The organism is Gordonia sp. GN26 (genome assembly GCF_054823965.1).
This window is the reverse complement of sequence record NZ_JSYC01000024.1, coordinates 1-43,890: the sequence shown is the minus strand read 5'-3', so window position 1 is coordinate 43,890 and position 43,890 is coordinate 1. Positions and strand designations below refer to the sequence as shown.

Annotated in this window: 38 protein-coding genes and 1 pseudogene; 13 read left to right on the top strand and 26 right to left on the bottom strand. The window is 66.2% G+C overall.

Going from position 1 to position 43,890, the window contains the following annotated elements; all coding sequences use genetic code 11:
• From OK17_RS08140 to OK17_RS08090, 11 genes are all read right to left on the bottom strand, one after another.
• Positions 1 to 517: ABC transporter ATP-binding protein (locus tag OK17_RS08140; protein WP_461417142.1), on the bottom strand; the 517-nt coding region annotated here is incomplete at its 3' end.
• A 28-nt stretch (positions 518 to 545) separates the two neighbouring features.
• The gene (locus OK17_RS08135; protein WP_227026562.1) at positions 546 to 1,316 is read right to left on the bottom strand and encodes a hypothetical protein; all 771 of its coding nucleotides are present in this window, start codon (positions 1,314 to 1,316) and stop codon (positions 546 to 548) included.
• 84 nt (positions 1,317 to 1,400) lie between these two features.
• Positions 1,401 to 2,357 carry an MlaD family protein gene (locus OK17_RS08130; RefSeq protein WP_154884603.1) on the bottom strand — a complete coding sequence of 319 codons (957 nt, stop codon included), beginning with the start codon at positions 2,355 to 2,357 and terminating at the stop codon, positions 1,401 to 1,403.
• Positions 2,354 to 3,385: an MlaD family protein gene (locus OK17_RS08125; RefSeq protein WP_154884604.1), complete on the bottom strand. Its 1,032-nt coding sequence runs from the start codon at positions 3,383 to 3,385 to the stop codon at positions 2,354 to 2,356. The genes OK17_RS08130 and OK17_RS08125 overlap by 4 nt, the downstream gene beginning before the upstream one ends.
• Positions 3,386 to 4,501, bottom strand: a complete 1,116-nt coding sequence (locus tag OK17_RS08120; RefSeq protein WP_461417141.1) for an MlaD family protein — start codon at positions 4,499 to 4,501, stop codon at positions 3,386 to 3,388.
• Positions 4,501 to 5,484, bottom strand: a complete 984-nt coding sequence (locus tag OK17_RS08115; RefSeq protein WP_119031148.1) for an MlaD family protein — start codon at positions 5,482 to 5,484, stop codon at positions 4,501 to 4,503. Before OK17_RS08115 ends, OK17_RS08120 begins: the two co-directional genes overlap by 1 nt.
• Positions 5,481 to 6,491 (bottom strand): MlaD family protein, encoded by a 1,011-nt coding sequence (locus tag OK17_RS08110; protein WP_406540032.1) that lies wholly within the window; start codon positions 6,489 to 6,491, stop codon positions 5,481 to 5,483. Before OK17_RS08110 ends, OK17_RS08115 begins: the two co-directional genes overlap by 4 nt.
• The gene (locus OK17_RS08105) at positions 6,491 to 7,576 is read right to left on the bottom strand and encodes an MlaD family protein (RefSeq protein WP_074851838.1); all 1,086 of its coding nucleotides are present in this window, start codon (positions 7,574 to 7,576) and stop codon (positions 6,491 to 6,493) included. The genes OK17_RS08110 and OK17_RS08105 overlap by 1 nt, the downstream gene beginning before the upstream one ends.
• Before the next feature lies 1 nt (position 7,577).
• Positions 7,578 to 8,438: an MlaE family ABC transporter permease gene (locus OK17_RS08100; RefSeq protein ID WP_227026564.1), complete on the bottom strand. Its 861-nt coding sequence runs from the start codon at positions 8,436 to 8,438 to the stop codon at positions 7,578 to 7,580.
• A 7-nt stretch (positions 8,439 to 8,445) separates the two neighbouring features.
• On the bottom strand, positions 8,446 to 9,306 hold the full coding sequence (locus OK17_RS08095; RefSeq protein WP_074851840.1) for an ABC transporter permease: 861 nt from the start codon (positions 9,304 to 9,306) through the stop codon (positions 8,446 to 8,448).
• A 423-nt stretch (positions 9,307 to 9,729) separates the two neighbouring features.
• Positions 9,730 to 11,121: an aldehyde dehydrogenase family protein gene (locus tag OK17_RS08090; RefSeq protein WP_461417140.1), complete on the bottom strand. Its 1,392-nt coding sequence runs from the start codon at positions 11,119 to 11,121 to the stop codon at positions 9,730 to 9,732.
• Positions 11,122 to 11,290: 169 nt separating this feature from the next.
• Between OK17_RS08090 and OK17_RS08085 the strand changes: the two genes are divergently transcribed.
• Positions 11,291 to 12,088: an enoyl-CoA hydratase-related protein gene (locus OK17_RS08085; RefSeq protein WP_154884607.1), complete on the top strand. Its 798-nt coding sequence runs from the start codon at positions 11,291 to 11,293 to the stop codon at positions 12,086 to 12,088.
• Positions 12,089 to 12,101: 13 nt separating this feature from the next.
• Here OK17_RS08085 and OK17_RS08080 read toward each other — a convergent pair whose 3' ends face one another.
• From OK17_RS08080 to OK17_RS08060, 5 genes are all read right to left on the bottom strand, one after another.
• Positions 12,102 to 13,397, bottom strand: coding sequence for a TetR/AcrR family transcriptional regulator (locus OK17_RS08080; protein ID WP_154884608.1), 1,296 nt, complete (start codon positions 13,395 to 13,397; stop codon positions 12,102 to 12,104).
• 47 nt (positions 13,398 to 13,444) lie between these two features.
• Complete coding sequence (locus OK17_RS08075; RefSeq protein ID WP_154884609.1) at positions 13,445 to 14,269, bottom strand: alpha/beta fold hydrolase; 825 nt, start codon at positions 14,267 to 14,269, stop codon at positions 13,445 to 13,447.
• A complete protein-coding gene (locus tag OK17_RS08070; protein WP_461417139.1) occupies positions 14,266 to 16,461 on the bottom strand; it encodes a 3-hydroxyacyl-CoA dehydrogenase NAD-binding domain-containing protein in 2,196 nt (731 codons plus the stop codon). Before OK17_RS08070 ends, OK17_RS08075 begins: the two co-directional genes overlap by 4 nt.
• Positions 16,462 to 16,517: 56 nt before the next feature.
• The gene (locus OK17_RS08065) at positions 16,518 to 17,732 is read right to left on the bottom strand and encodes an acetyl-CoA C-acetyltransferase (protein WP_154884611.1); all 1,215 of its coding nucleotides are present in this window, start codon (positions 17,730 to 17,732) and stop codon (positions 16,518 to 16,520) included.
• A 108-nt stretch (positions 17,733 to 17,840) separates the two neighbouring features.
• Positions 17,841 to 18,569: a nitroreductase gene (locus OK17_RS08060; protein ID WP_154884612.1), complete on the bottom strand. Its 729-nt coding sequence runs from the start codon at positions 18,567 to 18,569 to the stop codon at positions 17,841 to 17,843.
• Positions 18,570 to 18,755: 186 nt separating this feature from the next.
• Between OK17_RS08060 and OK17_RS08055 the strand changes: the two genes are divergently transcribed.
• Positions 18,756 to 20,078, top strand: coding sequence for an oxygenase MpaB family protein (locus OK17_RS08055; RefSeq protein ID WP_461417138.1), 1,323 nt, complete (start codon positions 18,756 to 18,758; stop codon positions 20,076 to 20,078).
• The gene (locus tag OK17_RS08050) at positions 20,075 to 21,235 is read left to right on the top strand and encodes a CaiB/BaiF CoA transferase family protein (RefSeq protein WP_461417137.1); all 1,161 of its coding nucleotides are present in this window, start codon (positions 20,075 to 20,077) and stop codon (positions 21,233 to 21,235) included. Before OK17_RS08055 ends, OK17_RS08050 begins: the two co-directional genes overlap by 4 nt.
• A gap of 57 nt (positions 21,236 to 21,292) precedes the next feature.
• On the opposite strand, the gene OK17_RS08045 is transcribed toward OK17_RS08050, so the two are convergent.
• Positions 21,293 to 22,432, bottom strand: coding sequence for an acyl-CoA dehydrogenase family protein (locus tag OK17_RS08045; RefSeq protein ID WP_074851849.1), 1,140 nt, complete (start codon positions 22,430 to 22,432; stop codon positions 21,293 to 21,295).
• A 22-nt stretch (positions 22,433 to 22,454) separates the two neighbouring features.
• Entirely contained in the window at positions 22,455 to 23,624 is a 1,170-nt protein-coding gene (locus tag OK17_RS08040; protein ID WP_461417136.1) for an acyl-CoA dehydrogenase family protein, read from the bottom strand.
• A gap of 104 nt (positions 23,625 to 23,728) precedes the next feature.
• On the opposite strand from OK17_RS08040, the gene OK17_RS08035 reads away from it, so the two are divergent.
• From OK17_RS08035 to OK17_RS08020, 4 genes and pseudogenes are all read left to right on the top strand, one after another.
• Positions 23,729 to 25,750, top strand: a complete 2,022-nt coding sequence (locus OK17_RS08035; protein WP_461417135.1) for a flavin-containing monooxygenase — start codon at positions 23,729 to 23,731, stop codon at positions 25,748 to 25,750.
• A gap of 50 nt (positions 25,751 to 25,800) precedes the next feature.
• Complete coding sequence (locus tag OK17_RS08030; RefSeq protein WP_310951959.1) at positions 25,801 to 27,645, top strand: AMP-dependent synthetase/ligase; 1,845 nt, start codon at positions 25,801 to 25,803, stop codon at positions 27,643 to 27,645.
• A 135-nt stretch (positions 27,646 to 27,780) separates the two neighbouring features.
• Entirely contained in the window at positions 27,781 to 28,005 is a 225-nt protein-coding gene (locus OK17_RS08025; protein WP_461417134.1) for a hypothetical protein, read from the top strand.
• Positions 28,006 to 28,167: 162 nt separating this feature from the next.
• Positions 28,168 to 28,296: pseudogene (locus tag OK17_RS08020) on the top strand (acyl-CoA dehydrogenase); the annotation flags it as partial.
• A 58-nt stretch (positions 28,297 to 28,354) separates the two neighbouring features.
• Here OK17_RS08020 and OK17_RS08015 read toward each other — a convergent pair.
• The 8 genes from OK17_RS08015 to OK17_RS07980 all read right to left on the bottom strand — a co-directional run bounded on the left by OK17_RS08015 (position 28,355) and on the right by OK17_RS07980 (position 37,047).
• Positions 28,355 to 28,990, bottom strand: a complete 636-nt coding sequence (locus tag OK17_RS08015; protein ID WP_461417133.1) for a TetR/AcrR family transcriptional regulator — start codon at positions 28,988 to 28,990, stop codon at positions 28,355 to 28,357.
• 194 nt (positions 28,991 to 29,184) lie between these two features.
• The gene (locus OK17_RS08010; RefSeq protein WP_461417132.1) at positions 29,185 to 30,705 is read right to left on the bottom strand and encodes a class I adenylate-forming enzyme family protein; all 1,521 of its coding nucleotides are present in this window, start codon (positions 30,703 to 30,705) and stop codon (positions 29,185 to 29,187) included.
• Positions 30,706 to 30,866: 161 nt separating this feature from the next.
• Entirely contained in the window at positions 30,867 to 32,045 is a 1,179-nt protein-coding gene (locus OK17_RS08005) for an aromatic ring-hydroxylating oxygenase subunit alpha (RefSeq protein ID WP_461417131.1), read from the bottom strand.
• A gap of 178 nt (positions 32,046 to 32,223) precedes the next feature.
• Entirely contained in the window at positions 32,224 to 33,456 is a 1,233-nt protein-coding gene (locus OK17_RS08000) for a cytochrome P450 (protein ID WP_461417130.1), read from the bottom strand.
• Entirely contained in the window at positions 33,453 to 33,692 is a 240-nt protein-coding gene (locus OK17_RS07995) for a ferredoxin (protein WP_127961770.1), read from the bottom strand. The genes OK17_RS08000 and OK17_RS07995 overlap by 4 nt, the downstream gene beginning before the upstream one ends.
• A gap of 2 nt (positions 33,693 to 33,694) precedes the next feature.
• On the bottom strand, positions 33,695 to 34,564 hold the full coding sequence (locus OK17_RS07990) for an SDR family NAD(P)-dependent oxidoreductase (RefSeq protein WP_119031140.1): 870 nt from the start codon (positions 34,562 to 34,564) through the stop codon (positions 33,695 to 33,697).
• Between the two features lie 363 nt (positions 34,565 to 34,927).
• Positions 34,928 to 36,421, bottom strand: coding sequence for an aldehyde dehydrogenase (locus OK17_RS07985; RefSeq protein ID WP_461417129.1), 1,494 nt, complete (start codon positions 36,419 to 36,421; stop codon positions 34,928 to 34,930).
• Positions 36,422 to 36,618: 197 nt separating this feature from the next.
• On the bottom strand, positions 36,619 to 37,047 hold the full coding sequence (locus tag OK17_RS07980) for a hypothetical protein (RefSeq protein ID WP_154884627.1): 429 nt from the start codon (positions 37,045 to 37,047) through the stop codon (positions 36,619 to 36,621).
• 73 nt (positions 37,048 to 37,120) lie between these two features.
• On the opposite strand from OK17_RS07980, the gene OK17_RS07975 reads away from it, so the two are divergent.
• From OK17_RS07975 to mnhG, 6 genes are read left to right on the top strand one after another with little or no spacing between them, the layout of a single operon-like run.
• Complete coding sequence (locus OK17_RS07975) at positions 37,121 to 40,099, top strand: Na+/H+ antiporter subunit A (protein WP_461417128.1); 2,979 nt, start codon at positions 37,121 to 37,123, stop codon at positions 40,097 to 40,099.
• Positions 40,096 to 40,788: a Na(+)/H(+) antiporter subunit C gene (locus tag OK17_RS07970; protein WP_232716059.1), complete on the top strand. Its 693-nt coding sequence runs from the start codon at positions 40,096 to 40,098 to the stop codon at positions 40,786 to 40,788. Before OK17_RS07975 ends, OK17_RS07970 begins: the two co-directional genes overlap by 4 nt.
• Positions 40,785 to 42,398: a Na+/H+ antiporter subunit D gene (locus OK17_RS07965; RefSeq protein ID WP_232716060.1), complete on the top strand. Its 1,614-nt coding sequence runs from the start codon at positions 40,785 to 40,787 to the stop codon at positions 42,396 to 42,398. The genes OK17_RS07970 and OK17_RS07965 overlap by 4 nt, the downstream gene beginning before the upstream one ends.
• A complete protein-coding gene (locus OK17_RS07960) occupies positions 42,395 to 43,249 on the top strand; it encodes a Na+/H+ antiporter subunit E (protein WP_461417127.1) in 855 nt (284 codons plus the stop codon). The genes OK17_RS07965 and OK17_RS07960 overlap by 4 nt, the downstream gene beginning before the upstream one ends.
• Complete coding sequence (locus OK17_RS07955) at positions 43,246 to 43,509, top strand: monovalent cation/H+ antiporter complex subunit F (protein ID WP_232716062.1); 264 nt, start codon at positions 43,246 to 43,248, stop codon at positions 43,507 to 43,509. The genes OK17_RS07960 and OK17_RS07955 overlap by 4 nt, the downstream gene beginning before the upstream one ends.
• Positions 43,510 to 43,519: 10 nt before the next feature.
• A complete protein-coding gene (mnhG, locus tag OK17_RS07950) occupies positions 43,520 to 43,852 on the top strand; it encodes a monovalent cation/H(+) antiporter subunit G (RefSeq protein WP_006867329.1) in 333 nt (110 codons plus the stop codon).
• Positions 43,853 to 43,890 lie beyond the last annotated feature (38 nt).

The window sequence follows — 43,890 nt, the reverse complement described above, 5'->3', positions numbered from 1 at the left end:
GATCCAGACCCGAGTCCGGCTCGTCGCACAAGATGATCTGCGGATCCAGAACCAGCGCACGAGCCAGGCCGGCACGCTTGCGCATACCACCGGAGATCTCACCGGGAAGCTTGTCCTCGGCACCGGTCAGACCGACCAGGTCGATCTTCTCCATCACGATGTCGCGGACCTCGTTCTCCTTCTTCTTCGTGTGCTCACGAAGGGGGAACGCGATGTTGTCGAACAGGCCCATCGAACCGAACAGCGCACCGTCCTGGAACAGCACACCGAACAGCTTGCGGATCTCATAGAGTTCCTTGGCCGAACACTGCGTGATGTCGGTGCCGTCGATGATCACCGACCCCTGCTCGGGATGCAGCAAACCGATCAACGTCTTCAGGAACACCGACTTACCGGTACCCGACGGACCCAGCAGCGCCGACACCTCACCCTCCGGCAACGTGAGCGACACGTCCCGCCAGATGTTCTGCGAACCAAAAGATTTCGTCAGATTCTCGACACTGACCTCAACACCCATGGCCTTTACCCCGTCCTCGTCGTCGCGTTCAGTTACCCGGAACCGCGGGTGCGGGCTGTGCGGGTGCGGGCTGTGCGGGCGCCTGCTCGGCCGGTGCCTGCTGCGCCGGCGCCGGTGCTCCACCCTCGTTGGCGTCGAGGTTCGAGCCGGTGCTGCTGATGGCGGTGATGAGCCACTCCTGACTCTTGTCGAGGGTCATCCGGTAGGTCGCGGTCGACTCGATGCCCGACGGCGCCTGCACGTTCTTGGTGCGGACGTTCACGAAGGCCACGACCTGATAGGAGTCACCGTCGACCGATTCGACCTTCGCCGCAATGGGTTCCGCGGTCGACGACCACTGCAGCGGACGCAGCAGCTGTTCCATCTGGGTGGATGCCTGACGCAGGCGCTCGGACAGCTCGGGCGAGGTCCCCTTCGTGAGGCGACTGCGCCAGTCCTCCGGATTCTCGAAGCTCATGTTCGCGGCGCCCTGCGCGTAGTCGAGGGCGACCTGCTCGGCCCTGGCCCGGTCGGCCGACGCCGCCTGGAGATCGCCGACCTCGTTCTTCGCGCTCAACAGCTGCCAGCCCATCAGGCCCAGCGCGACGACCACGAGCACCGCGACCGCGCCGACGACAACGGAGCGCAGCGACACCGAGCGGCCGGCCAGGCGGGACTTCGAGTCGTCCTTCTTGTCCGACTTCTTGTCGGCGGTCGTCGAGTCGGCGACCTCGGCCGTCGTGTCGGCGGACTTCTCGTCAACGAGATCGTCGCCGGTGGTGCCGGTCTGGTCGTTCTGGGGGCGAGTGTCGGTCTTCATGGGAGTCTCTCTCAGGGTGAGGGGGGTTGGTGGTCAGCGGAAGCAGACGGGGCTACGCCCGTCCCGTCTGTCTTCGACGGGTCATCATCGACCTCCCACAGGGATCGTGACGTCGAGCGCCCCGGAATCCGTTGCGTTCAAGAGGTTGTCGAGGAACCGTCCCATGTCGACGGTCCGGAGGGAGGCCGCACCCGACTGCGCGGCGGGCAGCAGGTTGTCACCGATGACCTTGAGATCCGCTCCGCTGTCGTCGAGGAACTTCTGCAGTGCGGCCACGAGAGGTGATGCCCCGGTGGTGATACCGGTGTACATCGGACCACTCCAGTCGATCGCGTCCTTGGTCCCGGACTCCATCGCCGAGAAACCCTCACCGAATCCCTCGAGGTTCGGCGCGGTCGCCCGCAACAATGCGGGCAGCGGCGTGGAACGCATCAGCAGCGGCTGCATGGTGGCCAGCAGAGTGGTGAGCTGATCGGCCTGCTGGGTGAGCTCGGATGTCAGGAGCCGCCCGGCGCGGTTGAGGTCCTCGATGACCTCCATCCCGTCGGGCAGGCCCAGGTCGAGTTCGGCGAACACCCGCTGGACCTTCTCCGGATCGGTCTGGCCCAGCACCTCGGTCACGCGCTCGGAGAGTTCCTTGAACGTCGCCGAACTGGAGACGCTGTCGCCGTCGACCAGGGCGTTGTCCTGCAGGTACGGTCCGCCGGCCGTGCTCGGCATGACGGCCACGTAGGCCTCGCCGAGCGCCGAGAGGTTGTCGACCCGGAACTCCGATTCCACCGGAACCTTCTCGGATTCGTCGTAGTCCCAGGTGATCTGGGCGCCGTCCAGCGACTGGCGGATCTCGGTGACGTGCCCGATCTCGATTCCGCGGAGCAGTACCCGCGAACCGACGAGGATGCCGTTGGTGTCGGGCACGGTGATCGTCGCGTGCTTCGCCGACGGCGACTTGACGTGCAGTCCGACGTTAAGGATGTAGGCGATCGACAGGGCGGCCAGCGCCAGCATGGCCACCACCGACACGCGGGTCTTCGTGATCATCGGATTGCTCCCAGCATGCTCAGCAGCAGCTTGGTGTCCCCGAGGAGCTGCTTCTTACCCGACGTACGCACCGAACCACTGTCCGTGGCGGTGACACGAACCGACGAGACGTTGACCGAGGGGTTCTCGGCGAACGGGATCAGCGTGTTCTCGAGGAACTTCGCCATCGCGGCGCCGGTCGACGGCGCCTGGTCCCACATCCCGCGCCCGGCCTCGCCCGTGGCGGCGAGGGAGTTCAGCAGCGGCACCAGGAACAGACCACCGGTGAACACCGATCCCACCGACGGCAGGAGCGTACTGATGTGGGCCACCAGTGTTTTGGACACGGTCTTCCAGTAGTGCAGGCCCTGGTCGGAGAAGACGTGGTCGATCTGCACCCGGCTGTCGTCGAAGGACTGGGATACCGCGTTGAGCGCGTTGATCGTCCGTTCGAGCTCGTCGGTGTTCCGCGACAGGTCGTCGAGGTCCTTCGACACGATAGCCGCGATCTTCCGGACATCGCCGACCGGCGGCATCGTGCGGTTGAGGGTCGCCATCGTGTCCTGGACCTTCTGGATGCTGCCACCGTTCACGAAGTACGCCAGGACGGCGATGGTGTCCTCGAGCGGCGGCGGCGACGTCGTCCGGTCGATCGGGATGACGCTGCCCTCTCGGAGATACTCGCCGGAGCCGTCACGGGCCGGCGGTTCGATGGCGAGGTAGGTATCACCGAGCGGCGTGTTCTGGCGGATGATCGCGGAGGAATCGGCCGGCACCGCGCGGTCATCGGTCAGTCCGACGATGACGTCGACGCCGTCCGGGGTCGGGTTCGTCGACTCGACGCGCCCGACCTGGATGCCGTTCATCATGACGTCGGCGCCGTCGGGCAGGTTCAGCACACTGGTGAACTGCAGGGTCACCCGGTAGTCCAGCGGCACACCGCTCTTCACCGACGGAAGGCGATTCGGGCTCAGTGACGAGCAGCCGGTCAGGCCGACGACGATCGCGCAGACGGCGATCGCCGCGACGAGGATTCGTTTCGCGCTCATCTAGAAACCAGCCTTCTGCAGCAGGATCGACAACGGATTGACCGAGGTGGTGCCCTTCTCCTGATCGCAGGCTCCGCCGAGGGCCTTGCACTCGGCCTTGCTGACCGCGACCTTGGGTGCCTGATACGGCACGGACAGTGCACCGGCGGCCGACTCCTGCTCGCGCATCGCCGCGGCGATCGACGGCGTGACACCGAGGAGCTCCTGGAGCTCCGGAGCGCGCTGCGCACCGTAGGCGACGATGTCCTCCACCGGCCCGTGTAGCAGCGGCCACAGGATGTCGTCGCCGTAGTTGCGCTGGATGTCGTACAGCAGGGCGATGGTCCAGCCGACACCCTGACAGAACCGGGCGACGTTGTAGAACAGGGTGGTGCCCAGTGCCGAGACGTTCGGCGCCTGGTTCATGATCGACATGATCTGATCCCAGTTCCGCACCGCGGAGTCGGTGAGCGGGGCCATGTCGCGGATCGACGTCCCGATGTCGGCGATGAACGAGTCCGGGTTCTGGGCGGCTCTCGCCGCATTCTCGAACATCTTCGACGCCTGCGTCCCCGTCCCGGCGAACGCACGGTCGGCACCCTCGAGGACCTTCTCGAGGTCGTCACCGCCGTTGTCCGACAAGGCCTTCAGGAAGTCCGACGCCGAGCCGGCGACCTCGGAGATGCTCTTGGGCGTGAAGGCGTTGTCGACTCCGATGCATCCGCCCTCGACGAGCGTGGGTCCGCCCGCATAATTGCCGACGAGTTCCAGATTGCGGTCTGCGAGGAGGGATTTGGACCTCGTGACCGCTTTGACGTCGGCCGGGTACTTCCGTCCCGGCTCGAGCGAGAAGGTGACGCGCGCGTGGGTGCCGCGGCTCTCGATCTTCTCGACCTTGCCGACCGGGATGCCCATCTGGGTGACCCGGTTGCCCACATACAGACCGATCGTGTCCGAGATGTCGGCACAGAAGCCGTCACCACCCGCCATGTCCGGACCGACATCGCGTGCGGAGGCCACGCTCAGCCCGACGGTCGTGACCACCGCGGCCATCGCCGCGACCGTTCCGACCGCGATGGCGGCCCGCCGACGCTTGCCGGCACGGTCTGTCCCGAGCCTGGAGATGATGCCCCTCATCAGCAGTTCCTTCCCGGAATCGGAATGCACACGTTCTCGGTCCACAGCGCGTCGCCGCCGATCTCGCGCATGCCCTGCGGAGTGATCCACTGCGCCAGCTGTTTCCGCGTGGAGACCAAGCCGTCGATGGCCGGTCCCAGCTGCTGCTGCAGCCGGATGATGGTGTCCTTCATCTGGTTCACGTGCTGGGCGACCAGATCACTGTGGCCGAGGTAGAAGCGCATGAACGGGGACAGCTTGTACAGCACGTTCGCGAACAGCTTGTAGGCGTAGTTGAAGCCCGCCGAGTTCACGTGATAGGTGCTGACGACCATGTCGATCTTGCGGATCAGTTCGAAGACGAATTCACGGTTGCCGTTGAAGGTCTGGAGGTACTCCGCAGCCAGTCCGGCGATCTGATGGACCTGACCGCGCTGCTTGTCGAAGACCTCGGTGACCGACTCCAGACCGTCCACGATGCCCCGGAGGGAGGTGTCGTTGGAGCCGAGCGCCTTCGCGACCTGGTCCAGGTTCGAGTTGACCTCGCCGGCGTCGACCTCGTCGGTGGTGCTGGGCACCGCCTGGATGACGTCACCGATCGAGTAGGGCACGGTGACCCGTTCTGCCGGAATGGGTGTGGTCAGTTCTTCCCGCCCCATCGGGATCATCGTGATCGCGTAGCCGCCGACCGGGGTGAGCATCCGGACCTCGAGGCGGGTCTGGTCGCCGACGAAGGTCTCCTCGTCGATCCGGGCGGTCACCTGGACCCGGTCCGGCGCGAGGGTCACCTCGCTGACCTTCCCGACGCTGATCCCGGCGACGCGGACGTCTTCGCCCGGTTCGATCGCGGAGGCGTCGGTGACCTCGAAGGTGATCGACTTCTGGCCCGGCGGCCGCAGGTAGATGACCGCGAGGGTGCCCAGCAGTGCCACGACGACCAGTAGGACCACCGCGCCGATCACACCGTCGTGGGTCGAGAACCGGTGCAGCCGGCTCTTTTTCATCGCTGGCACAGGACCACCTCGCTACCACTCATGAGCACACGGACATCGGCGGGGAGCTGCGCACGTCCCTTCGTGCACTGCTTCGAGAACGACGCGCGGGTGTCGATCCCCCGCAGGCCGGCCAGCGCATTCGGCATGAGCTGGAACGAGTTCAGCGCTTCCTGCATCGACTTGAACGAGGTCTGGAGGAACTCGTCGACATTGAACTGCTCGTTGATGCCCAACGCCACCAGGAGCCGCTCGACGGGTTCGAACAGGGCCGGGCCGGCACTCGCCGTCACCGCGAACTCGTCGAGCACCGTCATCGCATTGCTGATCGGCAGGTCCACGGCCTCCAGGAACCCCATGACCTGAGGTGAACGCCCGCCCATGGTGTCGGCGATGCGCGCGAGATTTGCGGTGAGGGTGGAGATCAGCTGCTGCCGGTTCTTCGCGTAGTCCGCCAGTTTCTGCGTGCTGTCGAGCATCGGTCCGAGACCGGAACCGTCTCCCTGCAACAACGCGATCGCGTTCTCGCTGAACTGGTTGACCTCGTCGGCGTCCATGGTCGTCAGCACCGGTTGGAGTCCGTTGAACAGACCGGTGATGTCGAAGGACGGCACTGTCTGGGAGGTCGACGCATGGCTGACCATCTGACCGGGCTCGTCCCCGGGTCGCACGTCGAGGTAACGCACGCCGGTGAGGTTCTGGTACTTGATCGCGAGCTTGGTGGTCGACGTCAGCTTCTGCTGGTCTTCCATCGTGAATTCGACTCGGGCAAAGGGCTTCCCGTCGGCACCGTGCTGCAGATCCACCGCGGTGATCTTGCCGATGCGCTTGCCGCGGAAGCGGACGTCACCGTTCTCGTGCAGTCCGGATGCGTCGGTGAAGTCGGCGCGGTACTTGACCACCTGGGCGTCGACCGGGTTGCGCATCGCGTTGATCACCAGGATGAACAACAGGACGGTGATCACCGCGACGATCGCGACCTTGATGCCGGCGAAGAGCGTGTTGCGAGACGTCAGCATCAGTTACCTCCGACGCGCGGGCCGTCGACGACACCCATGCGGGCCAGCGGACCCGCGACCGCGGGCACGGTGTCGAGGAGCAGACGGATCTGCAAGGTCTTGGCCTCCTCGTTGCCCTTGAACGTGTTGCGCAACTGTTCGATCGCCTTTCGTGTCTTTGCCATCGACGCACCGCCGCCGATCATCTGCGGCACCGGGTCGACCAGGTACTTGATCGAGGTGACCACCGGGGTCAGATCCGTGGCGTGCGAGCCCAGCAGGGTGCCGATGGCGCCGAACAGCCCGTCGGCGGCGACGGTGAGGGACCGGTCCATCAGGTCGTGGTAGGCCTCGTCCACGCCGCGTGAACCATCAGGCAGCTTGTTGAGGACGTTGTTGCTGATCGCATCCAGGCTCTTCATCGCCTCCCGGTTGAAACCGGGGAAGGCCTCGGCGAGGTCGTTCATCTTGCCGAGGAGTGTGCTCGGCATCTGGCGCTGCGTACGCGCCACCTTGTCGGTGAAGATGACCGCGGTCTCGATCAGCGGCGACAGGCCGTTGGCGTAGCGCATCACCTCGTCGAGGCTGTCGATCATGTCGCGGGTCAGCGTCCCGTCCACCACGATCGAGCTGCGTTCGATCATCGTCGACATGGTGAAATCCGGTGCGGCCTCACGGCGTACGGTCTGCCCACTACGCAGGGACTCCCCACCCGGCATCGCCACGAGGTTGACCGCGGTGACACCGAAGTAGTTCTGCGGCCGGTAGTCGAGCTGGAACGAATCGGTGAGGCTGCCCGCCGCCTGGTCGTCGAGCACCACGTCGACGTGGACGACACCGGGTTCGGTCGCGTCGATGCCGGTCACCTCGCCGACCTCGGCCCCGCGGAGCAGGACCCGGCTCCCGTTCTCGACGCCGGGTCCCAGTGCCGGGAGAACCAGGTGCAGATCGGTTCCCCGGGGCGCGGTCGCGCGGGGATAGACCACCGCGAACACCGCGACGACGACCACCAACACCACCAGCGCCGAGAGGCCGGCCGTGACGAGCGTCCGGGACTGACCCCGGACATCTCCTCTGATGAAGTCCTGACTGCTGTTCACTGACACGTCAACCCCTGAACGGAAGGACCGGATTGAGGCCCCAGATGGCCACGGTCATGAGGAAATTGAGAACGACGATGGCGACCAGGCTCGCGCGGATGGCGCGCCCGGATGCGGCGCCGACACCTGCCGGCCCACCGGAGGCGAAATAGCCGTAATAGCAATGGATGATGGTGATCACCGCGCAGAAGATGAGCGCCTTGGCGACCGAAGCGAGAAGATCCGGTATCGAGATGAACTGCGCGAAGTAGTGGTCGTAGGTTCCCTCGGGTTGGTCGTGGAAGAGCTTCACGATCAGTCCGCCGGTGATGAAGCTGACGACCAGCGCCATCAGGTAGCTCGGCAGCACCACGAGCATGCCGCCGATGAGTCGGGTTCCCACCACGAACGGGATAGCCCGCAGACCCATAGTCTCGGTCGCGTCGATCTCCTCGGAGATGCGCATGGCGCCGATCTCCGCGGTCATCCGGCAGCCCGCCTGCGCGGCGAAGCCGATGCCGGTGATGATCGGCGCCACCACGCGGATGTTGCCGAACGAGTTGATGATTCCGGTCAGCGCTCCGAAACCGAGGAGGTCGAAGGCCATGAAGGCCATGATCGCGACCACCGAACCCACCGCGATACCCAGGAAGAACATCAGGCTGACCACGCCGCCGTCGACGATGACCGAGCCACTCCCCCAGGCCATGTCGTTCATGGTCTTGACTGTTTGCTTGCGATAGTGGCGAATCGTCGTCGGCAGCAACGCGAAGGTCTTGCCCACGAACACCACGATCTGCCCGAAGGTCGCGATGGCCGCGGTCACGCGCTCGTTCAACGCTCGGCCCAGGCGGAAGATCCCCGCGGTGGCCGTACTTGCTGTAGTCATCTGCGCCTCACGCCAGTTGGGCCGGGAAGAACATGGCCTGCAGCTGACTGACCGCCATGTTCGTCATGAAAATGCACAGGACACTGAGGACCACCGAGGCGTTGACCGCGTTGGCCACACCTTTGGGACCACCCTTGGCCTCGAGTCCGCGCAAGCTTGCGATGACCACGACGATGAAGGCGAACAACACGGCCTTCAGCACCGAGAACATCAGGTCGGTCGGGGTTGCGAAGGTCCCGAAAGACTGCCAGAAGCTCGCCGGGACAACGTCGTTGACGTTCGCCGCGATTGCCAGGCCCGCGCCCACACCGGACGCGATGATCATCACGCAGAGTGCCGGCGCGATGGCGAGCATCGCCAGGAACCGCGGCACGATGAGCCGCTGGACGGGGTTGACGCCGATCACCCGCATCGCCTCGATCTCCTCGCGGATCGACCGCGCGCCGAGGTCGGAGGCGATCGCTGAGGCGGCCGCGCCACTCATCAGCAATCCGGCGGCCATCGGCGCGCCCTGGTTCACCACGCCCAGACCCGACGCCGCGCCCGCAAGGGAGTTGGCGCCGACCTGATCCATGACGCCACCCACCTGAACCGACACCTCGGCACCGATCGGAACCGCCATCAGCAGCGCGGGAAGCGCGGTGACCTTGAAGAGCTTCCACATCTGGTCGATCACTTCACCGCCGGCCAGGCGGAGGGTGAAGGTGTCGGTGATCGCGAACCGGATCATCTCCCCGGCCAGTCGCGCCGAACGACCGATGGTCGCCAGACTACGACTGATCCGGTCGATCACCCCGGCGACGAACCTGCGGAGCGCCTCGGCCGATCTGATTCCCGGACTGCGCCCTCCCAGAGCACTGACAGTCATCACGGTCCTCTCGAATTCATTAAGAGCGGTGACACGTCGGGGAGAACGCCGAACGGTCCACGACCCCGTGGCGGGGTTTGGGCTGCCCCGCGCCGGCGTCGACGGTGAGGTCCCGGGGGATGTCTCCCCGACTTCGGACATCACCCATGTGGCCTGGCACCGTAAGGCGGAACACTGTGATGCCCACCACTTGAAACCTCGATCAGGCTAGCAGACATGAGACGTTAGCTGTCAAGTGTCAGCAGCTCGAAGTTGTCTGGACCGGCGAAAACCCCAGCTAGTCGGCCGACTTAACCCCAAATCGCTACCTACATCTGTTAGGTTAATGACGATCAGAGCAGATACGTCGAGCAGGCCGCGTGTGTTCCACACGCGGCCCAGGGCGCCATACTCCGACCCGCCGGCCGCCGTCCGGGCAGCCGGCTATCCCATCAGCTTTCTGAGCACCTTCTGCATCGCACGACCGTACGGCGGGTAGGCCATCGGCAGATCCGGCCGCGACGGCTTGCTCAACACCGCCTTCCGGTGGCTGAAGGTGTCGAAACCATTCTTGCCGTGGTAGTTCCCCATCCCGGAGGCACCGACGCCGCCGAACGGGAGTTCCGGGACCAGGAGCTGATACAGAAGGTGATTGACGGCGACCGACCCGGACGACGTCCGGCTCACCACGAGATTCTCCACCGCGCTCGACTCGGTGAAGAGATAGAGGGCGAGCGGCTTGGGTCGGGCATTGACGAACTCGATCGCGGAACCGAGATCGGGTACCGAGATCAGCGGGAGCACCGGACCGAAGATCTCCTCCTGCATCAGCTCGGAGTCCGGGTCCGGGTCGGTGACGAGCGCCGGCGTGACGCTCCGCCTCGACTCGTCGATCGCGCCACCGTATTGTTCGCCGCCATGCGTCGACAAGATGCGTCGCAGGCGGGCGACATGACGGTCGTTCACGATCCTGGTGGTGTCCTGGGCCCCGCGCAGCGGCAGTTCGGCCAGCAGTCGCTCGACGAGCGCCGGTCGCACCGACTCCTCCACGAGCACGTAGTCGGGAGCAGTACACGTCTGTCCGGCGTTCACCGCCTTGGCCCAGGCGATTCGCCGAGCGGCGACGTCCACATCGGCGTCGGCGGCGACGATCACCGGACTCTTACCGCCGAGCTCCAGCGTCACCGGAGTCAGATTGCGAGCGCCGGCAGCCATGACCGCCCGGCCCACCGACGTCGAGCCGGTGAAGAACGTGTGATCGAACGGTTGACCGGCGAGCGATGCGCTGACCTCCGCACCACCCAGCACGATGCGAATCGCCTCCGCATCGACGTACCGCGGCAGCTGTTCCGAGAGGAACCTCGCGGTCGCGGCGGAGATCTCCGACGGCTTCACGACTGCGGCGTTCCCCGCCGCCAGACAACTGACCAGCGGATGCAGGGTCAGCAGGATCGGGAAGTTCCACGCGCCGAGGATGAGTGCCACACCCTTGGGCTCCGGGACGATCCACGCCCTGCCCGGGGCGGCCGCCGCGCCTGACCGCACTCTCTCCGGCTTCATCCAGCGCGCCAGGTTCGCGAGCGTGTGCCGGATCTCGTGCCGGACCGGCGCGATGTCGGCCATGAACGAGGCCATCGGATCACGCCCCAGATCGGCTTCGATCGCCGCTGCGATCGCCGGCTCGCACTCGTCGATGAACCGCAGCAGCCCCTCGAGCTGGGCGACCCGCCACGACAGCGGTCGCGTACGGCCGCTGTCGAACGCGGCTCGCGCGCCGGCCAGTGCCGACCCGGATTCGGTGGTCGCCGTACTCATCGACATCTCGGTAACACTCATCGTGGTCTTCGCTTTCTGGTGCTTCGGGGACCTGCCCTCGGGCTGAAGTATGCGGCGAGCGTACACAGTGTTCAGACGTGATGTCAATCACTCTGGCGCTTGCTGTGGGGCGCTCGTCCCACCGACCATACAGTTTGTATGGAGTGTTCGTCTGCCCTATCGTGTGCCCATGATCGACTGGACCGTCACTGCACACTCCGAGACGCTCGAGACCGCGAATGGCGACGGAGTCCGCCGCCTGACACTGTCGCGCCCGGAAGCGCTCAACGCCTTCGACGAAACGCTTCAGAGCGATCTGCTCGAGGCTGTCGCCGCCGCCGCGACCGATGACACCGTCCGATGCGTTGTCCTCACCGGTCGAGGTCGAGCATTCTGTGCCGGAGCGGATCTCGCGCTCGACGGGCTCGGCCCGGACGTGCGGTTGGCGCCGCGGACCGAGCGAGAACTCACGCAGTTCTACAACCCGATCGTGCGCGGGCTGCGCGAGACCCGGAAGCCGGTCGTGGCCGCGGTGAACGGGGCTGCGGTGGGCGTCGGTTGCGCCGTCGCCCTCGCGTGCGACCACGTCCTCGGGGCGAGGTCGGCGTCGTTCACCCTCGCGTTCTCACGAGTGGGGCTCACACTCGACGGCGGCGCCTCACTTCTCGTCGGGGCGCGTGTGGGATTCGGTCGTGCGTCGCGGATGGCTCTGCTGGCCGAACGGGTCGATGCCGACACCGCGTTCTCCTGGGGCCTGATCGACGCGGTGGTCGACGATGCGGATCTCACCGACCATGTGGAGTCCCTCGCCCGCAAGCTCGCCGCCGGCCCCACCGAGGCCTATGCCGCGACCAAGCGCAGTCTGAACGCCGCACTGCTCCACCGCCTCGAGGATGCCTTCGAGGTCGAGGTCGCGGGTCAGACCGCCCTCGTCGACGGCCCCGGCTTCCGAACCGCGATCACCCGCTTCACCGGCTCGAAGGGCTGAAACCCGCCACCTCTCAGCGACTTCCGTAGATCGCGGCGTACATGAATCTCGCCACCATGTCGGTGACCGCGTCGATGTCGTCCAGGTGCGTCTCGCCGGCGAGCGATCCAGCGATGGTGCGCTCGATGGTCCACAGCAGAGTGGCCGTGTACTCGCTGGCCGGCGGGCCGGCCGGTGCCAATCCGCGTGCCCGATCGGCGACGATGATCGACTCCAGAGTCGTCTCCATGGCGTTCATCGCGGCGAGGTATTCGGCGCGCAGTTCCGGCAGGCGCGGCCACTCGTGAACGGCGTTCTTGATCACGGCGCCGGCATGTCCGTCGAGATGCAGCCACTGTCCGACCTGCTCGAGCAAGGCCGACGGGTCCTGCCGGTCGACGTCGGCGACCGCGGTCAGCGCGGCGACGATGTCGGCCGCCGCCTGTCGGAACAGAACGACGAAGGCATCCTCTTTGCTCCGGAAGTAGAAGTAGAAGGACGCGCGGGACGTGTTCGACTGCTTCAGGATCTTCGCGACGGACAACTCGGCCAGCGTCTCGGTGAGCAGTAGTTCGCGCATTGCCTCGAGGATGCTCTGCGCCGTCTCGGTCTCCACCGCGGGGTTGTCGATCGCGGGGAGCAACTCCCGGCTCGCCTCGGCGGCATCGCCCGACTTCTTGCGTCGACCCTTCGGCACCGTTCGGCCGCCGTAGATGGCCGCTTCGTTGATGGCACTCAGCGACGTGGTGACACTCGCCGCCGCGGGAAGCCGATCGTCGAGCCCCCGCGTGCTGACATAGAAGGCCCGCTCGGAACCACCGACCAGCATCGAGGCCAGCATCTCCGCGGGAGCGCCGTCCGGAGCACGGCCCTCGGCACGCTCGAACTTGATCTGCTCGGCGACGGCCGCGACGAACTGCTCGAACATCCGCTGCCAGGCCGCGGCGACCGCGGGCTTGCTGTGCATGTGCTCGATGACCGCGCAGATGACCGCCCCATGTCGTGACCACATGTCGAGGGTGTGCTCGAGACTCGAGCCCATGCGCCGCGCCCGGTCACGTCCCGGATCGGAGGACCACGGCGCATCAGCGCCGTAGGACTCGTCGAACACTCGTCCCAGAAGCGCCACCAGGACGTCGTACTTGTTGGCAAAGTAGTGGTAGAAGTTGGCCCGGGACAGGCCGGCCGTCTCCAGGATCTGGGCAACGGTCAGATCCTGGAGAGAGGTCGATGTGAGCAGTTCCTCGGTCGCCCGGAACACCGCGAGTTCGGCAGAAGAACTCCCGTCGTAGTCACGGGGGCGCCGCCGCACGAAAGAACTCGAAGCCATAGCGGCATCATACTCGATGTCCGGACACGACGTCTGACCGGTTCAGGTCACGCCACGCGCGAACGCACCGCACCCACCCCGCGAAGCAGCGCCGCGTCGAACTCGTCCGGGCACTCCAGCATGGGGTAATGCCCGACGTCGAACTCGACGAGCGTGCTGTCCAGACGCTCACGTACCCATCGCGCACCGCGAACCGACAGCGCGGGGTCCGCGGTACCGACGATCTGGGTCACCGGTACGGAGAGGCCCTCGAGCAGGTGCGTCTGTTCGGTGCACATCAGCGTGCGCAGTGCCGCACGCCCGGCCCAACTCGGCGTCTGCAGCGAAATGCGGTGTAGCCAGTCCAGAGTGTGCGGGTCGGGCGCGCCGCCCTTGAACGGATCACCGACGGCACGTCGGCGCAGGGAGATCCGGTTGGCGTGCTCGGCGGCGAGGAGACTGTTCAGAGGCCCCTCGGGGGGCACCCCGAACGGAAAGTCCTCGAACCGTGCCGCCGCAACGCCGTTGGTGGCAACCAACACGAGAGACCGCGCGAGATCGGGACGTCCATGTGCCAAGCGGAGGGCGACCATGCCGCCCAGCGACCAGCCCACGATGGCGGCCGCGCCCAGGCCACGCTGCTCGATGACCTCGAGCGCGTCGTGCTGCAGGGAGTCGATGTCGTAACCGTCCAGTGGTGCATCCGACCGTCCGTGCCCACGGAGATCCATGGCGACGACGCGATGACCGCTCTCGGCGAGTACCCGTATCTGCCGATCCCACACCTCTCCGCTGAGACTCCAGCCATGGATCAGCAGGACTCCCGGACCGTCTCCGACGTCGCGGACCGAGAGCCGGACACCGTCCCGCGTATGCACGAAATGCTGAGTCATGAAACCACTTCCGCATGTCGACGCGAGTCGGCGAGTGACCGGCCATCGGCGGCGAGCCGGGTCAGTGACGCCGGTGGGAGGAAACGCGTTCCGTAGCGCGCGGCCAGCTCAGTCGCACGCGTCACGAAGCCCGCGACCCCACCCTCGTAGCCGTCGATGAACTGCAGCACTCCGCCCGTCCATCCCGGATACCCGATCCCCAGCAGCGATCCGATGTTCGCGTCGGCCACCGACTCCAGAACGCCCTCATCCAAGCACTTCGCGGATTCCACGGCTTCGACGAACAGCAGGCGTTCCTTGAGATCGGTCAGGGTCGGTACCTGTTCGGCAACCGGGAAAGCCGTTCCGAGGCCACGCCACAACCCGCTTCGGCGGCCGTCACGGTACTCGTAGAAGCCGGCGCCGGCCAACCGGCCTGCCCGGTCGAACTCGGCCAGCATCCGGTCGAGCACCGCCTCGGCGGGATGGGCCGCCCAGTCGCGCCCCTCCGCCTCGGCCGCATCGCGCGATGCGTCCCGAACTCGCCGCAGGAGTTCGAGATTGAGTTCATCGGCGAGCTGCAACGCGGGTGCGGGATAGCCCGCCTGGGTCGTGGCCTGCTCGATCATCGGTGCTGGCACCCCCTCGCCGAGCATGGCGAGCGCTTCGTTGACGAAGGTGCCGATCACCCGGCTGGTGAAGAAGCCGCGACTGTCGTTGACCACGATGGGGGTCTTGGCGATCTGACGGGCGACATCCAGTGCCCTGGAGACTGATTCGGCAGACGTCGAACCGCCCTTGATGATCTCCAGCAGCGGCATCTTGTCCACCGGGCTGAAGAAGTGCAGGCCGATGAAGTCTGCGGGATTCTGCACGGCGCCGGCCAAACCGGTGATCGGCAGGGTCGACGTGTTCGACCCGATGAGCGCACCCGGTGCGAGAACGGGTTCGACCTCCTTCAGAACTCGGGCCTTGAGATCGGGATCCTCGAAGACGGCCTCGATCACCAGGTCCGCGCCTGCGGCGTCGGCGACGTCGACGGTGGCGGTGATCCGGTCGAGGATGACCTCTCGCTGCGCTTCGGAGAGGTCGCCCGCACTCACCTTTTTGTCGAGCACTCTCCGCGAGTACCCCTTGCCGCGCTCGGCGGCTTCCGCACTGACATCTTTGAGTACGACGTCGATTCCGGCTGCGGCGCACTGATAGGCGATACCCGCACCCATCATCCCGGCACCCAGAACCACCGCCTTCGTCGCCTTCCACGGGGTCCGTGATGCGTCGCGACCGCGGAGTCCGTTCACCGTCTGGGTGTCGAAGAATCGGGCCTGGATCATGTTCTTCGCGATCTGCCCGACTGCCAGGTCGACGAAGTACCGGGTCTCGATCCGCAAGGCATTGTCGAAGTCGACCTGGGCGCCCTCGACAGCGGCCTTCAGGATGTTCTTCGGCGCCGGGTAATTCGCGCCTTTGAGGTCGGCTCGCAGTGCCGCGGTCAGGAGGGGCAGGGAGGCGTGCAGCGGCTGCGCCGGGTCACCCGGGGCCCCGCCCGGTATCGCGAACCCCGACACGTCCCACGGCTGCCGTGCATCCGGATTGGCCAGGATCCAGGCCTTCGCCGCCGACGCCAGATCCGCAGGCGAATCGACGAGTTCATCCACGATGCCCAGTTCGAGTGCGGCCGTCGCATCGACCTGACGACCGGACAGCAGCAGCGACGACAGCGCCTTCTGGACGCCCAGCAGTCGCACGCTGCGGACGACGCCCCCGGCACCTGGCAGCAGACCCAGGGTCACTTCCGGAAGTCCCAGACGAACTCCGCCGGACTTCACCGCGACGCGATGGTGGGTCGCGAGCGCGAGCTCGAGACCACCACCCAGCGCCGCACCGTTGATCGTCGCCACGACCGGCACCCCGAGACGCTCCAGGCGTCGGAGCAGGTCCCGATTCCGTTCGACGAACGCGGTGAAGTCGTCGATGTGCGACCGATCGGTGTGCAGGAGGTCGTTGAGGTCGCCGCCGGCGAAGAACGTCGATTTCCCGGAAGCGATGATGACACCGGCGATGTCCTGGGCGTCAACGATCTCGTCGAGGGCGTCCGAGAGCGAGGCGACGAATCGCTCGTTCATCGTGTTCACCCGCTGGTCGGGATCGTCGATGGTCAGGGTGACGACGGCGTCGTCGTCAATGGTGCGCCGGATAATGTTCTGCGTCATTGCCGTTGAACTCTCTCTGGGGTTGTCTGCTGATTGTCTGGCGTTGCGAGCGGCGGTCAGAGCGCCTCGACCACGGTCGCGATCCCCATACCGCCGCCGACGCACAGCGTCACGAGTCCGTATCGACCGCCGGTCCGGTGCAGTTCGTCCAAGACCGTGGACACGAGCATCGCCCCGGTGGCGCCGAGCGGGTGACCCATCGCGATCGCTCCGCCGTTCACGTTCACCTTCGCCATGTCGAGGCCGAGGTCGTCGACGAAATGCAGCACCACCGAGGCGAACGCCTCGTTGATCTCCACGAGGTCGATGTCGTCGACGGTGAGACCGGCCTTCGCCAGCGCCTTCCGCGACGCGGGAGCCGGCGCGGTCAGCATGATGGTCGGATTGTCTCCGGACACCGCGGTGGAGACGACCCGCCCGCGCGGAGTCAGGCCCAGTTCTTTCCCGACCGCTTCGCTACCGATCACGACCAGCGAGGCACCGTCGACGATTCCTGAGCTGTTGCCGGCGTGATGGACGTGGTCGATCTTCTCGACGGTCGGGAACTCCTGCAGTGCAACGGCATCGAAGCCCGCCGCGCCGAGCTTGGCGAACGACGGCCGGAGTGGCGCGAGGGTGGCGGTGGTGGTCCCCTCGCGGATGGTCTCGTGCCGGTCGAGTACCACGGCCCCGTTGATGTCGCGTACCGGTACGACCGAGGCATCGAATCGCCCGTCCGCCTCGGCCTTGGCGGCCAGTTCGTGCGAACGCACCGCGTACGCGTCCACGTCCTCGCGGGTGTGCCCGTCGAGTGTCGCGATCAAATCGGCGCCGATGCCCTGCGGCACGAAGCTCGTGGCCAGATTCGTTGCGGGGTCGTCCATCCACGCGGCGCCGTCAGAGCTCATCGGGACACGGGACATCGACTCGACGCCGCCTGCGAAGACCAGGTCCTCGAATCCCGAACGTACCTTCTGCGCCGCGAGATTCACCGCTTCGAGTCCGGATGCGCAGAACCGATTGACCTGCACTCCCGCCACCGTGCGGGGGAGCCCCGCCGCGAGTGCCGCCGTGCGCGCGATGTCGCCACCCTGCTCGCCGACCGGACTCACGACTCCGAGAACCAGGTCGTCGACGCGGGCGGGGTCCAGAGAGGGATTCCGGTCGAGGACCGCCGACAGCAAGCCGGTGGCGAGGTCGATCGGCTTGATCGTGTGTAACGATCCCGAGCTCTTGCCCTTACCGCGCGGCGTGCGAATCGCATCAAAGATCAGTGCCTGGGTTTCCGACATTCGCAGTCTCCTTGTCGTTCAGCGGGCGCTCGGGCGCCATCGTCGAGAGCAACATACATTACGTTCATACACGGTGTATAGCCGCCTCCGCCGTGGAGCCCGCGGCCGTCAGCAGTGGAAGGACGCGACCTCTGCGACCGACTGCCTGCTGGTGCGATACACATTTACCGGCGCGTCCAGGTCGGGATAACCGAACGAGATACCCACGACTACTTGCCGTTCCGGCTTCAACCCGAGATACTCCCGGATCACCGGCGACTGCGTCGCCAGCGCCGCTTGCGGAACGGTCGCGATCCCGAGCTCGTGGGCCGCCAGGATGAAGTTGCTCACGAACAATCCGCAGTCCACCGCTCCATAGGGACCCAGCGCAGCCTCGGTCGTGACGATCGCCACATGCGGCGCACCGAAGAAGTCGAAGTTGCGCAACATCTGTCGGGCCGAACCGGCCCGGTCCGACTTCTCGATACCGACGCTTGCGTAGAGCTGTAGACCACTCTCGCGACGACGCTCCTGGTAGACGCCGTCATACGCAGCCGGGAACTCGATGTCGGGATTCTGCGCCGGTCCATCCGCGATCGCGGCCCGCAGGGCGTCGCGCAGACCCTCGGCGGCGCCCCCACTCAGCACGTCGACGTGCCACGGCTGCGTGTTGCACCACGAGGGGGTCAGACGGGCCACGTCGACCACTCTCTCGATCTCGGACTGCGATACCTGACGACGGAGGAATTCGCGGCAACTCCACCGGGATTCCAACAGCTCACGCAAGGTCCGGGGCGGCAGCGGTTCCGGAGGCGACGCCACCGTTGCGTTCGTCGAGTCCTGGGGCAGCGGCGACATCGATACTCCTCGTTGTAGGGGGCGGGTCGACGCGTGCGACACGGCTGACCGCGGGCACATCGCGTCACGGACCGGCCGACATGCGGCCAGACATTCAGTGTAGACATAGTGTTCAGGTGGGTCTACCCTGCGTTGTAACGCCGATCACACGAGGTCGGCGTACCGTCCACCCCCCTAGGAGGCGCGATGACCATCACCGAGCCACATACGCAGCCGACCAGTTTCCGCGGCGATCTCGACGTTCCGCCGGGACTGCCACGCGGTATCGACCTGGGTCGAATTGCGAACAAGGACAAAGCGATCGCCATGTACGGTCGCGACTTGGTCGAGAAGCTGACCGACCACGCCCTGCTCGCCGACGACTATGCCTACGCGGCGATGCTCGACTTCAAGGACAAATCCAACAATTCGACGTGGCGGACCTTCGACCACGCCCTGGATCACGGGATCGACGCGATCGACGACCCCAGCCCCGGACTGATCGCGCTCTTCGACCAGCTCGACCACATCCCCGACTGGGTCGATTTCGATCAGCTCTACCGCGGTGCGGTCGCGTTCTGGCGCGCCGGCCCGATCGTCCCTCCCGTCCTCGCCTGGGGTGCGATCGCCGGCGGGTTCTCCATGTACAGCGCCACCCGTCCGGTGCTGTTCAGCGGCCGGCTCCGCGAGCAGGACAAGGTGGGGACCCGGCTCATCGAGAGCTTCCGGTACGTGGTCGCCGCCTACACCCCCGGCGGGATGGCGCGTTTCGAGGAGGGCTTTCGCCTCACCGCGAAGGTCCGCATGATCCATGCCGCGGTTCGTCACAGTCTCGGGCGATCCGACCACTGGGACTGGGCCGGCTGGGGCATCCCCATCAACAACTTCGACAGCATGGTCACCCAGGCCGGCCAGTTCGGGGTGAAGTTCACCGATGCGGTCCAGTCCGCGGGAATCCGTTTCAGCGACCGTGAACTCGAGGACATCTTCGCCCTGAGCCGTTACGTGGGATATGTGATCGGCGTTCCCGAGGACATCCTGCACACGGATTACGAGGACGCTCGTCGCAAGACCGATCTGCACACGCTGGTCGAACTGCCGCCGGACGAGCTCTGCCACGACGTCGTCCACTCGATCATCGAATACAGCGTCGAGAACCCGCCCGGCGACGTCGAGGTGCTGCCGGGACCGGTTGCCAAGTTCATGACGAATGAACGTCGACTCAAGCTCGCATATGGGTTGCTGCACTCGTGGATCCCGCCGCACGTCATGGATGCTCTGGGCGTCGAGAAGACCGGATGGCGGCACATCCTGCCGACGATCAGCCCGCTCGTCACCCTTGCCGATCGAGTCGGGCGAGTGCTGCCGCACGACGACGAGAAGGCCGCGTTCACCATGCTTCGCCAATTCAACGACGCGATCAAACTCCCCGACGGCGCGAACAAGGAGATGGCCGTGGCCAACCCCGACGAGGTCCACGCGGACATCGCCGCGAACAAGGGCGGCATGCCGGTGGTCGCGAAGAAGTGAGCGTCGAGTCGACACCCCCTCCGCTGGCCGGCACCCGGATCATCGAGCTCGCCGGCATCGGCCCCGGCCCGTTCGCGGCGATGATGCTGGCGGACATGGGCGCCGAGGTCATCACCGTCGACCGACCCGGGGGCAACCCCTGGGCGGTCGGCGGTCACGGCATCCTCTTCCGGAGTCGACGGCACATCGCCGTGGACCTCAAGTCGGAGGCGGGTGCCGACGTCGTCCGCCGGCTCTGCGCCGACGCCGACGGGATCATCGAGACCTTCCGCCCCGGCGTCGCCGAGCGCCTCGGCGTCGGGCCACGAGACTGTCTGCACCACAACCCGAACCTCGTCTACGGACGGATGACCGGCTGGGGCCAGAGCGGTCCGATGGCGTCGCGGCCCGGGCATGACATCAACTACATCGCACTTACCGGCGCCCTGCATCAGATCGGACGGAAGGGCGGGCCACCGGTTCCGCCCCTCAACCTCGTCGGCGACTTCGGAGGCGGAGGAACCTTTCTCGCCTTCGGGATGCTCGCGGGCATCCTGTCCGCCCGCGCCGGGCACGGAGGCCGTGTCGTCGATGCGGCGATGATCGACGGCGCCTCGGCCCTGATGGCGATGTTCCATTCGTACCGGGCGGAGGGCGACTTCGTCGAGGAACGCGGCGCCAACCTGCTCGACACCGGCGCGTTCTTCTACGACGTCTACGAGACCCGCGACGGACAGTGGGTGAGCATCGGCGCCATCGAGAATCAGTTCTGGACGGAGCTCTGTGATGTCTTGGAACTGCCCGATGCAATGCGGCACGACCATCTCTATTCGAAGCGATGGGACGAGTACCGCATCATTCTCGAGAACCGGGTCGCCGAATACGATCGGGCCGAACTCGACGCGCTGTTCGACGGCCGAAACACCTGCTACGCACCGGTTCTGACGATGTCGGAGGCAGTGGAGCACCCGCACAATCGAGCCCGGAACACCTTCGTGACGGTCGACGGCGTCGTTCAACCGGCTCCGGCCCCTCGCTTCGACGGTCGCCCGCCGACGAGTCCTCGTCCGCGGCGCGCGCCGGGCGCCGACACTGTCGAGGTGCTCGGTGAGACCGGCTTCTCCCCGACCGAGATCGAATCCCTCCTCGCCGACGGCGTGGTCGACTCGACTCCGTGACATCGGTGGTTGCCCGGTTGAAAGTTCTTCCCGGGCAACCACCGATTCAACCCTGGTTCACAGACCGAGCGAGCGGCCCACGATCTCGCGCATGATCTCGTTGGTGCCGCCGTAGATCCGCTGCACCCGCGCGTCCCTCCACCTCCGCGCGACGTCGTACTCCTCCATGTAGCCGTACCCGCCGTGCATCTGGAGGCAGGTGTCCAGTGCGTTGAACTCCAGCTCGGTGGTCCAGAACTTCGCGCCGGCCGCCTCGGCTGCGGTGAGTTCTCCGGCGTTCTGCGCCTCGATGCACCGGTCCACGAACACCCGGGCGATTCCCACCTGCGTGGACAACTCGGCCAGGGTGAAGCGGTTCGCCTGGAAGCTCCCGATGGGTTGACCGAAGGCCTTGCGCTCCTTGCCGTAGGCGATGGCGGTCTCGACCGCGTATTCGGCCTGGGCGACCGCGACGACCGCCATCGACAACCGTTCCTGGGCAAGGTTTCCCATCATGTATCGCAGCCCCTTGCCCGGCTCACCGAGCACGTCCGATTCCGCGACGAGGACGTCTTCGAAGAACAACTCCGCGGTGTCCTGCGCCTTGCGGCCGATCTTCTGCAGCTTTCGACCGCGCTGGAATCCCTCGTGGTCCCCGGACACGACGAACAATCCGAATCCACCGCCGTCGTTCTCCGGAATCCGAGCGGCGACGATGATCAGGTCGGCCTGGATACCGCGAGTGATGAAAGTCTTGGAACCATTGAGACGCCACCCACCATCGACACGGGTCGCGGTGGACTTGATCGCGCGCAGGTCCGAACCGGTACCTGGTTCGGACATGGCGATGGCGATCGCGGTCTCACCACTGACGATGCCGGGCAGCCAACGTCCCTGCTGTTCCGGCGTCGCGATGTCCAGGAAGTACGGGAGCACGATGTCGTTGGTCAGCGAGAAGCCGTCGCCGACGGTCCCGGTGCGGACCACTTCCTCGTTCAGCACCGCATTGAACCGGAAGTCGCGTAGTCCCCCGCCGCCGTACTGTTCCGGAGCCGCGAAGCCGACCAGACCCTGATCGGCCGCCGCGGTCCAGAAGTCACGACTGACCTCACCGGCTTCCTCCCAGTCGGCCGTGTGCGGAACGGCTTCCTTCGTCAGGAAGGACCGGACGGTGTCCCGGAACTGATCATGTTCGGAGTCGAAAAGTGTTCTCTTCATGGTGTCGTGTTCTCGTCAGCCCTCAACGGAAGAGGGACTTGCCGATGATCTCCTTCATGATCTCGTTGGCTCCGCCGTAGATTCGCTGCACGCGCGCGTCGACGTAGGCCTTGGCGATCGGATACTCGGCCATGAAGCCGTAGCCGCCGAACATCTGCAGACACCGGTCGACGACGCGCCCCTGGACCTCACTTGCCGCGAGTTTGGCCATCGCGGCCCGATCGGCGGTGAGGCCACCGGTCGTGTGCTGGAGCAGGCAGTCATCGACGAAGGCACGGACGACCTCGGTCTGCACGAAGGCGTCGGCGAGCGTGGACCGGATGCTCTGATTGGCCGCCAACGGTTTTCCGAATGCGGTTCGGGTACTCACATGGTCCCGCGCGAGCTCGACCGCGCGGGCCGCCGCGGCCGTGCTCGCCACTGCGATCGTCAGCCGCTCCTGAGGGAGGTTGGTGACGAGTGCACGAAAGCCTCCACCTCGCTCACCCAGCAGGTTCCCCCTGGGGACCCGGGCGTCCTCGAAGAACAATTCGGCGGTGTCCTGCGCATGCATGCCGATCTTCTCCAGGTTGCGCCCACGCTGGAAGCCAGGGGTGTCGCGTTCGACAACCAGCAACGACAGGCCGCCGTGGCGGTCACCGCCGCTCTCGGTCCGCGCAGCGACGATGACCAGATCGGCGTTGATCCCATTGGAGATGAACGTCTTCGAACCGTTCAGCACAAAGTGATCACCCTCCTCTTTCGCCGTCGTGGTGATGCCCGCGAGATCGGAGCCAGTGCCCGGCTCGGTCATCGCGATGGCCGCGATGAGATCACCCGACGCCAGGCCGGGCAGCCAGCGTCGCTTCTGCTCGTCGTCGGCATAACGCTCGAAGTACGGAACGCAGATGTCATTGTGGAGGTTGACCCCGAACGACATCACCCCCGCGTCGGCAACCTCTTCGGCGATGACCGCGTTGAACCGGAAGTCATCGGTGCCGCCGCCGCCGAACTCCTCGTCGACCGACATCCCGAGAAATCCGTGCGAGCCGGCCTTCCGGAAGAGTTCGCGGGGAATCCGCCCCTCCCGTTCCCAGTTCTCGTAGCCCGGGACGACCTCGGTGTCGAGGAACCGGCGGAAGCTCTCCCGGAATGCCTCGTGCTCGGGTTCGTACACACTTCGTGCGCGTGGACGATTCGCGGTGACTGTCATTGTCTGTCCTGTCTGTCGATCGATTGACGGGGTGGGCCGCGGTGCTCAGCCGTCGGCGGAAATGTGATTGACGCCACGTCTGAACACATTGTATGGTCTCGTGTATGCCAGAGTCCAGTTCCCCCCGCCTTGCGCCCGAGTGGAGCGGCGTTCCCGACGGCGCGTTCCGGCCCGACGCCGACTTCACCGACGAGCAGCTCGCACGCGCACTGAGACACGCCAATCTCCCGATCCTGCTCGGCTCGTTGGCTCTCCTGACCGGCGATGACCGCTGGATCGAGGATCCCTACCTGCCGACCGCTCCTCCCGATCTCGGCGACCACGACACCGGAGGTTTCGAACCCGAACTCGCCGAACGCATTCGGCGTGAGGCCTCGGCAACGCTTCGCGCGTGGCGCGATGGCGACCTCGACGTTGCGGACGCACCGGCCCCTGAACGACTGTCACGGATCCTCTCGGTGATGCTTGCCGAGCGACTCCCCGACGACTACGGGCAGCTCCTGGGCGAGGAGATGGGCCTGTACCGCCGCCATTCGGTACCGCAGTCCACTCCGACGGATGGCTTCCGGGTCGCGATCATCGGTGCGGGGATATCCGGACTGGCCATGGCAATCCGCTTGCAGCAGGCTGGGATCGACTACGTTCTCATCGACAAGAACGACGACGTGGGCGGCACGTGGCACGAGAACGTGTACCCGGGCTGCGGGGTCGACACCCCGAGCTACCTCTACGCCCTGTCCTTCGACCCGAACCCGGAGTGGTCCAGCTACTTCGCTCCGCAGGAAGAGCTCGCGGCATACTGGCGAGCACTGGCCGAACGCCACGGCGTCCTGGCCCACACACGATTCTCGACGATGGTCGATCAGGCCGAGTTCGACCCGGCCACCGCCGGCTGGACCCTCGACCTTCGATCGGTATCAACCGGTGAGATCGAGAGCCTCACCGCGACAGTCGTTGTCAGCGCGGTTGGACTGCTGAACCAGCCCAGCATCCCCGACCTGCCGGGACTGTCGGATTTCGAGGGCCCCGTGTTGCACACGGCGCAGTGGGACCCGGCGGTCGACCTCCGAGGCAAACGCGTCGCGGTCATCGGCACGGGTGCGAGCGCCATGCAGTTCGTTCCCGCCGCTGCCGAAGACGCAGCCGAGGTCCGGGTGTTCCAGCGGACACCGCAATGGGCGATGCCCCATCCGCTCAAAGGGCAGCCGGTCGACGACTCGGCGCACTGGCTGAACAGACACGTGCCGTTCTATCTCGCGTGGTATCGCGCCCGTTTGTTCTGGCGGATGGGCGACAAGGTGTGGCGCCTCCTGCAGGTCGATCGCGACTATCCCCACCTCGGGCGCGCGATCAACAAGGGAAACGACCGACTACGCGCCATGTTGACCGCGTACATCGAGAACGAACTCGACGGTCGCCCAGACCTTCTCGCGAAGAGCCTGCCCGACTATCCGCCGTACGGAAAGCGACTGCTGATCGACGCCGGCTGGTTCCGCACGCTTCGCCGCGAGAATGTCGCTCTCGTCACCACCGGTATCAGCACAGTCACGACGAACGGGGTTCGGTCCTCGGACGGTGTCGACCACGGCGCCGACGTGCTGGTTCTGGCAACGGGTTTCAAGTCCGTAGATGTTCTGGGGTCGCTCACGGTCCGTGGTCGCGACGGACGCACACTCCGAGAGGTCTGGGGTACCGACGACGGCCGTGCCCACCTCGGTATCACCGTGCCCGGATTTCCGAACTTCTTCTGCCTGTACGGCCCCAACACCAACACCGGTCACGGCGGCACGGTCATCGCCGGCACCGAGATGCAGATTCAGCACGTCACGGCATTGATCAGCGCGATGATCGACGAGCGGCTCGACTCGATCGAGGTCCGTCCCGAGGCGTTCGACACCTACAACCGCGAACTCGACGAAGCGCTCGAGGACACGGTGTGGCACTTCGGCGGTACCACGACGTATTACCGCAACGCACGGGGACGGATCGTCACCAACAGCCCCTGGCGGTACGTCGACTACTGGCGTCGTGTCCACGAACCCGACTTCGCCGAGTTCGTCACCACGCGCGGAACCGCCGCGACAGCGCAGGAGTCGTCCGGCGGCGCCGGACAACTCACCCACTGAGCCCGGCCCGCCCCCACCATCTCGTCCCATCGCAATCGAGGCAGAACACAATGACACACGCACCGCAGGCCCCGTCCGCACCTGTTGCCGCCCCGGGTATCTCCGCCACCACGCTGGTCGGGGCCTTCCAGGCCACGGCCGCGAGTCGGCCCGATTCCACGGCCCTGAGCGCCTTCGGTGAGGAGCGATCGCTGACCTGGTCCGAATACCGCACGGCGGTTGAGGAAGTGGCTGCCGGACTCGCCGATCTCGGCGTCGGACACGGTGACACGGTCGCCATCATGCTGCCGAACAGCCCGGAGTTCCACGTCGTCGACATGGCCGTGTTGCACCTGGGCGCGACGCCGTTCTCCATCTATCTCACCTCGGCGCCGGATCAGATCAGCTACCTGTTCGACAACGCCGGGAACTCGGTTGTCGTCGCGGACTCCGCCTTCCTCGACGTCCTCCAGCGCACCGCCGCCCCCACCGTCAGGCACCTCGTGGTGACGAACCCGGCAGGCGCACCCACCGTCCATGGCAACGGTCCCGCGACCATCACCCCGCTCGATGAGCTACGCGGCCGCCGCCCCGCGGACTTCGACTTCGAGAAGACCTGGCGTTCGGTCCGTGCCGACGACCTGGCCACGCTCATCTACACCTCGGGCACGACGGGAGATCCGAAGGGCGTCGAACTCACCCACGCCAATCTGATGTTCGTCATGTACACCTGCAACCTGCGTTTCCCGTTCGACGTCGACGGTGCGGCCATCAGCTACCTGCCGACCGCGCACGCCGCCGATCGCGTGTTCTCGCACTACCTCGCGACCGTGACGGGGTGGCCCATCACCACTGTTCGTGATGCGACAGCCGTGTTCGGCGCGGTCGCCGAGGCTCACCCGACCTGGTTCCTGGGTGTGCCGCGGATCTGGGAGAAGCTCCGGGCCGGTCTCCTCGCCCGCTTCTCGGCACTGCCGGACGGCCCGCGTGATGCGACGTCGGCCGCGCTGGAGGCAGCGATCCGCCTGGTACAGATCGAGCAACGCCGAGAACCGGTTCCGGCAGACCTACAGGACGCCGTCAGCGTCGCCGACGAACGCATATTCGCCGACCTCCGGGCACAACTCGGACTGGACCGCGTCGCGCTCCTCATGACCGGCGCTGCGCCGATCGCGCCGGCGGTGCACGAGTTCTTCCTCGCGCTCGGCTTGCCGCTCCAGGAGGGGTTCGGGATGTCCGAGACCGGCGCGCTGGGATTCACCAACGTGCCCGACGACATCCGTGTCGGCAAGGTGGGCCTGGCCCAACCGGGCACCGAGGCCAAGCTCGCCGACGACGGCGAGCTCCTGCTGCGCGGCCCGCACGTCATGCGCGGCTACCGCAAGGCCCCCGAGAAGACGGCCGAGGCGATCGACGAGTTCGGCTGGCTGCACACCGGCGACATCGCGCGGATCGACGACGATGGATGGGTCACGATCGTCGACCGCAAGAAGGAACTGATCATCAACGCCGCGGGCAAGAACATGTCCCCGGTCAACATCGAGGGGAAGCTGAAGAGCGCCTCGCCGCTGATCGGTCAGGCGTGCGTCATCGGCGACCGCCGGCCCTACAACGTAGCGCTCATCGTCCTCGATCCCGATGCCGCCCGCACCTTCGCTGCCGCGCACGGTCTCTCGGACGCCAGCCCTGCGGCACTCATCGACAATGCCGCGCTGCAAGCCGAAGTCGACCAGGCGGTTGCCCGCGCGAACGAGCAGCTATCCCGCGTCGAACAGATCAAACGTCACCGACTCCTCGCCGACGAATGGCTCCCCGACTCCGATGAACTCACGCCGACGATGAAGCTCAAACGACGCGGCGTCACGACCAAGTACGCCGAGATCATCGAGGACATCTATTCGTCCACGGCCCGTTAGATCGGCACGACAACATTCCGGGGCAGCATCATGGAGATTTGCGTCGAAGCACAAACGGTCCGAGTCCTTGACCGAGAGAATCTGCGAAGTCTCTCGGTGAGGACGCGGATCAGCGCGGCCGATACATCAGAGAGGGTGCACCGGCGCGGAATCGGCTACATCGACGGCAACGTCGCCTATGTCAACACGTGGTGGCTACAGTCCCTGAGCGACAACCGGCGGTGGCTCGACGAGGTCCGCGAGATGCTGTCGTTCGCCGAATGTCACGGGTGGTTCGACGGGGTCTACCTTCGCGCCCGTCTCGACATCGACGCCGTACCGATTGTTCGTGTTCGGAATCCGCTGCGCGCCACCGGGTGACCGACGCGTCCGGCCGCGGGGACACCGTCGACCTCATCACCGAATGGCCCCGCCCCGACGGAACGACCGAACAACGCCGGGCACCCGACTTCCGACTGGTCGCCTGCCCAACGCCCATCGGGAACGTCGACGCGGCCAAGGCGGAACGATAGGTCACCGAACCTGCAGGACAAGGTCATCGACGCGGGTGTGCAGCTCCACGGGGGTACGGCTACATGATGGAGTACCCGGCGGATCTACGGCGGGACCGACGCGATCATGAAGGAGATCATCCACCGGGATCTGATCCGAGGTCAGGGCAGCGGTCGCCGGACTCGGCACGCGCGTGTCCGGCGACACGCTCGCCGCGTCAGCGTTTCAGCTCGGCCGCCGGTACCGCGCTCGGAAGGAACGCCGGGAGCACGAAGTCGCGCAACATCTCCCGATGCTGTGGGTCGTCGGGGCGGTCGAAGTCCAGTCGCCCGACAAGGATGAACTGGACGAATGCGATCCACTCGGCCATCTTCTCCTTGTCGAGATCCCGACGGATCTCGCCGCGCTCCATCGCCTGCTCGATGACCGGATCCCACATCTCCGCGGTCAGCCGGGCGGCAAGCCCCGACGCTCCGACGAGGGGTTCGGCCATCTGCATGTGTTCGGGACTGACCAGGATGCGGATCAGCGGATCGCGGCGTCCCCGGTCGACCAGGAAGATCAGGCCCTCGACGAGCTGGTCGGCGAAGGAATCCTTCTCGAGCAGGAACTTCCGCGCCTTGGCGAACAGCATGCGCGACCGTCGTTCGATGATGGCCGAGATGAGAGTGTCGCGGTCGCCGAAATAGCGGTAGACGGTCGGACGGGACACCCCGGCCTCACGACCGATGTCGTCCATCGTCGTCTTGGATACGCCGTATCGCTGGAAAACCTTCTCCGCAGCGACCATGATCTGTTTACGGGCCTCCTCGACGTCCTCGCTCAGGACGTTGCCCGTCTTTCTGCGTGCCACGTGAGTGCACCTCCCAAAACCCATGTTACAACAGACAAACTGTGTTATCTGTCCGCGCCGCTCAAAAATCGAGACAGCCTCGTCGGCCGTCTCGCCGAGCCGGCCGGTAAGCAAAACGACCGAGGCGCGGATATCCTCCGCAACCTCGGCCGTCTCACAACCGGCGCGCACCTCGTCTAACGCACGCGCACCCCTCAGCGCACGCGATCGAAGCGAGTATCCACGTCCTTGTACTCGTCCCGGATCACCGTCTTGGCGATCTTTCCGCTGGGGAGGCGGGGCAGCGGGTCCTGCCGGATCACGACGTAACGGGGCACCTTGAAGTCGGCCAGGACCTTCTGGCAGTGCTCGACGATCGCCTTCTCGTCGACATCGGCGGCGGCCGTCACGATCGCCGCGGGGGTCTCGCCGAACCGGTCGTCGTTCGCCGCGATCACGGCGACCTCCTGGACGCCGTCGATGGCGCCGATCGCGATCTCGAGTTCCACCGGCGAGATGTTGATGCCGCCGGAGATGATGAGGTCCTTGAGGCGGTCGACGAACTTCACGCGGCCGTCCTCGTCGGCTTCGCCGAGGTCACCGCTGTGCAGCCATCCGCCGCGGAGGGCCTGCGCGGTGGTCTCGGGGTCGTTCCAGTAGCCGGGGGTGACACCCGGGCCGCGGACCACGAGTTCACCCGCTTCTCCGGGAGCCGCTTCCTCACCCTTGTCGTTGAAGACCTTGACCTCGGTGAAGATCGACCCCGTGCCGCACCGGTCCGGGAACTCGAAGGCCTCCTCGCGGATCGTCGCGGTCGCGACGCCGCCGGCCTCGGTCATGCCGTAGATCTGACGCAGGAGGACACCCTTGTCGGCCCAGCGCTTCAGCAACGGCACCGGAACGGCTGCGCCGCCGACGATCGCGGTCTTCAGGGCGCTCAGGTCCGCATCGGCGAACTCCGGGGCACGCGAGATGGCCTCGAAGATCAGCGGGACGCCGAAGATGGCCTCCACCGAATGCTTCTCGAGGAGCTTCACCGCGTTCGAGGGATTCAGTTCGGGTTCGACGACCAGCGTGCCGCCCAGAACCGTCGTGATCAGGAGTCCGTAGACCAGGCCCGGGGTGAAGGCGAGCGGCAGGACCAGCAGCGTGGTGGTTCCCGGCCGGAAACCCTCCTCGGTGAGGGTGTTCTCGAAGACGATCGACATGAGCGTCCGGTTGGTGAGGATCACGCCCTTGGACTGCCCGGTGGACCCGCTGGTGAACAGCACGGTCGTCGGCTCGTCGGGTTCGAGATCGACACGGAAGTCGTCCGCACCGCCGGCGCGCAGCGCCTCGAGCTCGGCGTAGGTGATGACGCTGAACGGTGCACCGATCGCCGCGGTGTCCTCGGCCAGCTGCTCGAAGCCCGGGGCCACGATCACGACGCCGATACCGGCGTCGTCGGCGATCTTCCGGAGCTCGGCGGGACGGTAGCGACTGTTCAGCGGAACCAGGACGCCGCCGGACTTCAGCGCGCCGAGGGCCGCGACCGGCCACTCGAGCGAGTTCGGCCCGAGGAGACCCACCCGGGCACCGGGAGCGACACCCTTGCTCTCGACGAGGAGACGGGCGATGCGACTGCTCCAGTCCCGCAGCTCACGGTAGGAGATCTCGGAACCGGAGAAAACCACAGCGGTGGTATCACCCTTGGTACGGGCCCACCAGTCGAGCGCCTTGCCGATGGTTGTGGTCATGATCGTACTTTCTTCTCTGTCAACAGGTTTCGATGTGGCCGAGAGGCGCGGCCGCCGCAGGCGCGGGGCCGGCGGATCGGCCGGCCCCACTCACCTAACGGTTATAGGATAAATCGGACTTTACGGTCGCGGGCCGGTTCCGACGAACCGGCCCTTCGACATCAGGCGCCCGCACGCCCTTCGGCGACGAGCCGCTTGGTCTCACGCCGGAAGACCTGATTGGCGATCTCGTTGCGGCCGAGCAACATGTCTCCCGCGTCGGCACTGCCCATGCCCTGCTGCGAATCCCGCAGCAACGGGAAGTCCTCCTGATGCAGGACCGCGAGCAGGATCTCCCAGTTCTTGTTCCACAGTCGCTCCCACCGTTCCTGCTCCATACCGCTGTCCTCGACGGTCGGCACCATCAGGCGCTGTTCCATCCGGGACTTGGTCGGATCGGTGGGGTGCGGCCGGAACGTCAAGAGCTGGAAGTGATCCGGCTGGCGAAGCAGGGTGCTGTTCGGGCCGAGCCAGTGCGTCTCGGTGACGAACTTGTCCAGCGGGGCATCACCGGGATCCTCTTCGAGGAAGCGGTCGATCGACTTGCGCGGCGCGATGAACCGGCAGTGCCGGCCGAAGTCCTCGAAGGCCATCACGTTGGTGTGGATGATCTTTCCGGCGGTGTTCGGGTGCGCGTACTGGATGTGGTAGCCGTCCAGGAACGCATCCTGCATGATCTTCCAGTTCGTGGGTTCGTCGAAACCCGCGGCCCGGAAGCAGACCAGCTTGTCCAGGTTGTACTCGGCGAGCATCGGGTCGATCTCGGGACCGAGCCAGGCCGCGACGTCGATCTCGGCCGAGGCGTTGTCGACGACCCAGATGAACCCGTGACGCTCTTCGGTCGGGATCTCGATCAGGCCGTGGTCGGAACGGTCCACATCGCCGAAAGTCGAGTCTCGCGTGATGGTCCGCAATGAACCGTCCGGATCGTAGGACCAGCGGTGGTAGCCGCAGGAGAAGATCCGGCAGCGCCCCTTCTCGCTCTTCTCCAGCATCGCGCCCCGATGCCGGCAGAGATTGACGAAGGAGCGGACACTGCCGTCCTTCTGCCGCACCGCGATGATGTTGTTCCGCGGCATCTGGACCGTGACGAAGTCGTTGGGACGCGAGATCTCGCTGCCGTGCGCGACGATCGAGGGCACGCGGCCGAAGATGTGGTCGCGCTCCTCCTTGGCGAGCACCGGGTCGGTGAACTCCTCGGGCTCGAACTGCACGATCTCGTCGAACTTGTCCGTCGTCTCGTTGCGCAGGAGCTCGAGCGCACGCCGGATTCGATCTTGCCGGGGAAGCGAAGTGGTCATGGTTCCCTCCGTGGAGGAGCGGTTGTCGAGTTGGGACGCACCCGTCCGGACTGGGACAGGCACTGCATTAAACCTACAGCAGTAAGTTTTACGGAGCAATGGTGCGACGCCCCTGGACCGGTGTGGCGGGCGCGGAACACAACCCACCACACCGGTGATCAGGGCACGCCGGGCCCGGTCAGGACTCCGGGGTGAACCGGATCGGCATGCGGACGCAGCCGCGCACCTGACTGGAGTGGAACACCGGCGGATCTGATTCCACGAGCTGGAAATCGGGGATGCGGCGCAGGATCTCCTCGAGTGCGATCGTGAGTTCGATACGCGCCAGATGCGAACCGAGGCAACGGTGCGGCCCACCACCGAAGGACAGGTGGCGGTTCGGCTTGCGGGCGATGTCGAGCGCGTCCGGGTCGTCGAATTCCTCGTCGTCGCGGTTGGCCGCGCAGAGCATCAGGATCAGCTGCTCGCCTTCGGAGATCTTCATTCCGCCCAGTTCGACGTCGCGGGTGGCACGACGCCCGGGGACCACGGCGGCCTCGATGCGCAGGATCTCCTCGACCGCGGTCGGGATCATCAGCTCGGGGTCGTCGATGATCGCCTGTCGCTGCTCGGGATTGTTGACCAGGTGGACGATCGCCCACGCCAGCGAGCCCTGCACCGTGTGCAGGCCGGCGATGAGCAGCAGGAAGAACATCCTGTTCAGCTCTTCGTCGGTCAGCAGCCGGAGACCGTCCTCGAGCTCCACCTCTGTGTGGATGAGCTGCGAGGTGACGTCGTCACCTGGGTTCGCACGTCGCTCGTCGACCATCTTCTGGAAGTAGCCGAGCATCTGCATGCCGGCGATCGCGCGCGCCTCCAGCGATTCCTGTTCGGTCCCACCGGGCTTGCCGAACAGCACGACGTCGGTGGCCTCGGTGAACAGCGGCGCGTCCTCGACCGGCCAGTCCATGAGCGCCAGGAAGATGCGGGCCGGGAGTTCGTGTGCGAACTCCGAGATGTATTCGGCCTCACCCTTCTTCGCAAACCCGTCGAGCAGGTCGTTGACGACGCCGCGGATGTCGTCGGACAGCTTCTTCATGCGGGCCGGACCGAACAGCGGCTGAAGCGCCTTGCGGTAACCGGTGTGTTCCGGCGGGTCGAGCTCGATCGGGATGAACTTGCCGAAGGCCTCGTTCGTCACCAGGTTGTTGGGGTAACTGGAGAAGGTGTCCGCGTCACGCAGAACCTCGTGGATCTCGTTGTAGGAGGTGACGATCCAGTGTCCGCCATGGGCGGTCGAGTAAACGACCGGACCCTTCGCGGCGAGTTCTGCGGCGAACTCCTGGAATCGATCTACCGGGGCTGCGATGGACGGGTCGTAAACGTCGAAGTCGACGGTGACGTCCTCGCGGGATCGTTCCGCTGTTGTCATTGCTGATCCTTGGTGGTCGTGGATGTGGTGGTGAGCAGTGCCAGTGCCCGCTCCGGGCACATCGACACCGCCTCGCTCGCCTGAGTCGCCTCGTCCGGCGTGAGAGTGCGCTCCGGGACCACGGGGTCGCCCTGATCGTCGGCGTCGATCAGATCAGGGGCGACCCCGTAGCAGAGTCCGTGTCCGGCGCACGCCACGCGATCCACAGTGAGTGTGGTGGGCTGCGGTGAGGACATGGTCAGGCGTTCGGGTTCTTCTGGTCGAGGTCCTCGGGGAACCACATGCCGACGCGCGACAGCGTTCCGCCGTCGCCGGAGGCGATGACCTGTCCGGACATGTAGGCCGAGTCATCCGAGGCCAGGAACAGCGCGATCTTGGCGTTGTCGACCAGTGACGGCGGACGGTTCAGCTTGAGCGGGATCGGCGAGACGAAGGGATCCCACGGGCCGGCGACCTCTTCGTAGGACTGACCGACGACCGGCGAACCGGCGGGCATCAGGAAGTTCGGCGACATGCCGTGAGTCGGCGCGATGCCGTTGACCCGGATACCGAAGGGACCGAGATCCAGGCTCAGGCCGCGCACCAGGCCGTTGACGCCGGCCTTGGTGGCCGAGTACAGCGCGATCTGGTGGTAGGCCAGGAACGAGGCCGCCGACGAGGTGGCGATGATGGTGCCGCCGCCGTTGCTCTTGAGGTGGGGAACCGCGGCCTGGGCGGTGTAGATGACACCGGTGAGGTTGACGCCGAGGACATTGTTCCAGTCCTCCTCGGTCAGGTCCTCGAAGTTGACCTGCTCGCCGCCGGCAACGGTGGGCACACCGCCGCGCGAGACGACTCCTGCGTTGGCCCAAGCGATGTCGAGCTTGCCGAACTCGGCGACCGTCTGGTCGACCGCGGCGGTGATCTCGTCCTTCTTGGCGACGTCGGCGGTGATGGCGATCGCCTCGCCGCCCTGCTGTTCGACGAGCTTCACCGTCTGCTCGGCGCGATCTCCGTCGATGTCGACGACGGCGACCTTGGCACCCTCTGCCGTGAACATCTGCGACGACTGGCGGCCGAGACCCGAGCCGGCTCCGGTGATCAGTGCGACTTTGCCTTCGAGTTTCATGTTCGATCCTTGCTCTGGGGGTGAGTGGCGATACCTGCCGAAGAGATCGGAGACAGGCTGACTGACGCCGTGAAACGAGGTGACCCGCATCGTGACGCTTGAGTCGATGTGATGACCGCCACCTTCCCGACTCACGTTAGAGCGTTGAACATGAGACGTCAAGTGATATTTGTCAGCAGCTCGGATATTTCTTTTTTCGTTGTTGCACAGCCGTTTTGAACGACAACGACCAGGCGTGACAGTGTCACGCCTGGTCGTTTTCCGGACCGCGCACCGCTGGCGGCGACCCGTGAGCGGTCGCCGAAGCGGCGTCGTTTCAGTTGTCTGGTGCGCAGCCGGACATACGGTCCGGCCGCACCGGGGTCAGGACGCCTGCGGAGCCGGTAGGTGCACCGTCTTGATCTCGAAGAACTCCTCGAGACCCTCGGCCCCGCCCTCGCGGCCGACACCGGACTGCTTGTAGCCGCCGAACGGCAGCGTGAAGTCGAGAACCGAGGTGTTCACGTTCACCGTTCCGGTCCGAATACGCTGTGCCAGTTCGAATCCGCGCTCCACATCGGCGGTGAAAACCGCACCGGACAGGCCGTAAACCGAGTCATTTGCGATCGCCACCGCGTCGTCCTCGTCCTCGTAGGTGATGATCGAGATGACCGGACCGAACACCTCTTCCTGCGCGATCGTCATGTCGTTGCGGACGTTGTCGATGATCGTGGGCTGCACGAAGAAGCCCTGATCCCCGACGCGACCTCCGCCGTAGACGACCTCGCCGCCTTCGGCCTTGGCCTTCTCGATATAACCCTCGACGCGGTCACGATGACGGGCCGAGGTCAGCGGGCCGAGGAAATTCGTCTGCTCCCAAGGGTTTCCGATGGGAATCATGTCCAGCGCCGCTTTGTAGGCCGCGACGATCTCGTCGTGGCGCTTGCGCGAGACGAGGACGCGGGTCAGAGCGACACAGGCCTGCCCGGACTGCATGCAGCCGGCCATCGGCAGGTTGGCCATCACGGTGTTCAGGTCCGCGTCGTCGAGGATGATCGCCGCGGACTTGCCGCCGAGTTCGAGCGAGACCTTCGCGACGCGATCGGCCGCGAGACTCATGATCCGACGCCCGACGGCGGTGCTTCCGGTGAAGGTGATGTGGTCGACCTGCGGGTTGACCACGAGCGACTCGGAGACCTCACGGTCGGCGACGAGCACGCTGAGGACACCTTCGGGAATCCTGCCCTCCTCGACCAGTTCGGCGACCACGTCGGCGAACACCGACGGCGACAACGGCGCCTCGGGCGACGTCTTGAGCACCACCGAGCAGCCGGCGGCCAGCGCGGGGATCACCTTGAAGGCGATGCTGCCGATGGGGCCGTTCCACGGGATGATCGCGGCGACGACGCCGGTCGGCTCCTTGACGATGCGCGAAACACCACCGTCGGCACGGGGACGCTCCTCGACGACGTTCACGTTGCGCGCCTCGGCCGCGACCGCACGGAACAGCCCGAGCACCATCTGCTGGGTCATGGCGCTGACCGGGGTGGTGACACCCACCTCGGCGATGCCGAGCGTGGTCAGTTCGGGGATGCGCGCCTCGAGCCGGTCGGCGATCGCGTCGATCACGTCGGCGCGATCCGCGGGCGACCTACGCGCCCACTCGCCGCGGTCGAAGGAGGCCCGGGCGGCGTCGACGGCGCGTGCCACGTCGTCGGCGGTGGCGGCGCGGACGCGGGCCGCGGGCCGCTCGGACCACGAATCGACCACCTCGATCCACTCGTCGCCGCTGGACTCCGCCCAGCGCCCACCGATGAACACCTTGTCGCGGTCGGCGATGGTCTCCAGGGGGTCGGTCACCTGTTCGGTCGTGGTCATGGAACAGCTCCTCGATCTCGGTTGTGCACCCGGTACCGGACATGACGTCCGGCATGGGGGCGCCTGCGCTGTGAAGCGGGTCACAAGAGAGAGTAATAACCGAAAGGCATTAGGTCAACACCTGACATGTTCTGTCATTTGTCTCGCCGACCGTGGCATGAAAAAGCCCCCGCCGAAGCGGGGGCTCTCACGTCGGCCTATTCGACGTTGACCAGATAGAACACGGACGCGCCGCCACCTGCGGCCTGTGGCGAAGCACCGATCTGGACCCAGTAGGTCGACCCGCCCTTGGCCGCGGACAGCACGGCGACGGACTGACCACCTTCGGTGGAGCGATGTGATTCGACGTAGCCGGCGTCGGTGAGCTTCTTCGTCGCCGCCTCGAGCTGGTTACCGGCGTTCGCCGGTCCCTGGACGGTGACCTCCCAGCCGTCGGCCCGGGTACCACTGGCGGAGAGCACGTGACCGTCGATCAGCGGCACCTGTGTGACCGGGAAGTCAGAAGGCAGCGGGACACCGTCCGGACCTGCTTGTTCCTCGTCGCCGCACCCCGCCAGGACGCCTCCGACCATGACGATCGATGCGAGTACCACAAGTAGGCGCCAGAGCCAGTCGAACCGGAACATACGGGCAACGGTAAAGTAGTCCCCGCGGGTGATCGCCCGTGACACCCCGCCGGGAGAAAGACGGAGTGCCCTTTTGATTTCTGTGTTGGCTGCGTTGGCAGTGTGCGCGCTCATCGCGCCCGCAGTCATCCATTGGATCGGCACCCGAGGTTTCTACATCCTCGCGCTCGCGCCTCTCGGCGCCCTGATCTGGGTGATCTCCCACTGGCCCGCCCCCGAGGCCGACCGCGCCGTCGTCGAGACGGTGAGCTGGGTTCCGTCGCTGCAGATGGACATCGTCACCCGGTTCGACACCCTCACAGCCATCCTGTCGGTCTTGATCCTCGGTGTCGGCGCCCTCGTGCTCTGCTACTGCGCCCACTACTTCGACGACGCCCGCCCGCGCGTCGCACTGTTCGGCGGCGAGATGGTCGCCTTCGCCGGCGCCATGTTCGGCCTGGTCATCTCCGACAACATGCTCGTGCTCTACGTGTTCTGGGAGCTCACGACCGTCCTGTCGTTCATGCTCGTCGGCTTCTACAACGTTCGCGCGACGGCCCGCCGCTCGGCCACCCAGGCGCTGTTGGTCACCACGTTCGGCGGTCTGGCGATGCTCGTCGGCATCATCATGCTGGGCGAACGGTCCGGCACCTACCTGCTCTCCGAGATCGTCTCGGCACCGCCGACCGGCGTCTACGTCGACATCGCGATCGTCCTGCTGCTCATCGGCGCGCTCAGCAAGTCGGCCATCGTCCCGTTCCACTTCTGGCTCCCGGGCGCCATGGCCGCCCCCACCCCGGTCAGCGCCTACCTGCATGCCGCGGCGATGGTGAAGGCGGGCATCTACCTGATCGCGCGCCTGGCCCCGGGCTTCTCGGCCACCGCCAGCTGGCAGATCGCCGTCGTCGGCCTCGGTGCGCTGACGATGGTCCTCGGCGGCTGGCGTTCACTGCGTGAACTCGACCTCAAGCTCATCCTCGCCTTCGGCACCGTGTCCCAGCTGGGATTCATGGCCGTGCTCGTCGGCATCGGCGACGCGAACGTGGCCATGGCCGGTCTCGCCATGCTCGTCGCGCACGCCATGTTCAAGGCGTCGCTGTTCATGGTCGTCGGCATCATCGACCACGCGACCGGTACCCGCGACATCCGCAAACTCGCCCGCCTCGGACACCGCCTGCCGGTGCTCGCCGCCACCGCCGCACTCGCCGGCGCGAGCATGGCCGGTATCCCGTTCACCTTCGGGTTCATCGGCAAGGAGACCGCTTTCGCGTCGGTCTGGGACACCGGGGCCCTCGACCCCTGGCAGGCCCACACCGTCGACATCGTCCTGCTGGTCGGATCGATCCTCACCTGCGCGTACACGCTCCGGTTCCTGTGGGGTGCGTTCGGACGCAAGGTCCGCAACACCCCCAGCCCGGCCGTGGCGAAGATGCACGCCCCCGCCTGGGCCTTCTACATCTCCCCGGTCGTCCTCGCGGTCGCCGGCGTGGTCGCCGGATTCGTCAGCGGGCCGATCGGCGCCCTCTTCGAGCCCTACGCCGAAACCCTGAACGGCTACGGACACGAGCTCGAACACCTCGCGCTGTGGCACGGGTTCGGACTCCCGGTGATCTTCTCGATCATCGTGATCGTCGGCGGTGCCATCGCCTTCCTCGGCATCCGCAGGATCCGCGACCGCGTCTTCGGCTTCCGGCCGGTGCTCAACGCCGACCGCATCTACGACGCCGCGCTGCGGTCGGCCGACACCATCTCGTTGCTTCTCACGCGCAACACCCAGCGCGGATCGCTGCCGATCACCCAGGGCATCATCCTCTGCACGGCGATCCTGCTGCCGACGATCGTGCTGTTCGTCGGCGCCCGCGACCAGCTGCAGATCGACTACGACGCCACCGCGCCCCAGTTCGTCATCGGCGGCATCATGATCGCCGCGGCCCTCGCCGCGGTCGTCCTGCGCAACCGCCTCGCCGCCACACTGCTCGTCGGTATCACCGGTTACGGCTCCGGCATGCTCTTCGCCCTCTACGGTGCTCCCGACCTCGCGCTCACCCAGTTCCTGGTCGAGACACTGACTCTGGTCATCTTCGTTCTCGTCCTGCGCAAGCTGCCCGCCGAGCCCGAGAAGCGGCACGCCACCGGCTTCAAGCCCCTACGCGCGCTGATCGGCCTCGCCTTCGGCGCCATGCTCGTGGTGATCGGCCTGTACGCGGCGTCCGCACGCTCGACGGAACCCCTGCACGTCGACCTCCCCGAGGCCGCCTACAAGTACGGCCACGGCGCGAACGCGGTGAACGTCCTGCTGGTCGACATCCGCGCCTGGGACACGCTCGGCGAGGTGTCCGTGCTGATCGCCGCCGCGACCGGCGTCGCCTCGATGGTGTTCCGCAACCGACGCTTCGGCGCGGCTCCACGCGTCGCAGACGCCGCCCGGCTGCAGGCCGGTATCAGCGGCAGCGACCCCGATGACGACGAGGATCAGATCCCACCGGACCGCACGACCTGGCTGCTCGGTTCTGGTCTGCGCGATCCGCGCCATCGGTCGATGGTCCTCGAGGCCACCACCCGACTGCTGTTCCCGACGATGGTGATCCTCTCGGTCTACTTCTTCTATGCCGGTCACAACTCGCCGGGCGGCGGCTTCGCGGGCGGTCTCACCATGGGTCTCGCGCTGGTCCTGCGCTACCTGGCGGGCGGCCGCTACGAACTGGGCGAGGCCCTGCCCATCGAACCGGGTCGCATCCTCGGTGCGGGCCTGGCGATCTCCGCGGCCACCGCGGTCACCTCGATGTTCTTCGGGGCGCCTGCTCTGTCGTCGGCGGTCTTCGAGATCACCGTCCCCGTCCTCGGCGAGATCAAGCTGGTCACCGCTCTGTTCTTCGACCTCGGCATCTACCTGATCGTGATCGGCCTGGTGCTCGACGTGCTGCGCAGCCTCGGAGCCCGCCTCGACGTCGAGACGACGATCGCGCGCACTCCGGTCCGCACCCAGGGAGATGATCCGACGGCGATCCCCGCCGAGTCCGACGAGCCGACAGCCGAGAACGTTCCGACGGGAGAGGAAGAGGTGGCCCGATGAGCACCAACCTCCCACTTCTCCTCGTGGTCGGGGTCATGGCCGCCTGCGGCGTCTACCTGTTGATGGAACGCAGCCTGGTCCGGATGCTGTTCGGCCTGCTCCTGGCCGGCAACTCACTCAACCTGTTGATCATCGTGGTGTCCGGCGGGATGGGGAATCCGCCGATCCTGGGCCGGTCGTCGGAGAACCGTGCCACCGATGCCGACCCGCTCGCCCAGGGAATGGTCCTGACCGCGATCGTCATCACCATGGGCGTCGCGGCCTTCGTTCTCGCCCTGGTCTACCGGCTGTTCGTGATCAACCGCGACGACGACGACCTCGAGGACGACGTCGAGGACGTCAAGATCAAGACCGGCACGCTGGACACGGCCCCCGACCGCGACCGCAGCGACGACCCGGTCACCCTGTCCGACACCGCGAGCGGCGACTACTTCGACGACTCGGGCAACCCCCTCTCCCCCGAGGAGGTCGCCGAACGGCATGCGGCACTGCACGAGACCGACATCATGCCGACCGACTCCGACGACGTCGTCGACGAGATCGGGTCCGACGACACCGAGGACGACCCCGACCTCGTGGGCGACAAGATCCCCGAGGACGAATCCGACGACCCGAAGGTCATCGGGGCCTCCGGGGAGAAGGTCGACACCGACGACGCCGAACACGATTCCGAAGGGGGTGACCGATGATTCCGCAGCCGTCCTGGATTCCCGTCCTGATCACGCTGCCGACGCTGGTCCCCCTCGGCGCCGCCGCGCTGTCGCTGCTGCTCGGCCGCAGCCCGCGGTTCCAGCGCGTGGTCGCCATCGCCGCGATCTCCGTGGCCTTCATCGCGTCGTGTCTGCTGCTCTTTCTGACCGACCGGCACGGCACCTTCGCGGTCGCCATCGGCGGGTGGGGTGACAAGGGCTATCCGAACGGTCCGCTCGGCATCACGCTGGTCGTCGACCAACTCGCCGCCCTGATGCTGGTCGTCTCGACGATCGTGCTGCTCTGCGTCATCGTGTACGCCATCGGTCAGGGTATCCGTGACGGCACAGCCCAGCAGCCGACGTCGATCTTCCTGCCGACCTACCTCATCCTCACCGCGGGTGTCTGCAACGCCTTCCTGGCCGGCGACCTGTTCAACCTGTACGTCTCCTTCGAGGTGCTCCTCACCGCGAGCTTCGTGCTGCTCACGCTGGGCGCCAGCGAGGAACGCGTCCGCGCCGGCGCGTCGTACGTGATGGTGTCGATGGTGTCGTCGCTGATCTTCCTGGCCGGCATCGCTTTCGCCTACGCCACCACGGGCACGCTGAACCTCGCAGAGATGGCGGTCCGCCTCGACGACGTCTCCAGTGGCACCCGCAACGCGCTCTACGCCGTCCTGCTCGTGGCATTCGGCATCAAGGCCGCGGTCTTCCCGCTGTCGACGTGGCTGCCCGACTCCTACCCGACCGCACCCGCCCCGGTCACCGCCGTGTTCGCGGGCCTGCTCACCAAGGTCGGTGTGTACGCGATCGTCCGTGCCCACACGCTGCTGTTCCCCGGCGGGTCGATGGACACGGTGCTGATGGTCGCGGGTCTGCTGACGATGATCGTGGGCATCTTCGGTGCGATCGCCCAGTCCGACATCAAACGTCTGCTGTCGTTCACCCTCGTCAGCCACATCGGTTACATGGTCTTCGGCATCGCCCTGTCGTCGGAATTGGGGATGTCGGCGGCGATCTACTACGTCGCCCACCACATCCTCGTCCAGACCACGTTGTTCCTGGTGGTGGGGCTCATCGAACGCCAGGCGGGATCGGCGTCGCTGCGCCGCCTCGGCGGCCTGATCGCCAGCCCCGTCCTCGCCATACTGTTCCTCGTCCCGGCGCTCAACCTGGGCGGCATCCCGCCGTTCTCCGGCTTCATCGGCAAGGTCGCGCTCCTCGAGGCCGGCGCGCAGAACGGTTCGGTGCTGGCCTGGATTCTGGTGGCCGGCTCGGTCGTCACCAGCCTTCTCACGCTGTACGTGGTGGCCCGCATCTGGACCAAGGGCTTCTGGCGGCCGCGTGCCGACGCCCCCGAGGGCGAACTCGCCGACCAGGGACCGTCCGCACTCATCGACGAACGCGACGACGGCGCCTTCTCCGAACGCGAGGACGTCGGCCGCATGCCGGCGATGATGGTCCTCCCCACGTTCGCGATGGTCGTCGCCGGTCTGGTGCTCACCGTGTGGGCCGGGCCGATCTTCGACTTCACCGACAGTGCCGCGACCGACGTCGTCCACCGCGGCGTGTACGTCGAGGCCGTATTGGGCGGAGGTGAATCACGGTGACTTCCGGAGAACAACCCACCGGGAAACACGAACAGAGTGCCCGGACCACGGCACCCAGACGACGCGCGCCGGTGGTGTCCACCAAGGGACCCGTGCTGTCGCTGGTGATCAACACCTGGCGGGTGTCCCTGCTCTTCATCTTCTGGCACTTCGTCAGTGCGCTGGTGTGGCTGCGCAATCACACACGCATACCCAAGTGGCTCGGCAGCGACAGCCGTGAGGTCGGCGTCCGGCTGTGGACCATCGCCTGGCTGACCTTCGTCTGGGTGTTGTTGTGGGGCACCGTCTCCTGGGCCAACATCATCGGCGGTGTGGTCCTCGCGGTCGCCGTGCTCACCGTGCTGCCGCTGCCGCGTGTCCCCGTCGAGGGTCGCATCCACCCGCTGTCGGTGGCCCAACTCGTCGTACGGCTCGTCGCCGACTTCTTCGTGTCCAGCCTGCAGATCGGCTGGATGGCCATCCGCCCCGGCCGGCCGCCGCTCGGCGCCGTGGTGCGTGTTCGGGTCGCGATCAAGTCCGACATGGTCCTCACCCTCGCCGTCGACTACCTGAACCTCGTGCCCGGCACGATGGTGCTCGAGATCGACCACCGCCGTCGCATGCTGTACGTCCACGTCTTCGACGTCCGGTCGGAGAAGAAGGTGCGCGCGTTCTACGACCAGGTCGCCTACGTCGAGCGCATGTTCATCAAGGCCTTCGAGCGCGACAGCGAATGGCATCCCAGCCCATACCACGGCATCGACGAGGACTTCCATCACGTGCGGCCCATCCAACCGGTCGCCGGCGCGCAGTCGGCGGACATCCCGACCGCGACGACGGAGACCTCCCGCCCGGATCGAGGTGAGTCATGAGCGTCGTGTGGACGATCGCGGCGACGATGCTTCTCGTCGCCGCCATCCTGACGATGATCGCCATCCTGCGCGGACCGTCGACGCTGGACCGTCTGGTCTCGCTCGACGTTCTCATCGCGCTGTGCATGTGCGGTCTCGGTGTGTGGGCGGCCTACAGCCTCGATTCGACGGTCGTGCCGGCCATCGTCGCGTTGTCGCTGCTGAGCTTCGTGGGATCGGTGGCGATCGCCCGTTTCCGAGTGCGAGATGACCAGACATGACGGTGCAGAAATGATTGTGGACATCATCAGCGGGACGCTGATCCTCACCGGCTGCCTCATGGCCGTCACCGCCGCCATCGGCCTGGTGCGGTTCCCGGACACGCTGAGCCGCATGCACGCTGCCACCAAGCCGCAGACCTTCGGACTGCTGTGCATCCTGATCGGCGCGGTGGTCCGCCTCGGCGACAACGTCGACAGCGGCATGCTCATCCTGGCGGGGCTCTTCGCCCTGATCACCGCACCGGTGGTCGCACACCGGATCGGACGCCTCGCCTACCAGGAACAGCGCGCCCGCGACGGCCTCATGGAGGAGCGCGACCTGGAGTCACCCGACCGGGATTGACCCCGCTTCCTGAGTAGCCCCGGAGCTTGCGGAGGGCT

Coding starts and splice junctions, on each gene's coding strand:
- OK17_RS08135 (WP_227026562.1), bottom strand. CDS start 1,316: ATGAAGACCGACACTCGCCCCCAGAACGACCAGACCGGCACCACCGGC.
- OK17_RS08130 (WP_154884603.1), bottom strand. CDS start 2,357: ATGATCACGAAGACCCGCGTGTCGGTGGTGGCCATGCTGGCGCTGGCC.
- OK17_RS08125 (WP_154884604.1), bottom strand. CDS start 3,385: ATGAGCGCGAAACGAATCCTCGTCGCGGCGATCGCCGTCTGCGCGATC.
- OK17_RS08120 (WP_461417141.1), bottom strand. CDS start 4,501: ATGAGGGGCATCATCTCCAGGCTCGGGACAGACCGTGCCGGCAAGCGT.
- OK17_RS08115 (WP_119031148.1), bottom strand. CDS start 5,484: ATGAAAAAGAGCCGGCTGCACCGGTTCTCGACCCACGACGGTGTGATC.
- OK17_RS08110 (WP_406540032.1), bottom strand. CDS start 6,491: ATGCTGACGTCTCGCAACACGCTCTTCGCCGGCATCAAGGTCGCGATC.
- OK17_RS08100 (WP_227026564.1), bottom strand. CDS start 8,438: ATGACTACAGCAAGTACGGCCACCGCGGGGATCTTCCGCCTGGGCCGA.
- OK17_RS08095 (WP_074851840.1), bottom strand. CDS start 9,306: ATGACTGTCAGTGCTCTGGGAGGGCGCAGTCCGGGAATCAGATCGGCC.
- OK17_RS08090 (WP_461417140.1), bottom strand. CDS start 11,121: ATGAGTGTTACCGAGATGTCGATGAGTACGGCGACCACCGAATCCGGG.
- OK17_RS08085 (WP_154884607.1), top strand. CDS start 11,291: ATGATCGACTGGACCGTCACTGCACACTCCGAGACGCTCGAGACCGCG.
- OK17_RS08080 (WP_154884608.1), bottom strand. CDS start 13,397: ATGGCTTCGAGTTCTTTCGTGCGGCGGCGCCCCCGTGACTACGACGGG.
- OK17_RS08075 (WP_154884609.1), bottom strand. CDS start 14,269: ATGACTCAGCATTTCGTGCATACGCGGGACGGTGTCCGGCTCTCGGTC.
- OK17_RS08070 (WP_461417139.1), bottom strand. CDS start 16,461: ATGACGCAGAACATTATCCGGCGCACCATTGACGACGACGCCGTCGTC.
- OK17_RS08065 (WP_154884611.1), bottom strand. CDS start 17,732: ATGTCGGAAACCCAGGCACTGATCTTTGATGCGATTCGCACGCCGCGC.
- OK17_RS08060 (WP_154884612.1), bottom strand. CDS start 18,569: ATGTCGCCGCTGCCCCAGGACTCGACGAACGCAACGGTGGCGTCGCCT.
- OK17_RS08055 (WP_461417138.1), top strand. CDS start 18,756: ATGACCATCACCGAGCCACATACGCAGCCGACCAGTTTCCGCGGCGAT.
- OK17_RS08045 (WP_074851849.1), bottom strand. CDS start 22,432: ATGAAGAGAACACTTTTCGACTCCGAACATGATCAGTTCCGGGACACC.
- OK17_RS08040 (WP_461417136.1), bottom strand. CDS start 23,624: ATGACAGTCACCGCGAATCGTCCACGCGCACGAAGTGTGTACGAACCC.
- OK17_RS08035 (WP_461417135.1), top strand. CDS start 23,729: ATGCCAGAGTCCAGTTCCCCCCGCCTTGCGCCCGAGTGGAGCGGCGTT.
- OK17_RS08030 (WP_310951959.1), top strand. CDS start 25,801: ATGACACACGCACCGCAGGCCCCGTCCGCACCTGTTGCCGCCCCGGGT.
- OK17_RS08010 (WP_461417132.1), bottom strand. CDS start 30,705: ATGACCACAACCATCGGCAAGGCGCTCGACTGGTGGGCCCGTACCAAG.
- OK17_RS08005 (WP_461417131.1), bottom strand. CDS start 32,045: ATGACCACTTCGCTTCCCCGGCAAGATCGAATCCGGCGTGCGCTCGAG.
- OK17_RS08000 (WP_461417130.1), bottom strand. CDS start 33,456: ATGACAACAGCGGAACGATCCCGCGAGGACGTCACCGTCGACTTCGAC.
- OK17_RS07995 (WP_127961770.1), bottom strand. CDS start 33,692: ATGTCCTCACCGCAGCCCACCACACTCACTGTGGATCGCGTGGCGTGC.
- OK17_RS07990 (WP_119031140.1), bottom strand. CDS start 34,564: ATGAAACTCGAAGGCAAAGTCGCACTGATCACCGGAGCCGGCTCGGGT.
- OK17_RS07985 (WP_461417129.1), bottom strand. CDS start 36,421: ATGACCACGACCGAACAGGTGACCGACCCCCTGGAGACCATCGCCGAC.
- OK17_RS07980 (WP_154884627.1), bottom strand. CDS start 37,047: ATGTTCCGGTTCGACTGGCTCTGGCGCCTACTTGTGGTACTCGCATCG.
- OK17_RS07970 (WP_232716059.1), top strand. CDS start 40,096: ATGAGCACCAACCTCCCACTTCTCCTCGTGGTCGGGGTCATGGCCGCC.
- OK17_RS07965 (WP_232716060.1), top strand. CDS start 40,785: ATGATTCCGCAGCCGTCCTGGATTCCCGTCCTGATCACGCTGCCGACG.
- OK17_RS07955 (WP_232716062.1), top strand. CDS start 43,246: ATGAGCGTCGTGTGGACGATCGCGGCGACGATGCTTCTCGTCGCCGCC.
- mnhG (WP_006867329.1), top strand. CDS start 43,520: ATGATTGTGGACATCATCAGCGGGACGCTGATCCTCACCGGCTGCCTC.